This is a genomic window from Thalassococcus sp. BH17M4-6, assembly GCF_049323015.1.
In the GTDB taxonomy this organism is placed as follows: Bacteria; Pseudomonadota; Alphaproteobacteria; order Rhodobacterales; family Rhodobacteraceae; genus Puniceibacterium.
Genome location: NZ_JBMPGU010000005.1, coordinates 1 through 54860 on the forward strand (window position 1 = coordinate 1; position 54860 = coordinate 54860).

General features: G+C 64.5%; 57 protein-coding genes and 1 pseudogene (1 of these 58 running past the window's edge). 34 read left to right on the forward strand and 24 right to left on the reverse strand.

Features of this window, described 5'->3' with window-relative positions:
- Both ACOXXX_RS08700 and ACOXXX_RS08705 read right to left on the reverse strand, forming a co-directional pair.
- The coding region (locus ACOXXX_RS08700) for a PKD domain-containing protein (RefSeq protein ID WP_422826177.1) at positions 1-3620 on the reverse strand (3620 nt) is incomplete at its 3' end.
- A 273-nt stretch (positions 3621-3893) separates the two neighbouring features.
- On the reverse strand, positions 3894-4472 hold the full coding sequence (locus tag ACOXXX_RS08705; RefSeq protein WP_422826178.1) for a hypothetical protein: 579 nt from the start codon (positions 4470-4472) through the stop codon (positions 3894-3896).
- A 200-nt stretch (positions 4473-4672) separates the two neighbouring features.
- Here ACOXXX_RS08705 and ACOXXX_RS08710 point away from each other — a divergent pair, with 200 nt between their 5' ends.
- The 3 genes and pseudogenes from ACOXXX_RS08710 (at position 4673) to ACOXXX_RS08720 (ending at position 6256) form a co-directional block, all read left to right on the forward strand.
- Positions 4673-5146, forward strand: coding sequence for a prepilin peptidase (locus ACOXXX_RS08710; protein ID WP_422826179.1), 474 nt, complete (start codon positions 4673-4675; stop codon positions 5144-5146).
- Positions 5146-5574 carry a type II secretion system major pseudopilin GspG gene (gspG, locus tag ACOXXX_RS08715; RefSeq protein ID WP_422826180.1) on the forward strand — a complete coding sequence of 143 codons (429 nt, stop codon included), beginning with the start codon at positions 5146-5148 and terminating at the stop codon, positions 5572-5574. The genes ACOXXX_RS08710 and gspG overlap by 1 nt, the downstream gene beginning before the upstream one ends.
- Before the next feature lie 89 nt (positions 5575-5663).
- Positions 5664-6256: pseudogene (locus tag ACOXXX_RS08720) on the forward strand (IS6 family transposase).
- A 61-nt stretch (positions 6257-6317) separates the two neighbouring features.
- Here ACOXXX_RS08720 and ACOXXX_RS08725 read toward each other — a convergent pair.
- Positions 6318-7895: a GspE/PulE family protein gene (locus ACOXXX_RS08725; RefSeq protein WP_422826181.1), complete on the reverse strand. Its 1578-nt coding sequence runs from the start codon at positions 7893-7895 to the stop codon at positions 6318-6320.
- A 264-nt stretch (positions 7896-8159) separates the two neighbouring features.
- On the opposite strand from ACOXXX_RS08725, the gene ACOXXX_RS08730 reads away from it, so the two are divergent.
- The 10 genes from ACOXXX_RS08730 to ACOXXX_RS08775 all read left to right on the forward strand — a co-directional run bounded on the left by ACOXXX_RS08730 (position 8160) and on the right by ACOXXX_RS08775 (position 16557).
- Complete coding sequence (locus ACOXXX_RS08730) at positions 8160-9011, forward strand: PilN domain-containing protein (protein ID WP_422826182.1); 852 nt, start codon at positions 8160-8162, stop codon at positions 9009-9011.
- Positions 9011-9574 carry a type II secretion system protein GspM gene (gene gspM / locus ACOXXX_RS08735; protein ID WP_422826183.1) on the forward strand — a complete coding sequence of 188 codons (564 nt, stop codon included), beginning with the start codon at positions 9011-9013 and terminating at the stop codon, positions 9572-9574. The genes ACOXXX_RS08730 and gspM overlap by 1 nt, the downstream gene beginning before the upstream one ends.
- Complete coding sequence (locus ACOXXX_RS08740; protein ID WP_422826184.1) at positions 9571-10080, forward strand: hypothetical protein; 510 nt, start codon at positions 9571-9573, stop codon at positions 10078-10080. The genes gspM and ACOXXX_RS08740 overlap by 4 nt, the downstream gene beginning before the upstream one ends.
- Positions 10080-12080, forward strand: coding sequence for a type II secretion system secretin GspD (gene gspD / locus ACOXXX_RS08745; RefSeq protein ID WP_422826185.1), 2001 nt, complete (start codon positions 10080-10082; stop codon positions 12078-12080). Before ACOXXX_RS08740 ends, gspD begins: the two co-directional genes overlap by 1 nt.
- A 48-nt stretch (positions 12081-12128) precedes the next feature.
- Entirely contained in the window at positions 12129-13343 is a 1215-nt protein-coding gene (locus ACOXXX_RS08750; RefSeq protein ID WP_422826186.1) for a type II secretion system F family protein, read from the forward strand.
- Positions 13327-13701, forward strand: a complete 375-nt coding sequence (locus tag ACOXXX_RS08755) for a hypothetical protein (RefSeq protein ID WP_422826187.1) — start codon at positions 13327-13329, stop codon at positions 13699-13701. The genes ACOXXX_RS08750 and ACOXXX_RS08755 overlap by 17 nt, the downstream gene beginning before the upstream one ends.
- Positions 13698-14054: a prepilin-type N-terminal cleavage/methylation domain-containing protein gene (locus tag ACOXXX_RS08760; protein ID WP_422826188.1), complete on the forward strand. Its 357-nt coding sequence runs from the start codon at positions 13698-13700 to the stop codon at positions 14052-14054. Before ACOXXX_RS08755 ends, ACOXXX_RS08760 begins: the two co-directional genes overlap by 4 nt.
- Positions 14051-14617 (forward strand): prepilin-type N-terminal cleavage/methylation domain-containing protein, encoded by a 567-nt coding sequence (locus tag ACOXXX_RS08765; RefSeq protein ID WP_422826189.1) that lies wholly within the window; start codon positions 14051-14053, stop codon positions 14615-14617. Before ACOXXX_RS08760 ends, ACOXXX_RS08765 begins: the two co-directional genes overlap by 4 nt.
- 156 nt (positions 14618-14773) lie before the next feature.
- Positions 14774-15277 carry an Lrp/AsnC family transcriptional regulator gene (locus ACOXXX_RS08770; protein WP_422826190.1) on the forward strand — a complete coding sequence of 168 codons (504 nt, stop codon included), beginning with the start codon at positions 14774-14776 and terminating at the stop codon, positions 15275-15277.
- Between the two features lie 140 nt (positions 15278-15417).
- Positions 15418-16557, forward strand: coding sequence for a glycine cleavage T C-terminal barrel domain-containing protein (locus ACOXXX_RS08775; RefSeq protein WP_422826191.1), 1140 nt, complete (start codon positions 15418-15420; stop codon positions 16555-16557).
- A gap of 72 nt (positions 16558-16629) precedes the next feature.
- On the opposite strand, the gene ACOXXX_RS08780 is transcribed toward ACOXXX_RS08775, so the two are convergent.
- Positions 16630-17631 carry a zinc ABC transporter substrate-binding protein gene (locus tag ACOXXX_RS08780; RefSeq protein WP_422826192.1) on the reverse strand — a complete coding sequence of 334 codons (1002 nt, stop codon included), beginning with the start codon at positions 17629-17631 and terminating at the stop codon, positions 16630-16632.
- A 56-nt stretch (positions 17632-17687) separates the two neighbouring features.
- Here ACOXXX_RS08780 and ACOXXX_RS08785 point away from each other — a divergent pair, with 56 nt between their 5' ends.
- Genes ACOXXX_RS08785 through ACOXXX_RS08795 form a run of 3 tightly spaced genes read left to right on the forward strand, consistent with a single transcriptional unit; the run spans position 17688 to position 19782 of the window.
- On the forward strand, positions 17688-18218 hold the full coding sequence (locus ACOXXX_RS08785) for a Fur family transcriptional regulator (protein ID WP_422826193.1): 531 nt from the start codon (positions 17688-17690) through the stop codon (positions 18216-18218).
- On the forward strand, positions 18215-18979 hold the full coding sequence (locus tag ACOXXX_RS08790; protein WP_422826194.1) for a metal ABC transporter ATP-binding protein: 765 nt from the start codon (positions 18215-18217) through the stop codon (positions 18977-18979). The genes ACOXXX_RS08785 and ACOXXX_RS08790 overlap by 4 nt, the downstream gene beginning before the upstream one ends.
- Positions 18979-19782 (forward strand): metal ABC transporter permease, encoded by an 804-nt coding sequence (locus ACOXXX_RS08795; protein WP_422826195.1) that lies wholly within the window; start codon positions 18979-18981, stop codon positions 19780-19782. Before ACOXXX_RS08790 ends, ACOXXX_RS08795 begins: the two co-directional genes overlap by 1 nt.
- Here the strand turns inward: ACOXXX_RS08795 and ACOXXX_RS08800 are convergent.
- Together ACOXXX_RS08800 and ACOXXX_RS08805 are read right to left on the reverse strand one after the other, a co-directional pair.
- Positions 19748-21160, reverse strand: coding sequence for a sensor histidine kinase (locus tag ACOXXX_RS08800; protein WP_422826196.1), 1413 nt, complete (start codon positions 21158-21160; stop codon positions 19748-19750). The genes ACOXXX_RS08795 and ACOXXX_RS08800 overlap by 35 nt on opposite strands.
- Complete coding sequence (locus ACOXXX_RS08805) at positions 21147-21824, reverse strand: response regulator (protein WP_422826197.1); 678 nt, start codon at positions 21822-21824, stop codon at positions 21147-21149. The genes ACOXXX_RS08800 and ACOXXX_RS08805 overlap by 14 nt, the downstream gene beginning before the upstream one ends.
- A 165-nt stretch (positions 21825-21989) precedes the next feature.
- Here ACOXXX_RS08805 and ACOXXX_RS08810 point away from each other — a divergent pair, with 165 nt between their 5' ends.
- The 4 genes from ACOXXX_RS08810 to ACOXXX_RS08825 all read left to right on the forward strand — a co-directional run bounded on the left by ACOXXX_RS08810 (position 21990) and on the right by ACOXXX_RS08825 (position 26252).
- Positions 21990-22559: an HdeD family acid-resistance protein gene (locus ACOXXX_RS08810; RefSeq protein ID WP_422826198.1), complete on the forward strand. Its 570-nt coding sequence runs from the start codon at positions 21990-21992 to the stop codon at positions 22557-22559.
- 94 nt (positions 22560-22653) lie between these two features.
- Entirely contained in the window at positions 22654-25242 is a 2589-nt protein-coding gene (gene mprF, locus ACOXXX_RS08815; protein ID WP_422826199.1) for a bifunctional lysylphosphatidylglycerol flippase/synthetase MprF, read from the forward strand.
- Positions 25243-25255: 13 nt separating this feature from the next.
- The gene (locus tag ACOXXX_RS08820) at positions 25256-25579 is read left to right on the forward strand and encodes a DUF202 domain-containing protein (RefSeq protein WP_422826200.1); all 324 of its coding nucleotides are present in this window, start codon (positions 25256-25258) and stop codon (positions 25577-25579) included.
- Positions 25566-26252, forward strand: a complete 687-nt coding sequence (locus ACOXXX_RS08825; protein WP_422826201.1) for a hypothetical protein — start codon at positions 25566-25568, stop codon at positions 26250-26252. Before ACOXXX_RS08820 ends, ACOXXX_RS08825 begins: the two co-directional genes overlap by 14 nt.
- A gap of 81 nt (positions 26253-26333) precedes the next feature.
- On the opposite strand, the gene ACOXXX_RS08830 is transcribed toward ACOXXX_RS08825, so the two are convergent.
- From ACOXXX_RS08830 to ACOXXX_RS08875, 10 genes are all read right to left on the reverse strand, one after another.
- Complete coding sequence (locus tag ACOXXX_RS08830; protein WP_422826202.1) at positions 26334-27872, reverse strand: DHA2 family efflux MFS transporter permease subunit; 1539 nt, start codon at positions 27870-27872, stop codon at positions 26334-26336.
- Positions 27869-28873: an HlyD family secretion protein gene (locus tag ACOXXX_RS08835; RefSeq protein WP_422826203.1), complete on the reverse strand. Its 1005-nt coding sequence runs from the start codon at positions 28871-28873 to the stop codon at positions 27869-27871. Before ACOXXX_RS08835 ends, ACOXXX_RS08830 begins: the two co-directional genes overlap by 4 nt.
- Positions 28874-28937: 64 nt before the next feature.
- Complete coding sequence (locus ACOXXX_RS08840) at positions 28938-29084, reverse strand: DUF3096 domain-containing protein (RefSeq protein ID WP_422826204.1); 147 nt, start codon at positions 29082-29084, stop codon at positions 28938-28940.
- Positions 29081-29605: a DUF1269 domain-containing protein gene (locus ACOXXX_RS08845; protein WP_422826205.1), complete on the reverse strand. Its 525-nt coding sequence runs from the start codon at positions 29603-29605 to the stop codon at positions 29081-29083. Before ACOXXX_RS08845 ends, ACOXXX_RS08840 begins: the two co-directional genes overlap by 4 nt.
- A 31-nt stretch (positions 29606-29636) precedes the next feature.
- Positions 29637-29906 (reverse strand): 3-ketoacyl-ACP reductase, encoded by a 270-nt coding sequence (locus tag ACOXXX_RS08850; protein ID WP_422826206.1) that lies wholly within the window; start codon positions 29904-29906, stop codon positions 29637-29639.
- A 25-nt stretch (positions 29907-29931) separates the two neighbouring features.
- On the reverse strand, positions 29932-30714 hold the full coding sequence (locus tag ACOXXX_RS08855; RefSeq protein WP_422826207.1) for a 3-hydroxybutyrate dehydrogenase: 783 nt from the start codon (positions 30712-30714) through the stop codon (positions 29932-29934).
- Positions 30711-31349 carry a cytochrome b/b6 domain-containing protein gene (locus tag ACOXXX_RS08860; protein ID WP_422826208.1) on the reverse strand — a complete coding sequence of 213 codons (639 nt, stop codon included), beginning with the start codon at positions 31347-31349 and terminating at the stop codon, positions 30711-30713. Before ACOXXX_RS08860 ends, ACOXXX_RS08855 begins: the two co-directional genes overlap by 4 nt.
- 6 nt (positions 31350-31355) lie before the next feature.
- The gene (locus ACOXXX_RS08865; protein WP_422826209.1) at positions 31356-32102 is read right to left on the reverse strand and encodes an acetoacetate decarboxylase; all 747 of its coding nucleotides are present in this window, start codon (positions 32100-32102) and stop codon (positions 31356-31358) included.
- Positions 32099-33220, reverse strand: a complete 1122-nt coding sequence (locus tag ACOXXX_RS08870) for a DUF3734 domain-containing protein (RefSeq protein ID WP_422826210.1) — start codon at positions 33218-33220, stop codon at positions 32099-32101. The genes ACOXXX_RS08865 and ACOXXX_RS08870 overlap by 4 nt, the downstream gene beginning before the upstream one ends.
- Positions 33221-33393: 173 nt before the next feature.
- Complete coding sequence (locus tag ACOXXX_RS08875; RefSeq protein ID WP_422826211.1) at positions 33394-33801, reverse strand: hypothetical protein; 408 nt, start codon at positions 33799-33801, stop codon at positions 33394-33396.
- On the opposite strand from ACOXXX_RS08875, the gene ACOXXX_RS08880 reads away from it, so the two are divergent.
- The 5 genes from ACOXXX_RS08880 to ACOXXX_RS08900 all read left to right on the forward strand — a co-directional run bounded on the left by ACOXXX_RS08880 (position 33793) and on the right by ACOXXX_RS08900 (position 37900).
- Complete coding sequence (locus ACOXXX_RS08880) at positions 33793-34059, forward strand: hypothetical protein (RefSeq protein WP_422826212.1); 267 nt, start codon at positions 33793-33795, stop codon at positions 34057-34059. The two genes, ACOXXX_RS08875 and ACOXXX_RS08880, sit on opposite strands and share 9 nt — an antisense overlap.
- 121 nt (positions 34060-34180) lie before the next feature.
- The gene (locus ACOXXX_RS08885; RefSeq protein ID WP_422826213.1) at positions 34181-35107 is read left to right on the forward strand and encodes a mechanosensitive ion channel family protein; all 927 of its coding nucleotides are present in this window, start codon (positions 34181-34183) and stop codon (positions 35105-35107) included.
- 138 nt (positions 35108-35245) lie between these two features.
- Entirely contained in the window at positions 35246-35929 is a 684-nt protein-coding gene (locus tag ACOXXX_RS08890) for an endonuclease/exonuclease/phosphatase family protein (RefSeq protein ID WP_422826214.1), read from the forward strand.
- Positions 35926-37356 (forward strand): cardiolipin synthase, encoded by a 1431-nt coding sequence (gene cls, locus ACOXXX_RS08895; RefSeq protein ID WP_422826215.1) that lies wholly within the window; start codon positions 35926-35928, stop codon positions 37354-37356. Before ACOXXX_RS08890 ends, cls begins: the two co-directional genes overlap by 4 nt.
- A gap of 202 nt (positions 37357-37558) precedes the next feature.
- Positions 37559-37900: a response regulator gene (locus ACOXXX_RS08900; protein ID WP_422826430.1), complete on the forward strand. Its 342-nt coding sequence runs from the start codon at positions 37559-37561 to the stop codon at positions 37898-37900.
- Positions 37901-37903: 3 nt separating this feature from the next.
- Here ACOXXX_RS08900 and ACOXXX_RS08905 read toward each other — a convergent pair whose 3' ends face one another.
- On the reverse strand, positions 37904-41347 hold the full coding sequence (locus tag ACOXXX_RS08905; RefSeq protein WP_422826216.1) for a CheR family methyltransferase: 3444 nt from the start codon (positions 41345-41347) through the stop codon (positions 37904-37906).
- Entirely contained in the window at positions 41334-41894 is a 561-nt protein-coding gene (locus ACOXXX_RS08910; RefSeq protein WP_422826217.1) for a PAS domain-containing protein, read from the reverse strand. Before ACOXXX_RS08910 ends, ACOXXX_RS08905 begins: the two co-directional genes overlap by 14 nt.
- Positions 41895-42156: 262 nt before the next feature.
- Between ACOXXX_RS08910 and ACOXXX_RS08915 the strand changes: the two genes are divergently transcribed.
- The 3 genes from ACOXXX_RS08915 to plsY all read left to right on the forward strand — a co-directional run bounded on the left by ACOXXX_RS08915 (position 42157) and on the right by plsY (position 44910).
- Entirely contained in the window at positions 42157-42348 is a 192-nt protein-coding gene (locus ACOXXX_RS08915) for a hypothetical protein (protein WP_422826218.1), read from the forward strand.
- A gap of 62 nt (positions 42349-42410) precedes the next feature.
- Positions 42411-44045 carry a mechanosensitive ion channel family protein gene (locus ACOXXX_RS08920; RefSeq protein WP_422826219.1) on the forward strand — a complete coding sequence of 545 codons (1635 nt, stop codon included), beginning with the start codon at positions 42411-42413 and terminating at the stop codon, positions 44043-44045.
- Positions 44046-44304: 259 nt separating this feature from the next.
- Entirely contained in the window at positions 44305-44910 is a 606-nt protein-coding gene (gene plsY, locus ACOXXX_RS08925; protein ID WP_422826220.1) for a glycerol-3-phosphate 1-O-acyltransferase PlsY, read from the forward strand.
- Positions 44911-44931: 21 nt separating this feature from the next.
- On the opposite strand, the gene ACOXXX_RS08930 is transcribed toward plsY, so the two are convergent.
- Together ACOXXX_RS08930 and ACOXXX_RS08935 are read right to left on the reverse strand one after the other, a co-directional pair.
- Positions 44932-45735: an alpha/beta fold hydrolase gene (locus tag ACOXXX_RS08930; RefSeq protein WP_422826221.1), complete on the reverse strand. Its 804-nt coding sequence runs from the start codon at positions 45733-45735 to the stop codon at positions 44932-44934.
- Between the two features lies 1 nt (position 45736).
- Complete coding sequence (locus ACOXXX_RS08935) at positions 45737-46336, reverse strand: 2-hydroxychromene-2-carboxylate isomerase (protein ID WP_422826222.1); 600 nt, start codon at positions 46334-46336, stop codon at positions 45737-45739.
- Positions 46337-46440: 104 nt separating this feature from the next.
- Here ACOXXX_RS08935 and ACOXXX_RS08940 point away from each other — a divergent pair, with 104 nt between their 5' ends.
- Entirely contained in the window at positions 46441-47448 is a 1008-nt protein-coding gene (locus tag ACOXXX_RS08940) for a ribose-phosphate pyrophosphokinase (protein ID WP_422826223.1), read from the forward strand.
- Positions 47449-47522: 74 nt separating this feature from the next.
- On the opposite strand, the gene ACOXXX_RS08945 is transcribed toward ACOXXX_RS08940, so the two are convergent.
- Positions 47523-48011, reverse strand: coding sequence for a peroxiredoxin (locus ACOXXX_RS08945; protein ID WP_422826224.1), 489 nt, complete (start codon positions 48009-48011; stop codon positions 47523-47525).
- An 89-nt stretch (positions 48012-48100) separates the two neighbouring features.
- Here ACOXXX_RS08945 and ACOXXX_RS08950 point away from each other — a divergent pair, with 89 nt between their 5' ends.
- The 4 genes from ACOXXX_RS08950 (at position 48101) to ACOXXX_RS08965 (ending at position 51220) form a co-directional block, all read left to right on the forward strand.
- Complete coding sequence (locus ACOXXX_RS08950) at positions 48101-49312, forward strand: NAD(P)/FAD-dependent oxidoreductase (protein WP_422826225.1); 1212 nt, start codon at positions 48101-48103, stop codon at positions 49310-49312.
- Positions 49309-49893, forward strand: coding sequence for a 16S rRNA (guanine(966)-N(2))-methyltransferase RsmD (gene rsmD / locus ACOXXX_RS08955; RefSeq protein ID WP_422826226.1), 585 nt, complete (start codon positions 49309-49311; stop codon positions 49891-49893). Before ACOXXX_RS08950 ends, rsmD begins: the two co-directional genes overlap by 4 nt.
- A 24-nt stretch (positions 49894-49917) precedes the next feature.
- On the forward strand, positions 49918-50130 hold the full coding sequence (locus ACOXXX_RS08960) for a hypothetical protein (RefSeq protein WP_422826227.1): 213 nt from the start codon (positions 49918-49920) through the stop codon (positions 50128-50130).
- A gap of 115 nt (positions 50131-50245) precedes the next feature.
- Positions 50246-51220: an MBL fold metallo-hydrolase gene (locus ACOXXX_RS08965; protein ID WP_422826228.1), complete on the forward strand. Its 975-nt coding sequence runs from the start codon at positions 50246-50248 to the stop codon at positions 51218-51220.
- Here ACOXXX_RS08965 and ACOXXX_RS08970 read toward each other — a convergent pair.
- The 3 genes from ACOXXX_RS08970 to sfsA form a co-directional block, all read right to left on the reverse strand.
- Positions 51189-52370, reverse strand: coding sequence for an MFS transporter (locus tag ACOXXX_RS08970; RefSeq protein WP_422826229.1), 1182 nt, complete (start codon positions 52368-52370; stop codon positions 51189-51191). The genes ACOXXX_RS08965 and ACOXXX_RS08970 overlap by 32 nt on opposite strands.
- A gap of 122 nt (positions 52371-52492) precedes the next feature.
- Positions 52493-53308, reverse strand: coding sequence for a type I methionyl aminopeptidase (gene map, locus ACOXXX_RS08975; RefSeq protein WP_422826230.1), 816 nt, complete (start codon positions 53306-53308; stop codon positions 52493-52495).
- Between the two features lie 145 nt (positions 53309-53453).
- Positions 53454-54167 carry a DNA/RNA nuclease SfsA gene (gene sfsA, locus ACOXXX_RS08980; RefSeq protein WP_422826231.1) on the reverse strand — a complete coding sequence of 238 codons (714 nt, stop codon included), beginning with the start codon at positions 54165-54167 and terminating at the stop codon, positions 53454-53456.
- Positions 54168-54215: 48 nt separating this feature from the next.
- Between sfsA and ACOXXX_RS08985 the strand changes: the two genes are divergently transcribed.
- Positions 54216-54860: the 5' portion of a competence/damage-inducible protein A gene (locus tag ACOXXX_RS08985; protein WP_422826232.1), read on the forward strand. Its footprint extends 78 nt past the window's final position; 645 of the gene's 723 nt are visible here — the first part of the coding sequence; it begins with the start codon at positions 54216-54218; the stop codon falls past the right edge of the window.

Consider the following 54860-nt stretch of genomic DNA (forward strand, 5'->3'; position numbering starts at 1 on the left):
AGCGGCACCAGCAGAAAGTCGGGATCAAGATCGCGGTTCTGGTTTTCGGTGACGGTGATGGTGCGCAGGGTGCCCAGGTAACCGCCGGGTCCGCCATTGGCCGATGGTTCGATGATCACCTGATCACCGCCTGCGCTGAGGCTGCCAAAATCAAAGGCGCCGCTTGCGTCGGTGGTGGTCATCAGCGCCGCATCGCGCAGGCGCACCGGCATGTCGCCAAGGGGCTGAAGGGTCTTGGCATCCAGCACGCGGCCAAAGACGCCGGTGTCGCCCGCCGTGGCATCGACCACGTCGATATTGAGAACAGCGGTGTCGGTCAGCGTCCCGTCGGACACGCCCACGGTAAAGCTGTAGCTGCCCAACTGGCCCGCCTCGGGGCGGAACCGCAGCGCGCCGCTCGTCGCTTCGAGCCCGATGCCCTGCGGCAGCGGGAGGGGTGTGGCAAAGAACGAGATCGGGTCGTCATCGGGATCGCTTCCCGTCAGGTCCAGCGCCAGTTCCAGACCCAGCTCGACCACATAGCGATCGCGCAGATCACCAAGCACCGGCGGCTGGTTCAGCGACGCGGCGGTCACGGTCAGGCTGGCGGTGTCGGTCAGCAGACCGTCATCGACGGTGGCCATGATTTCGTACTCGCCCGGCTGATCGGCCACAAAGCCGACCTCGCCATCGCCAAGATCGGCGAGGAACGGGTCAGAGCCCGCGGGCTGCGCGGTGATGGCATAGCTGAAGGTCAGCGGATCATTGTCGGGATCGGAGGAGCCTGCGGCGGAGTAGGTCACCTCGGTGCCGACATCGACATCCGCCGGCCCGTCAAGTGCTGCGACGGGCGCGCGGTTGGGGGCGGTCACCGTGAAGGTGACCGGGTCGCTGTCGAATTCGTAATCCGACACGATCAGCTGCACCACATAGTCGCCCCGCCGGTCCGGAGACAGGCTGGCCAGCGGCTGATCGGCATCCAGCAGGACGGCGCTCGATCCGTCGGGTCTGCTCAGCAGCGTCCAGGCGTAGCTGAGCACGTCGCCGTCGATGTCGGAAGAGGTCGTGCCGTCCAGGGTGGCGGTGTCGCCGACAAAGGTCTCGGCAGGGCCGGTAATCGCGGCGGTCGGGGGCGAGTTGAGAACCTCGACCTCGATCACCGCCGGTTCGGCGATCAGTTCGCCGTCGGTGGCGGTGATCTGCAGCAGATAGGTGCCGACGCGGTCGGGGGCAAAGGTCAGCGCATCGCCCGGCACGACCGCGGCGTCCAGAGCGGCGGCGCTGCCATCGGGCCGCGCGATCAGCGACCAGCCAAAGCTCAGCGCATCGCCATTGGCATCGTAGGCATAGAGGGACGCGGTCAGGTCGACGGTCTCGCCCGAGATCAGTTCGAAGCGCGCGCCACCGTCCACAACGGGCCGCAGGTTGGTGTTGCCGACAAACACCGTATCGGCCACCGAGGCGCCCGCGCCATCGGCGACGATCAGCTGCACCACGCCCGAGCCGGGGCCGGTGCAGACCGGATTGTTGCGGTTGAAGGGGTTGGTCTTGGCGCGGTCTTCCGCCTGCAGGGTGCCCGCAACATAGGCGCCCATATCGGCCTTCTTGCCGATCTCGGCCGAGGTCACATGCACCGACACCCGGCCCGGCACCGTCCAGGTGCCATGTTCCACGCCGTCGCTGTCGATCAGCGTGACGTCACGGGTGTATTCCTGCTTGTTCTCGATCTCCCAGACCAGCAGGTCGCCCTGCATGCCGTCCTGGCGGCCGCGGCTGTGCAGCGTGATCTGCACCGGCTCCGAGGCGCTGGCGGCGAGGTCGCCGGGCAGGCGCGTGTCGAACTGGCAATAGCCGCCTGTGTCGGCGCGCTTGAAGTGATAGACCGGCGCAAAGCGGATCACATCGCGGAAGCGGCCTTCGCGGATCGACAGGCTGACATCCGGCATCGCGGTGTCGGCACCGGTCAAGGCCACGGACGATCCGTCGCCCATCAGACCCAGCGACGACCAGGCGTATTGCACCCCGCCGCTGCCGACACTCAGCGTGCCATCCAGCGACAGCTGACCCAGATCGCCGACCAGACGGTCCCGGCCCGCCTCGGCCACCGGGCGCGGCGGCGCCACGCGGATCAACGTCGTGGCGGGCACGCCCGCCACATCCGCATCGGCCACCAACAGCTGCACTACATAGTCACCCGCGACATCCGGGGTGAAGGCCACAAATCCGGTGCGCTCGGCCTCCAGCACCGCCGACGCGCCTTCCGGCGCCGAGAGCAGGCTCCAGTCATAGGACAGAAGATCGCCATCGATGTCGTAGCTCTGGCTGCCATCGACGATCAGCCGCGCGCCCACCGCGGACGTTGTGGCCGGCGCGATCCGGGCCACGGGGCGCAGGTTTCCGCCACCTGCCACGACCAGCAGATGATCCTGATCGGTAAAGCGGCCATCGTCGACATTCAGCGCCAGCAGGTAATCGCCCGCCGTATCCGCGGTAAAGCTCGACAGACCGTCGATATCGGTGCTCAGCTGCGGTGCCGCACCCGCGGGCGCGACAAGAACGCCAAGCGCGCCAACCAGCACCTCGCCATCCACATCCGTCGAGGCATAGGGTTCGACCGACAGCGTCTCTCCGAGCGCCGCACCCAGCTGATCGAACCGCGCCGAAGCCACCGGCGCCACCACGCGGCCGCCCACGCCTTCGTAGAAATCGACGCCGCGCGCTTCCAGATCGGCGCGGGTCAGAAGCGTCCCGATCACGTCCGTCAGTGTGGCCGAACCGCCGGTCTGCCCGAAGATCAGCGTCAGGTCGGTGCGGCCCGCATCGGGCGACATCCGCGCATTGGTCAGGGGATCGGTGTCCAGCTCCAGCGCATCGACCATAGCCAGCAGCCCGCCCGCGTCGCTGGCGGTATACAGGTTCCCGCCAAGCGTCACGCTCAGCGTGTCGGCCAGCGCGCCCGCGCCGTCATCCAGCACGAAGCCGTCGATGCGGGTGTGATCGCCGGGGGCGGTCAGACGCTCGCCCAGATCGAATGTGTCGGCCACCGCGGCATCGGCGGTCTGCACGCTGTCATAGTTCAGGCGATAGACATCGGTGCTGCCGGAATTCGGCAGGAAGGTCAGGTCGAGGACATCGGGCTCGGACGTCACGCCCTGCGCGTCCTGAACCCTGAGAGCGACGCGGTATTCCCCCTCGAGATCGAGTGACACGGCCGCCATCGGCCCGGTCCCGATAATCGCCGCGGCACTGCCCGCAGGCGCGGTCTCGACCGACCACATGTAGCTCAGCGAATCGCCATCGACGTCATAGCTGTCCGCGCCATCCAGCGTGACCGGAGAGGTCCCGTCCGGCACATCGCGAATCACCGCCTGCGCAACTGGTGGGAGATTTCCGGTGCCGAATGTCAGAAGCGCCGTGGCCGCGGCGCCACCATCCTGGGCCAGCATGGTGATGCGCGCAACGTAGGTGCCGCCGATATCGGGCGTCACGCTTGGACGCAGCAAAGCGGCATCCGAAAAGTCCGCCACGCTGCCTGCGGGCCGCGAAACCCATTCCCAGGAAGGCGTCAGCGCACCGCCGACGGGAAGCTCAAGCCCGTCTGTCGGATCCAGTTTGAGGGAGTGCCCGACCGCGGCACGCATCGGTGTCGGCGTATCGGCAAGGGCTTGATTGAAAAGCAGAATTTGCGAAAGGTACAAAAAAATGGCCGCGCAGCAAGCGCGCTTCAATGCAATCATAACATGTCCCCCGTAACCGGTTATCGTCTTTTGAGGACATCGTTAACCAACTCACCTCAAGTCGCAATGACAAATTCGTGAACTTTCTCGACCGATGAACAGAGGCCGCCGTTTTCCATTAAAGACCGCGCAGAACGGAGCTGATTCAGAGCTGTCGGAATCCGGATTTTCCGGTCATCAGCGCAGCTCCAGAACTCTCCCCTGAGATGATCCGCTGCCAAGCGCGACAATTCCCAGCAGCCGCGACTGCCCGGCCGAATCAATCCGGACCTCGTAGATCGCACCCGAAGGCGCGCTCCGCCACTCCTCGCGAATCTCTCCACCCAAAAGGTCCAGCAACCTGTCCGGGGCGACGTCCGGGGCGACGCCAAAACGGCCCGAATGCACCGTCGCGATCCCGGTGAGCGCCTGGGATACATGCCAATCCAGACCGGCAACCCGTCCGAAATCACGCACACTTTGCAACCTATGTGGCGTCCGACGCCAATCGCGGTAGCGCTGCAGAGCCTCGGGCGGAATGTCCATCGCGGCGGCAAGCGCTTCCATGAGTTCGACACCGGCGGTGTTGAGGTCCACAAGCCCGCCGACATCCTGCAGTCGCAGGACCGCCTCGCCGCCCAACCAGGGCACTGTCAGGCGTGTCTCGATGCTGGCTTGCCCCTCCCGCTCGCCATAAACTCCAAGCGCCAGACGCACCAGCGCCGCGCCTTCCTGCGCCGTCTGAGCAATCCGCTCTTCGGTGCTGATCTGCGTCATGCGGGACAGAAGCCGCGTTGTGCTGCTTGCAACCAACAGGGCGATGATGCTGAGTGTGGACAGCACCACAATCAGCGCAAAGCCCTGTCTTGTCCGATTTTTTCCCGCCATCACGCCAAACTGAAGCCTTCTTGCGCCCGATGCAAACCTTGTCGCCCCTTGTTTTGCTGCTGATCCATCTCGCTGTCTACGGGGGCGCCATGGCCGTCATCGCGCCGGGCGCCGGGGTCTGGGCACTTATCCTGCTTGTCCTGCTGGTGTGGGCCAGCTGGATCGATACCCGGCGGTTCGAAATCCCCGATCTGTCCTCTGCCCTGCTGGTCGTGTCGGGCCTTATCTGGCTGACCACACGGCCGGCCCTTGGCGTCCTGCCCCATCTTGTCGGCGGGCTTGTCTGGCCGCTGCTCTTTTCGGCGGTCGCCTGGGGATACGAGCGGACGCGGGGAAAGACCGGCCTCGGGATGGGCGACGTCAAGCTGATGGCGGGGATCGGACTTTGGTGCGGTCTGGTCGACACGATCCTGGTGGTTCTGGGCGCGGCGCTGTCCGGTCTCCTGTCCCTCGGCATTCACGCCATTGTCACCGGCGGCAAGGGCATTGCTCATTCGAAGCTTGCATTCGGCCCTTTCCTTTGTCTTTTTGCCTGGTGCGTCTGGCTGACAGGGACACCGTAATGATGAAGCGCACTGACAAGGATCACCCCGAGGCCGGGGTCACGATCCTTGAGGTTCTGATTGTCCTGGCGATCATTGCCATGATTGCCGCCGTCGCGGGGCCGCGGCTGATCGGATACCTCGGACGCGCAAAGTCTGAAACGGCGCAGCTTCAGATTGACCAGTTGGGCAATGCCTTGCAGCTGTTCTACATCGACACCGGCCGCTATCCGACCGAGGCCGAAGGGCTGGGCGTTCTCATGACCGCGCCGCCGGGCGACGGCTCATGGGCCGGTCCGTATCTCGATGACGAGGCGGGCCTGAGCGACCCCTGGGGCAGAGCCTATCTCTATCAGGAACCGGGCGATGCGGGACAGCCGGGCATCACCAGTCTGGGGCGGGACGGAGCCCGCGGCGGAACCGGGGAAGACGCCGACCTGTCGTTGTAAGGCTGCAATAGACCGTCCGGTCGGATTCTGTCGCAAACTTCGGCGTGATGGTCTATCAGTCCTCTTGATTTGTCGATGAGGTCGCGCAGATGGTGTCGTTCAAGGAGGCGCAGTTTCCAAGAGACGTGATCCTGTAGACGGTCTTCTTCTATGTCCGGTAAGCCGTTTCCTATCGCGACCACGAGGAGATCCTGGCGGAGCGCGGCGTCGTGGTTGATCATGCCTCTTCGAACCGGTGGGTGGTGAAACATGCGTTGTCGCTGGCGGCCCAGGCGCAGCAGCGGAAGACGCGGACAACACCATCCTGGCGCCTTGATGAGACCTATTTGAAGGTGCGTGGCGACTGGTGCTCTTTGTATCGAGCGGTGGACAGGAACGGCCTACCGAGGTCTTGCGCGATCGACAAAAGCGGCGCGAACACTGCGGGTCTGGCGGGATGAACGATGCGCTCCGGAGAGTTGGGTCGGACCGCAGGATCAGGGTCAGTCGATCAAAGTATCTGAACAATACCGTGGGGCAGGACCATCGCGGGGTGAAAAGACGGATCACGCCGATGCTGGGGTTCAAGTCACTCGGATCGGCAAGAGCAACTCTGGACGGGATCGAAACGGCACATATGATCAGGAGGGGCCAACTCGGCAGCGGATGCCCGTTCGAGATCTACACCAGCCTTTCGGTCTGATCGGCCGCCGAGTTGGCCATCCGTGGCAAGAGTGAAACTTTGCGACGGAGCCACCTCCAAGTTACAGAGCAAGCGATCCGATTGCCCGCAAGACATCGGCTTCGACGATCTCGCCACGTTCGATCAAACGCTGACCGTGATCCTGCATTCCCTGAAAGCCGCTTGCCGCCGCGACCTGCCGCAATGTGTTCATATCCGCCGCATCCGAGATCGCCTGTGACAGCGGCGCACTGACGCTCAATAACTCGGACAGCACCCGGCGCCCGGCGTAGCCCGACCCGCCACAGGTGTCGCAGCCCGTGCCGGAACAGGCCTTGCAGACCCGGCGCACCAACCGTTGCGACAGCACACCGCGCAGCGTCGCCGCCAGCAGATACGGGGGCACGCCCAGATCCAGCAGCCGCGGCACGGCGGACACGGAATCGTTGGTGTGCACCGTCGACAGCACCATGCGCCCGACCAGGGCCGCGCGCACCGCGATTTCGGCGGTTTCGGCGTCTCGGATCTCACCCACCATGATCACATCCGGGTCCTGCCGCAGGATGGCGCGCAATGCCTGGGCAAAACCCATGTCGATGCCCGGTTCGACCTGCACCTGGTTGATGCCGGGCAGCGAAAACTCGATGGGGTCCTCGACCGTGACGATCTTGCGCTCCGGCGTGTTCAATCCGTCAAGCGCGGTGTAAAGCGTCGTGGTCTTTCCGGACCCGGTCGGACCCGCGACAAGAAAGATGCCATTAGGCTGGTGAACCAGTTGCTCGATCGACGCGGCATGGTCGCGATCAAATCCCAAGGCATCCCAATCCAGCGCCAGGCGCGTCCGATCCAGAAGGCGCAGCACGATGCTTTCGCCGAACTGCGTCGGAAGCGTGGACAGGCGGATATCGATGGCCCTGCCACGCACCGACAGCTGCGCGCGCCCGTCTTGGGGCCGCCGCTTTTCCGAGATGTTGAGGTTGGCCATCACCTTCAACCGCGACACGGTCGCGGCCCGCATCGCCAACGGCACCGCGCGCCGAACCTGCAAGACCCCGTCGATCCGGAACCGCACCTGAGCGTCCCGTTCTCCGGCCTCGATGTGGATGTCGGACGCCCCCTCGGTGGCGGCCTGGGCGATCAGGTCATTGACCAGCTTGATCACCGGACCGTCATTGGCGAGCTGGTTCAGACGCTCGATATCGCCATCCGATATGCTGTCATCTGATACCGCCTTTTCGGGCGCGGCCAGCGCCAGCAAGGCCTTGATGGTCGACGGCGCGGCAATCGCCATTTCGACCGGGCTTTTGAGGTGGTAGCCGATCGAGCGCACGGTTTCCGCTCCGCGCGGATTGGATGTGGCGAGCAACAGCCCATCGTTGCTTTCGCGCACAGGCACAACCTCCGCCCGGGCAAGGAAATCCGGTGTCAGCGAGAGAGACCGCATCAGCGTCGGGTCGGCATCCCCATCCGACACGAAGGGCAGGCCGAGAAACCCTGCCAACTCACCGTAAAGCTGATCCTCGCCGATCAAGCCGAACTCCAGCAACGTCCGTTCGATCGGCGTGCCGGTCTGCGCGCTGGCCAGTTCGGCCCGGCGTGCGGCGGCACGCGTCAACAGATCGGCCGCACTGAGCCGTTCGAGAAAACCGGCACTGTTCATCGCTTTGCAACCCCGCCTCCGGAGCTGGGTCCGGGTCAGAAACTTCTATTCAACAACGTTAAATTGTCTTAAGTTGTAAAAAAAGCCGGAAAACAATCCGGGTAACGAGCAGGACAGATGACACGGCGGTCACCTTCACGAATGGGCGCGGCCTTAGCCGCACGGTTTGCCGTGCTGGCACCTGACTGGTTGCGCGCGATGTTTCTGGGCCAACCGATGGCGCGCCGTATGCGGGTTGCACAAGGTGACAGGACCCGCCGTTCCGTGCCCGCCGATATGCTGACCAAGCCTGCCGGACCGGACGCAAAGAACCCCGCGCGCCGCGTGATCGACCTGCAGGTTCCGCCGACGCTCTTTCTCGAACGACAGGTCACCGCCCCGGTCACGGCACGGTCCAAGCTCGAGACGCTGGCCGAACTCGATTTGCGGCACCGCACCCCTTTTTCACCCGGCGACGTCTATTCGCAGCTGGGCACACCGAAGGTGCAGGGGGATACCCTAGTCGTGCCGCAATGGGTGGCCAAGCGCAGCGACGTGGCCGAATGGCAGCGCAACCTGTCCGCGCATGGCATGCGCCTGCGCCGGGTCCATGTGGACGGGCAACCACGTCCGATCGCGGATTTCTCGGCCACGATTGCCCCCGGCGGACGCAAGCTGCGCTGGGTGAACGGCCTGCTTGCCGCCGTGGCGGTCGCCGCCGTGCTGGCAGGCTGGCTCTACCCCGGTTGGGTCGCGCGGGACCAAAGCCGCGTCCTTCAAGACGATCTGGTCGCGCTGCGGGCCGAGGCGCTGGCCCTGCGGCAAGAGGTCGAAACCCTGCGCAGCCGCGACAGCGAACGCGCGGCGTTTCTCGACACGCTGCTGCGTCGCGCCGCCCTGATCGACACGCTGCGCGATCTGACCGTGGCGCTTCCGGACGAGGTCTGGATCGAGACCGTCACCTATTCACCGAAACGGACGACGATCAACGGACAGATCGATGGTTCGGCGGCCGATCTGGTTCTGGCGTTGGGAAAGCGGCCGGTGTTTCGCAATCCGCGTCTGTCCGGACCGGTGTCGAAGACCCCTGCCGACGGCGAGCGTTTTGAAATCACCGTCGATCTGGAGGGCAGTTGATGGCGCGGTCACGCCTTCTGGATGCGCTGTTGTCACTGGCCCTTCTAGGCCTGTTCGCAACGCTGATATGGCTGGCCGCGGTGCAGCCTCTTCAGGGTTGGCGCCAGGCGCAGCTTGACGCCCGGGCCGACGCCATAGCCGAGACCCAGAAGCTGAAAAGCAGCATCGCGACCCTGCGAGCCGAGCGTGATCGGTACGATATCGATGGCCAGCTTGATGTCTTGTGGGAAGCGGAACGCACCGGCACGGCGACCGCAATGATCCAGTCCGAAATCTCGCGCATGGCCCGCGATCAGGGCGTCAGCCTGCGGGCGATCACCCCGGCCCGCCAGCGCGACCTGAGCCTCGCGGACGCGGTCGGGATCAGAATCGAACTGGAAGCGGCCCTGGACCAGCTCTCGGATTTTCTGAAAGTGGTCGAGTATCATTCGCCCGCATTGCTGATCGAGCGCGCCACGCTGCGTCGTCTGGCAAAACCGGGCAGCGCCTTGGCGCAGCCTCTTGTCTTTGCGCAGATCGATCTGGCGGCCCCGTTCGTGATCCAGGCGGAGGATCAGCAATGATGTCGCGCCTGCTGTCCCTGATCGGAACCGTCCTGCTTCTGGCAGGCGCGGGTCTTGCAGGGTGGTGGGCGCTGACCGTGACAACACGCCAGCCCGGGCTCCCCAGTTTTGAAATGGCCCAGCCACAGGCGACACGCGCGGCCCCGTCTCGGGCCGCGTCGCGCCCGCGGCGCCCTGACGTCTACTACGACGCGGTGACGCAGCGTCCGCTTTTTGCGCCGGACCGACGCCCGCTGGTCCTCGACGACACGCCGGAAGCGGACCCGCCCGATCCCGTGGTTGCCACCCCGCCCAAGCCTGTCGTCGTACCGCCCCCTGCGGTGCGCCTTCTCGGGGTTATGGGCGCTGCCGACGAAAACCGTGCTCTGGTTCAGAACGCCGAGGGCGAAGCGCTCTGGCTTACACAAGGGACTGAACTGGCCGGTTGGACGATTTCCCGGATCGGTCCGAACTGGCTCGACCTGAGCCGCGCCTCAGAAACCATTCGCATCGAGATGTATCAATGATGAAACTGCTTCTTTCCACCCGCACGGTCTTCTTGATGCTCCTGACCGCCTCGCTTTTACTTTCGGCATGCGGCGAAGAACGGGTCGACCGAAGGGATGCACCCCTTCTTGCCAATTCCGACAACAAGGCCGGTGGCGCAGCGGGCGGCCTTGGCGGATTGCTGGGCCGCTTTCAGGCGGGCACAACCACAGAGCGCCGGGCCCTGGGCACAGATGACTTCATGGCCGACCCGGGCAATCCCGGCGACCTGGTCGGGGTGTCGGACGAGGGCGATTTCACCCTCAACCTCGTCGATGTGCCGATCGCCGTGGCGGCAAAGGCGGTGCTGGGCGACGCGCTGCAGAAGAACTACACGATCAAACCGGGTGTCGAGGGATCTGTCACGCTGCAAACCACCCGGCCTCTGAGCGAACGCGCGCTTCTGGAAACCTTCCAGACCGTGCTTGAAATCAACGGCGCCGCCCTGCAGACAAGCGGTGACCTGATCACCATCGTGCCGCGCGATGGTGCCGCGCAGCGCATCACCCGGGGCGCGCCGCAGGGGATCGGAAGCCGCGTTGTCGCCGTGCCGCTGGAATACATCGGCACCGCTGAAATGCAGCGCCTTCTTGAGCCCATTGTCGGCGAAACGGTTCGCCTGCAACCCATCCCCAAGCGCAACATCATCCTGATTTCCGGCACCCGAGAGGAAATCAACGCCGCCATTGAGGCCGTGAACCTGTTCGACGTTGATGTGCTTAAGGGCAAATCGGTCGGTCTGTTCCGCCTCAAGGCCGCCGAGCCCGAAGCCGTGGTGCAAGAGCTCAATCTGATATTCGAGACGGGCGAAGGCGGGTCCCTGCAGAACGTCGTGACGTTCATTCCCTCTGCACGGCTGTCGGCGGTGATCGTGGTGTCGTCGCGCGGGAAATACCTGCCCGAAGCCGAACGCTGGATCCGCGATCTCGACAAGACCGCCGGCGGGGCGAAACGTCGGCCGGCAGTTTACAGCCTGCAACATCGCAGCGCCGAAGAACTCGCCCCGATTCTGGGTCAGATGCTGGAAGAGGTCGCCCAGGAAGAAGGCGCGCCCGTCGAAGGCCAGCCGCGCGTCGTGGCGGATGACACCAAGAACGCCATCGTGGTCTGGGGCAATGACAGCGAACAGGAAAGCTTTTCCCGGTTGATCCAGACGCTGGACACCGTGCCCGTGCAGGTTCTTCTCGAGGCGACCATCGCCGAGGTGACGCTGAACGACGAGCTGAATTTCGGTCTGCGCTGGTTCTTTGAATCCGGTGATGTCAAAGGCACCTTTTCGGACGCGGCCAACGGTGCCGTGGCCTCGACCTTTCCGGGTCTGAGCTTTCTGTTCCAAGGCACCAATGCCGGGGTCGCGCTGAACGCGCTGGCCTCGGTCACGGATGTGAATGTCGTCAGTTCGCCATCGCTGCTGGTGCTCGACAATCAGGAGGCCAAGCTGCAGATCGGCGACGAGGTGCCCATTGCCACGCAGCAGGTGCGCGACACCACCGACCCCGCCGCACCGGTGGTCAACACGATCAGCTTCCGGGATACCGGCATCATTCTCACCGTCAAACCGCGCGTCTCGCGCTCTGGTCAGGTGATCCTCGACATCGAGCAGGAAGTATCCAGCGTCTCGAACACCACCACCTCGGGCATCGACAGCCCGACCATCTCGACCCGCCGGATTGAAACCAACGTCGTTGTCACGGACGGGCAGACCATCGCGCTTGGCGGTCTGATCGAGGAAAGTCGCAACAAGACCAACGCCAAGGTGCCGGGACTTGGCGATGTAAGGGGCCTCGGGACGCTGTTCCGGTCCCGCAAGGACACGATCGGCAAGACCGAACTGCTGGTCCTGATCACGCCTCGAGTCATCCGCGACGGGCATGAAAGCAAATCGATCACGGCCGAATTGCGCCGTCGCATCACCGGAGCCGACAAGCTGGTCAGAAGCGGCATCGTGGCACCGTCGACCGGACACCGGATCATTGACTAGCGCGCGACAGGACGGCACCCTGCGGCCAGCCAAGGGACCGCTTTGCCAATGCCACGCTATGCCTACAGCGCCTACGATTCCGCAGGTAGCCTGACCTCGGGCGAGGTGCAGGCGCAGAACGATCTGGCCGCGCTTGACCAGCTGTCGGCGCGCGGGCTTACCCCGGTGTCGCTCAATGCCGGGGGGCAGGCACTGCGCTGGTGGCAACGCGAAATATCCCTGTCGGGCAAGGCGGCAATCAATCCGCAGGCGCTCACGCTCTTTTTTCGCAACTTTGCGTCGCTCTTGTCCGTCGGCTTTCCCCTGCCCCGCGCCCTGCGCTTTTGCCTTGGCAGCACCCGCGACGCGGCGCTGAGGCAGATGCTCGGGCAAGTGTCTGACGCGGTCAGCGACGGTCAAAGCCTGGCCCAGGCCCTGCACGACACCGATGGGCGGATCCCGGACCGCTTGGTCACGATGATCGAGATCGGCGAGGCCTCGAACCGACTTCCCGACGTGGCAGCCCGCATCGCCGACACGCTGGAAGCAGAAACCGCGCGCAAGCGCGAGCTGCGATCCGCGCTGGTCTATCCGATGATCCTGGTCGTGATGTCGGTTCTGGTCCTGGGGCTGCTGGTGTTCTATCTCGCACCGACGCTGATGCCGGTCTTTGCCTCGGCCGCGTCGGAACCGCCCTGGATACTGCGCAGCATGACCGCCTTGCGCGACGTGCTTCTGCACAATTGGCCGCTTGTTTTGGGCGGCGTGTTTGCCCTTGTCATGGTCCTCCGCCTCGCCTGGCCTGCGCTGTCTGGGGCCGCGGCGCCGGTGGTTCTGCGTATCCCGGTCTTCGGACCCTACCTGCGCCAGTCCGAAACGCTGGCCCTGTGTCGGACCCTGGCGCTGATGCTGAGCAGCGGCGCCCCCCTGCCCCGGGCGCTTTCCGTGGCCCGCGACACCGCGGGTCATCCCGCCTATCGCGCATTGCTGACCCGCACCCAGACCGAGATCACGGCCGGCGCGCCGCTCTCGGCATCGCTGTCGAACAGCCCTCTGATCGACCCGATGGCCGCCGCCATGCTGGAAGCCGCCGAAGAGGCCGACGACATGGCCCCGGTGCTGGACCGGCTTGTGGCCGAGATGTCGACGCGCACCGCCCGCACGCTGGATCAGGCGATCAAGTTGATCACGCCGCTGATGACCCTGGCCATCGGACTGGGTGTGGGGGGGGTGATCCTGTCCACGATCTCGGCCATCCTGTCGCTGAATGATGTCGCGTTCTGACAGGGGCCCGGACGCGGGTTTCACTCTGTTCGATGTGCTGATCTCGCTGGCGATCCTCGCCGCGATCCTCGCCATCGCGACAACGGCGCTGCGCCCGCCGTCACCGGCGCTCTTGCTGGAGCGGCAACTGGCAACGCTGAAGAATGACGCCGCACTCGCGCGCGACCGCGCGGTGCGGCTGGACCGGCCCGTCGCTCTGCCTGTGCCGGGCTGTCAAACCGACGAAGGGTCGGAAGCGCTGTTCTTTCCCGATGGCACAGCCCGCGCCACCGGGCCGATCTGCCTGACCCAGGGCGGCCTGTCGCGAAGGCTGCTGATCGAACCGATCACCGCCCGGATCGCAGAGACCGGACCATGAGCCGGCGCGCCGGGTATTCGCTCTTCGAGGTGCTGATTGCCTTTGCGATCATGTCGATGGTGCTGGCGGTGCTGCTGCCGCGGCAGACCGATCTTCTGACCCGAGCGCAGAACATCGACGCGCGGCTGGAGGCGCAGGATCTCGCGCTTTCCCATCTCGCGCTCTTGGGCCTCGATGTGCCGCTTGAGGAGGGGGCCTACAGCGAAGCTCAAGGCGATTGGACCCTCCATCGGGATGTTACGCCGGTCACTTTGCCAGATGTCGATGTGCCGATCGTCGAAGTCACCATAACCGTCCACTCCGAGCGCGGGCAGACACTGGCGCGGCTGCAGGAATGGCGGGTCTTGCCATGAGGTCCAGCGCGGGTCTGTCGCTCTTTGAACTGCTGGTGTCCCTGGCCTTGCTGGCAATGATCTCGGCCGGGCTGGCAGGTGCGCTCGGCGTGACGATCCGCACGCACGACCGCGCCACGGCCGTGCCGGAAAGCAACGCAAACCCCATTTCCAAAGCGCGGCTCAGGCGCTGGCTTGCGCAGGCGGTGCCCCCCAACCGGCTCGCGTCCTTTCCGGTGACCTTCGACGGCGCGCCGCAGCGGCTTGAGTTCACAACCCTTGCGGCAAAGGGATTTGCCCCCGACGCCGGGGCGCTTCGCATCACGGTCACAAGCGAAAGCGAAGCGCTGTTGCTGTCCGTGACCACGCTCGATGACGATGGCGCGGCGATCGCGACGCTTGAGCAAGATATTGTCATTGGCGGAGTGTCCGAATTCGAATACTTCGATCCGTCGGATGACTCGCCCGGGTGGGTTCCGATCTGGCAGAACAAGGCAGACCTGCCCGCGATGGTCCGGATCACAATGCCCGAGGCGCGCAACACGCTGTGGGCTGATTTCACGGTGCGGCTGTTTCAGCAATAAAGGGCGCCGTTGTGAAGGCACGCGCGTCGTTGCGCCGCTCTGATCTCAGGATATGTCGTGATCTGCATAGTCTGTTGCATCCATGACCTGATAGGATCGCTGATGCACTTGAATATGACCCCCTATCGGTATCCACGAATTGAAAGTTAAGCGCCTGTGAAGAAGCTCGGCCTTGATGCCACGGATATCCGGATACTGAGCGCCATTCAGCGACACGGACAGCTGAGCAAGGCCAGGCTGTCCGAAATCGTGAACATTTCCCCGACGCCCTGCTGGGCGCGGTTCGACCGGCTGAAGGCGGGCGGGTTCATCCGCGGCTACAGCGCGGAGATCGCGCTGGAACGGCTTTGCGATTTCACCCAGGTGATCGTGACCGTCTCTCTGACGCGCCATCGCAGGACGGATTTCGAACGTTTTGATGCATGGATCATCGGGCAGGACGAGATCGTCGATTGCGTCGCCACCGGGGGCGGCATGGACTACGTGATGAAAGTGGTCTGCCCGACCCTGACGGCGTTCCAGGCGCTGATGCAGGACATGCTGGAGGCCGACCTGTCCGTCGATCGCTACATGACCTACATCACGACCAGGGTGGTCAAGGCGGCGCGTCCGAACATCGCCAAACTGGCCGGGTCCGTGCCGCGCGACCGAACGGTCTGAGAGCGGCCCGAATTTCAGCCCGAACGGTCCATGTTCTGCCTGTTTTTTGGACCGCACCGATCCGGCATTGTCGCCTAGATAAGCGCCATCATCCACCGTCGTCCGGGCCGCCCGCCCGGGGACATGCAAAGGCGCAAGACATGCACGCAGACGAGTTCGGCTTTGGCACGCAGATCCGGAAATCTCCCTATTTCGACGCCACCGTGCGGTGGGGGGCCAAAGGGTTTTCCGTGTACAACCACATGTATATCCCGCGCGACTTCGGCGATCCGGAACAGAACTTCTGGACCCTCGTGAACGACGCGATCCTGTGTGACGTGGCGGTGGAACGTCAGGTCGAGATCACCGGCCCGGATGCCGCGAAATTCGTCCAGATGCTGACGCCGCGTGATCTGTCCAAGATGGCCGTGGGCCAGTGCAAGTACATCCTGATCACCAACGCGCAGGGCGGCATCCTGAACGACCCGATCCTGCTGCGGCTGGCCGAAAACCACTTCTGGATCTCGCTTGCCGACAGCGATATCCTGCTTTGGGCGCAGGGCGTGGCCGTGCATTCCGGCCTTGATGTCCAGATCTGCGAACCGGATGTTTCGCCGTTGCAATTGCAGGGACCGAAGTCGGGGGAGGTCATGAAGGCGCTCTTTGGCGAAGAGATCATGGACCTGAAATACTACTGGCTGCGCGAGCTCGACCTCGACGGTATCCCGCTGATCGTGTCGCGCACCGGCTGGTCTTCGGAACTCGGCTATGAGCTGTACCTGCGTGACGGCGGCAAGGGCGATGCGCTGTGGGAACGCATCATGGCGGCGGGCCTGGAATTCGGCCTCAAGCCCGGGCACACCTCGTCGATCCGGCGGATCGAAGGCGGGATGCTGTCCTATCACGCGGATGCCGACATCCACACCAACCCGTTCGAACTGGGTCTGGACCGGCTGTGCAATCTGGATATGGAGGCCGAGTTCATCGGCAAGGCCGCGCTGAGGCGCATCCGCGACAAGGGCGTTGCCCGCATGCAGGTCGGCCTGATCATCGACGCGGCGCCGCTGAAAGGCCCGAACACGACCTTTTGGCAGATCAATCGCGACGGTACCGAAGTGGGCAAGGTGACCTCTGCGGTCTATTCACCGCGGCTGGAGCGGAATATCGCGCTGGCAATGGTGGCGGTGGAACACGCCCATGTCGGATTGCAGCTTGAGGTGGTTCTGCCCTCCGGTCCGGCACGGGCAACGGTGGTGGAGCGCCCGTTCTTCGACCCCAAGAAGTCGCTGGCAGCGGCCTGACCCGAAGTCTCTCACCGCCTCCACCCGGTCTTCGTGCAGGGTCCGATGTTGAATCGTGCCCCGCACTTGGGATCACGACAGGCAGTCGGCCAGCGAGGATGCGAGGTTGCGCAGGAGCAGCGGATAGAGGTCCGGCCCCGGTTCGAGGTCGGAGCCGAGCGGATCGAGCACCGAGGTTTTTGCATCCGCACCGTCCATGACGGTGGCGACGAGCCCGTGGTTGAACTGGGGTTCCGACAGCACGCACTGGATGTTTTCATCTGCGATGCGACCCTGGATTTCCGCGATGCGCGCGGGGCTGGGGTCAGAGGCATCCGAGACCGAGATCGCGCCCGAGGCGGGAAAGTCGAAGGCCGTCTCGAAATACTGATAGGCGTCGTGGAAAACGACGAAGCGGCCGTCGCGGACGGGGTCGAGGATGCCGCTCACCTCGGACGACAGGGTGGCGATGTCCGCGCGCGCCGCGGCGGCGTTGGTGAAATAGGCGCCCGCATTCTCGGGGTCGGCGGCGGAGAGTTGGGCGGCGATCACGTTCAGCCAGGTCGCGGCGTTATCCGGCGACAGCCAGGCATGCGGATCATACGCGCCGTGATCGTGGTCATGCCCGTGTTCGTCGGCATGATCCTCAGGTTCGTGATCGTCCCCGTCGGCATGATCCTCGTGATCGTGGTCGTCCCCGTCGGCGTGGTCCTCATCGCCGTGGGCATGCGCCTCGAAGAGCGCGCCTTCGCGGAATTCAAGCAGGACCGTGCCATCCACCTCGAGCAGTTCGGTGACCTCGGCATCATCCGCGAGCGTTTCGATGGACGCCTCCATCCATGGCGTCAGACCCTCGCCCACCCAGAACACCAGATCGGCGTCCTGCAGTGCCTGCGCCTCGGACGGCCGCAGGCGGTATTCATGCGGCGATGCGCCCTGCTGGACGATCAGCGACGGCTCTCCCACGCCGTCCATCACGCGCGCCACCAGCGCATGCACCGGCGCGACATCGACCGCGACGCGCGGTACCTCGGCCATGGCGGTTCCGGCCAGAAGCGACGCGGCGGCGGACAGGGAAAGCAGGTGTCTGGACATTTTGGCCCCAAGGTGATTGTATAACATTACTAGCGCGATACAGGAAATGAGATAACATGACAAGTGGCGCTTATCAGGGCAAGCCGGAGGCGGGAAAGACCAAGCCCGCACCGGTCGGGTTCGACGCGCATGACCACGGCCAGTGCGTCGACGCCGCCATATCCGGGGCCGAATCGCATTGCGCCGCCGCTGGCCTGCGCTTTACCCCGGTGCGGCGTGCGGCGCTGGAAATCCTTCTGCGCGAACACCGCGCCATGGGGGCTTACGAACTGCTGGACCGGCTGCGCGACGCAGGCTTCGGCGCGCAGCCGCCGGTGGCCTATCGCGCGCTGGATTTCCTCGTCGAGCATGGATTCGTGCACAAGATCGAGCGGCTCAACGCCTTTGTCGCCTGCGCGCATCCAGGGGCCAGCCATTCCCCGGCCTTCCTGATCTGCCGAAAATGCGACGCAGTGGCCGAGGCGCATTCCGCCCCCGCTCGCGGCACGCTGGGCGATGCCGCCCGGGCCACGGGGTTCCGGATCGAACGTACCGTGGTCGAGGCGCTTGGCATCTGCCCGGCCTGTGCAAAGGCCCCCGGCGCATGAGCCTTCTGACTGTCGACCGCCTGAACGTGCGCTACGGCGCGACCGAGGTCCTGCAGGACGTCAGCCTGAGCGTGGAGCCGGGCGAGGTCGTGACCATCGTCGGCCCCAACGGATCGGGCAAGACAACGCTCTTGCGCAGCATCGTCGGCGCGACGCCTGCCGCAGCGGGCCGGATTATCACAGCGCCCGGTCTGGTGCTCGGCTATGTGCCGCAGCGCCTGCACGTCGACCCGACGCTGCCAATCACCGTGGCGCGGTTCCTGTCGCTGCCGGGCGGGGCGTCGCGGTCGGACAAGACCGCGGCGCTGGCCCGCGCGGGCGTGCCGGACCTGGCCGACCGGCAGATGTCGCAGCTGTCCGGTGGGCAGTTGCAGCGGGTCCTGCTGGCCCGCGCGCTGGTGGCGAAGCCCGCTCTGCTGCTGCTGGACGAACCGACGGCGGGGCTGGACCAGCCCGGCTCGGCCGCGTTCTACCGGCTGATCGACGAGGTGCGCCGCGACACCGGCTGTGCGGTGCTGATGATCAGCCACGAGCTGCACGTGGTCATGGCGGCGTCGGACCGCGTCATCTGCCTCAACGGCCATGTCTGCTGCCACGGCACGCCCGAACACGTGTCGTCGGCGCCGGAATACCAAGCCCTCTTCGGCACCGGCACCGGTGGCGCGCTCGCGCTCTACCGGCACGACCACGACCATTCGCATGATCACAATTGCGATCATGGGGGCGGCCACCACCCGCACAAGACAGAGGCGGCCGAGTGATGCTGGACGATTTCATGACACGCGCCACGCTGGCCGGCATCGGCGTGGCCTGCGCGGCGGCACCGCTGGGCAGTTTCGTGGTCTGGCGGCGCATGGCCTATTTCGGCGATGCCACGGCCCATGCCGCGATCCTGGGCGTGGCGCTTGCGCTGGCGCTGCAGGTGTCGATCTTCACCGGCGCCGTCGCCGTGGCGCTGGCCATGGCGCTGACCGTGTCGGCGCTGAGCGGTCGGGGCTACGCAATGGACACGCTGCTGGGTGTGCTGGCACATTCGGCGCTGGCCTTCGGCCTTGTCGCTGTGTCGTTCCTGTCGGGTATCCGGATCGACCTCATGGCCTATCTCTTTGGTGACATTCTGGCGGTGTCACGCGGCGATCTGGCGGTGATCTGGGCGGGTGCGGCGCTGGTCGTGGCGCTGATCGGCTGGCGCTGGTCCGGGCTGCTGACAGCGACACTGAACGAGGAGCTGGCCTATGCCAGCGGCATCAATCCCAAGCGCGAACAGCTGGTTCTGACCCTTGCCCTGGCCATCACCGTCGCGGTGGCGATCAAGGTCGTGGGCGCGCTGCTGATCGCGGCGATGCTGATCATCCCGGCGGCCGCCGCGCGGCCCCTGTCGCGTACGCCCGAAGGCATGGCGATGATCGCCGCACTCATCGGCGGCGCGTCGGCGGCGGTGGGGCTGCGGGCGGCTTACGTCCTCGACACCCCCGCCGGCCCCTCCATCGTCTGCGTCGCGGCGCTGATCTTCCTGGTGACGAGCCTTGTCAGGACGCTGCGCTCCGGGGGCGAGGCCGGCTGAACGGCGCGCCCGCCGCGGCGGGCAGCGACAGTTCCACGATCAGACCCGGCTCGTTGTCGCGCAGCGTGATGCGGCCCTGATGTTTCTCGGCAATCGCCTGCACCAGCGCCAGCCCCAGACCGCTGCCCGGCTTTGTCCGGCTGGGGTCGAGCCGGTGGAACGGTTCGAACACACGCGCCTTCGCGTCGTCGGGAATGCCGGGGCCGGTGTCGGCCACGGTGAACCGGACCTCAGCGCCCGCACGGTTGAGCGTGACCGCGATATGATTGCCATCGTCCCCATGGGTGACGGCGTTCTGCAGCAGGTTGACCACCAGTTGCTGCAGCATCTGCGCGTCGCCCATGACGCGGAAATCCCGCCCCTCCTCGACCTCGAACGACAGGCGCTGTCCCGCATCCTCGGCGATCAGGGCGAAGGTATCGACCAGTTCCGCGGTCACTTCCTGCAGGTCGACGCGGGCGTTCAGGTGGTCATCGCCCGCTGCGGCGATCCGCGACAGTTGCAGGTAGGAGTCAAAGATGACGCGCATGTTCTCGAGCTCGTCCTGCGTGTCGGTCAGCGCGTCGGTGGGGTCCTGCCCGGCCTCCACCCGCTCCATCGCGGTGCCCAGCGACAGATAGGCGCGGCCAAGCGGCGATTTCAGGTCGTGGGCGGCGGCGGCGGCGGTGTTGCGCGTGGTGGCGATCATCCGCGACAGGCGGTCAAGATGCAGGTTCATCTGCCGCGCGATCCGGTCGATCTGCGTCGTGCCGCCGTTTTCGGAAATCCGCACATCGGTGTCCCCGTCGCTGGTCTTCGACAGGGCGGTTTCGATGTCCTTCAATCGGCGCAGGCTCTTGTAACTGAGGTAATATCCCATCGACAGCATCGTCAGCACGATCAGGAACCCGCTGAGCGTCAGGGTGCGGAAGACAAGGATCTGTGTGTGATAAAGCAGGTCCAGCCGCATTCCCACGACCAGCGTGCTGTCGTCCAGCGGGCCGGAGAAATAGACATATTCGCGGGTGATGTCGTCGGGGGCGGCGGCGGCATGATCCAGCGGACCGACCTGCAGACCCAACCCGTCCGGACGGGTGAGGACGTTGCCGACGACGAAATCATCCGCCGCCCCGAACAACGCGGAGGCGTGACGCCCGCCGGTGGCTGCGCGCGACGCGACCGCGATCGCATTGGTGACATGATCGCTGTCCTCGCCCTCGTGTTCGGCGGCGATGATGTTCCAGCGTTGCTGCACGTCGTCACCCAGTTCGGCGATCAGGCTCTTTTCGACGTAGACCAGCGCCGCCCAGCCGAACAGGACAAGCACGACGACAAAGGCCATCGCGGATCGCAGCACGGCCGAGAATGCGGCCCCCGAAAGGACGTCACCGCGGTCCATGCATCGAATACCCTGTGTTGCGGATCGTGTGGATCAGGGGCGTGTCAAAGGGCTTGTCGATCTTGGCGCGCAATCGGCTCATGTGCGTTTCGACCACGGTGGTGTTGGGTTCGAAGTTGAAATTCCACACCCGTTCCAGAAGCAGCGTCCGGGTCACGACCCGGCCAGCGTTGCGCATCAGGATTTCAAGGATGTTGAATTCCTTGTTGTGCAGTTCGATCACGCTGCCCTGCCGGGTCGCGGTGCGCGACAGCAGATCCAGCGTCAGGTCGTGCACGGTCAGGACAGGTTCGCTGCGGGTTTCCGTCTTGCGCCGCACGATGGCCTCGATCCGGGCCATCAGTTCGGAAAAGTGGAAGGGTTTCGTCAGGTAGTCGTCACTGCCCGCGGCCAGCCCTTCGACGCGGTCATCGACCTGCCCCAGCGCGGTCAGGAACAGCACCGGCAGGGATTTCTTCGATGCCCTGAGCGCCTTGAGGACAGAGAGCCCGTCCATCCCCGGCAACATCCGGTCAAGGATCGCCAGGTCGCAGTCGTTGTACAGGCAATAGCTCAGCGCATCGCGGCCATCGGCGACATGATCAACGTTGTGGCCATGCTCGGACAGGCCGGCTACGATGTAGTCGGCGATCTTGGTGTCGTCCTCGGCAAGCAGGATTTTCATCGGCGTCCCTCTTCTTGCGGTCAGTAAACGGGAATCGACCGCGCTGTGCCAGCGAAACAGCGTTCTTTGCATCGAAGTAAGGTTCGCGCGAGTTTCGGGCGACGACACGCAAATACATGTGTGGCCTGCCCGGTCGAACCAACCGGGATCATGGGAGCAGAACCAATGCAGAGTTATCTGACGAAACTGAACGCGACGGTGCGCCCGGGCATCGATGGCGCGGGCGTCAAGCACCTGAGGTTGGTGGGCATCATCCTCGCGCTGCTTGGCGCGCTTGCGATTCTTCTGCCAACCATCGCGACCTTCGGGGCGGAATTGCTGGTGGCGTGGATGCTGACGCTCTGGGGGGCGGTCGGTCTGTGGTTTTCCTGGGCGATTCGGCCGGTGCCGGAATGGCGCTACGGCTTCGCGGCCTTCGGACTGTTGTTCGTCATGGGTGTGGCGCTGGTCCTTTTCCCGCTCGCGGGGATCGCAGCGCTGACCGTTCTGATGATGCTGTCGTTCCTGATGGAAGGGCTGTTGTCCATTCTCTTTGGCCTGCGCAGCAGCGCGCATGTGTCGAATTGGGGGTGGCTGGTGTTCAGCGGGCTGTGTTCCTTTGCAGCAGGCCTGGTGATCCTGTTTGGCTGGCCCTGGACGGCAAGCTGGACGCTGGGCCTGATGCTGGGGCTCAACTTCCTGTCGACCGGGCTGTCGCTTGTCATGCTGGCCAAACCGGCAAGGTCTGCGCGTTGAACCGCACAGCCGGGCATGTCCGACCCTGAACCGGGCAAGGCCACTTTCCGCCCGTTCGGGGCGACACAGTTACTTTTTTCCGAGGAAGGCCCTGATGCCTGTCGCCCCGTCCCCCACCCGGCTCTCGCGGTTTCTGCGCGTGATCGAATACCCGGCCTTCAAGATCGCGATCCCCGCGATCATCGGCGTCATTGCGGTGGTTGTGCTGCACAAGCTGGCCAGCCATGTGCACTGGCAGGATGTAAAGGCCGATCTGGCCGCCGCGAAACCGACGGTCCTTTTGGCAGCGCTGGCCTGCATGGGTCTGAGCTTTGCGGGCATCGCATCATATGATTTCCTGGCCGTGCGCGTGGTCGCGCCGAAGACCATGCCCGCGCAGGTGCCGATGGTCACGGGCGCGGCGGGCTATGCGATCTCGGGCATGTTGGGGGTGTCGTATCTGACAGGCACGGCAGTTCGCTACCGGGTCTATTCCGCCTTCGGACTCGACCTGGTGAAGATCACCGCCATCGTGGCCGTGTCGTGGTCGGGCTTCGTATCGGCACTGGTGCTTGGTTTTGGTCTTCTGCTGGCGCTGCACCCCGCAGGGCTGAGCACGGTCATCAATGTCGCGCCTGCCATCGAAACTGCGGTCGGGTCACTGCTGCTGGCCGGGTACGGCTGCTATCTGCTCTGGCTGGGCACCGGTCAGCGGCGCGTGAAATCGGGCGACCACATCGTTGACCTGCCGGGTGCCGCGAAGGCGCTTGTCCTGACTTTGGCGGGGATCTGCGATGTTTCCGGCGCGGCGCTCACGCTGTATGTGCTGATGCCGCCGGACCTCGTGCCGAACTTTCCCTTCTTTGCGACGGTGTTCATCGCGGCGGTCCTGATCGGCATTCTCAGCCACGCGCCCGGCGGCCTTGGCGCGTTCGAAGCGACGATCATCGCCGGGTTCGGGGCAGCGGGACGGTCGGACGTTCTGGCGGCCCTCCTGCTCTATCGGCTGATCTACACCGTCCTGCCCTTCGCCATCGCGGCGTTCGGACTGGCGATTGCCGCGGCGCTCGCCAATCGCGGGCGGCTTCGCGCCACATCCAGCGTCGTCTGGCGGGCCCTGAAACCCGTGGTGCCGGTTCTGGCCGCGGCGCTGGCCATGCTGGCCGGGATCATCCTGCTGGTGTCGGGCAACCTGCCGGGCGAAGGCACGCGGCTCGAGGTGCTGCGCGACGTCTTTCCGCTGGGCGTGGTCGAGGCGTCGCACCTTGCCGGAAGCCTGGCCGGGGCGTTGCTGATCGTCGTGGCGGCGGGGCTTTACCGCAAGCTTTACCGCGCCTGGCTTTTTGCCATGGTCCTGATCGGGGTCGGGTTCATCGCGTCGCTGGTCAAGGGTCTGGACTGGCCCGAAGCGCTGTCGATGGCGGCAACGCTTCTGTCCCTTGGACTTCTGCGCCCCGCCTTCTACCGGGCGGAAGGCATCTCTCTCTTCCGGCTCGACCGACGCTGGCTCCTCAGCCTCTTCGTGCTTGCAGCGGCAATCGTCTGGGTCGGGCTCTTCGCATATGACCATGTAGAGTATCGCAACGCGCTCTGGTGGCAGTTCAGCTGGGCGGGCGATGCCTCGCGGTTTTTGCGGGCAAGCCTCGTGATGGCCATCGTTCTGGCGGCGGTCATCGTCAATTCGCTCATCAATCATCGCCCCCCGGTGCGGGAATCCCGCGACATTCCGGATGTCGTGAGGCGCCTTGTGGCGCAAAGCCGCGATACCGAGGCAAACATCGCCCTGACCGGCGACAAGCTGTTCCTGGTCTCGGAGGACGCAACCGCGTTCATCGCCTATGCCGACACCGGTCAATCGCTCATCGCCAATGGCGATCCCGTGGGCGACGCGACGGCCGGGCAGGCGTTGATCTGGTCACTGCGGGAAAAGGCCTACCGGGCGGGCAAGCGCGTGGCGTTCTATTCGGTGACGTCGGCCTATCTGCCGACCTACCTCGATCTTGGCCTTTCTATCCTCAAGATCGGCGAGGTCGCGCGTGTCGATCTGCGCGGCTTCACGCTCGACGGCTCAAAGCGCAAGGACCTGCGGCAGGCGCGCAACCGCGCCGTGCGCGACGGCTTTGTCTTTGCGGTGGTTCCGCGGGCCGAAGCCATGGCGATCCTGCCGGAGTTGCGGCAGATCTCGGACGCGTGGCTGGCGCGCAAGCAGGGCGAGGAAAAGGGCTTTTCGCTCGGTGCCTTTACCGAAGACTACATGCGCAATTTCGACATGGCCGTGCTGCGCGATCCCGATGGCCGCATCGTCGCCTTTGCCAATCTCTTTCAAGGCGCGGACCGGCACGAACTGTCGCTGGATCTCATGCGCTACCTTCACGACGCGCCGAATTTCGCCATGGACGCGCTTTTTGCCGAGATGATGCTGTGGGGGGCGGCACAAGGCTATCACTGGATGTCGCTGGGCGCCGCCCCTTTTGCGGGTGTCCAGAACCGAGAGCTGGCGCCGCTCTGGAACCGGATCGGCGGGTTCATCTACGAGCATGGCGAACATTTCTACCGGTTCGAGGGGCTGCGCGCCTACAAGGAAAAGTTCGATCCGGTCTGGTCGCCAAATTACCTCGCCTGCCCGGGCGGGCTTGCCGCGCCGCGCATCCTTTACGAGGTCAACGTGCTCGTCTCGGGCGGGCTGCGCGGCCTGATGAAGTAGGAGGGAGCCACGGATGATCGTCAATTTCCAAACCCATTCCGCCAACGAGCGGACGTTCCTGGCCTGGGTGCGCACCGCGGTCGCCATCGTCGGCTTCGGCCTTGCCGCCGCGCGTCTGGGTGCGCGGGCTGTACCGCTCTGGTCGACCTACCTGCTGTTTGCCGCCGGGGGCGCGGTCGTACTGATCGCCTGGCTGCGAATGCGGCATGTGCGCAAGCGGATCGACCTGAAAGAGCGGCTGCCCGACGACGACGGCCCGGCCGAGGTCTTTTTGCTGCTGCTGGTAATGGCGCTTTTCGTCCTTTTGGGGAGCTTTGCGGTTCATGTCGCACCTTGATTCCCAGGCCGCGCGGACCGTCGCGACCGGCCTCGGTCAGCTCCGGTTCACGCTGGTCTTTCTTGGGATCATGCTGGGGGCCAATGCCCTTGCCGGGACGTTTTCCGGGCAGATCGACCCTTTGGTGCTGGCCGCGCGGGGCATCGGCGTCGATGCCATCGGCGGCGGTGATCCGTCGCGGTTCCTGACCGCCATTTTCCTGTCGCATGACCTGCCGATGCTTTTGCGTCAGCTTGTGTTCGCGGCGACTGTGATCGGGGCGGCGGAATGGCGGTGGGGCACGTGGCGCGCTGCCGCGCTGTTCTTCGGGATCGACCTTTCGGCGACGCTGATACTGCTCGCCACCGTGGCGCTTGTCCCCGTCCTGGACAGCTTGGCAGGCGTCACCGATGTCGGCATGTCCATGGGCGGCTTCGGCCTGATCGGGGTGTTGGTCGCCACGGGGCGGCTCCGATGGGTCGGGCTGGCGGCGATCCTCGCCCTTGTGGCCGCGAAATATGCCGTGGCGCCAGAGCCGCTCGCCGACCTGGGGCATGTCATCGCTCTGCTCATCGGGGCCGCGATCGGCATTTACGGATGCCGGACCCGGGGTCGTACCGTGCTGCCGACAGGCGTTCTGCAGGTACGCAGACCAGGGCGGCCCGGCGCGCGACAGCAGGACGGCCGGACATGACATGGGCCAGTGGCTCCAGGCGTCTCCCCTAGGCTGGCTTCCGCGCCCTGGTAGACAGGGTGCCCGCGTGGGGCGCCCGTCTCAGTGCGCCATGGCCGGGGCGGCCTGCTGGCCCTTGGGCCGTTGCAGGACCAACACCACCGGCAGCATCAGGAACGCCGCGACCCCGGTCAGCCAGAACGCATCCTGAAACGCCAGCAGGCTGGCCTGCTGCTGAATCTGACTGGCAATCTGCGCCGCCCCCTCGGGCGAGGTGGGATCAAGGCCAAGCGGCGCAAGCCAGGCCCGTGCCGCCGCATCGAAGGGCGTGATGCCCGAGGCCAGCGTCGCATAGTGGAACTGCATCCGGCTCGCCACCTGCCAGCCCACCAGCGCGATCCCCACCGAGGAGCCGAGCGAGCGGGTCACGCCGTAGATGCCAGACGCTTCATCCTGCCGCTCCGGCCCGATGTTCTGGAACGCCAGCGTCGACATCGGCACGAAGAAAAGCCCCATGCCCAGCCCGGACACGACGCCGGGCCAGGCCAGGTTCCAGAAGCCCGCATCGAGGTTGAGTTGCCCCAGCAGGATGTTGCCCGTGCCCGTCAGAACCAATCCCAGCACCAGCAGCTTGCGCGGATCGAAGCGGGTGACCAGCACCGCCCCGGTCAGCACCATGGAGAATCCCGCCGCGATGCCGCGCGGGATGAACAAAAACCCCGCATCCAGCACCGGGTAGCCCAGCAGCCCTTGCACGAACAGCGGCAGGATCGCGATAGAGCCGAACATCGCCACGCCGAAACCCAGGATCGCGACGTTGGCCCCGGCAAAGCTGCGATCGCGGAACAGCGAAAAGTCGATGATGTTGTCGGCCTTGCCCCGCCCGCGCAGGACAAAGGTCACGGCACAGGCAACCATGGTTATGGCGGTGACCTGGATCAGTTTTGATGCGAACCAGTCGCGGCTTTCGCCCAGGTCCAGCATCAGTTGCAGGGCGCCGATGGCCCCGATCATCAGGGCCAGCCCGACCCAGTCCACCTCGATCCGGTGGGTGTCTTCGGACTTGAGCTCGCCCGACATCATGGTCAGGGCAAAGGCCGCGATGGGCAGATTGACGTAGAAGACCGCCCGCCACGAGAAATACTCGGTCAGTAACGCGCCCAGCGTCGGGCCCAGCACCGGCGCCACCACGACGCCCAGACCGAAGAACGCCATGGCCTGGCCGCGTTTCTCTTTCGGGAAGCTGTCGAACAGGATGGATTGCGACAAGGGGATCAGGAAGGCGCCGAAAATGCCCTGGCCCAGGCGGCAGGCCACCATGATCTCGACGCTCCACGACAGCCCGCAAAGGGCCGAAAAGCTGGCGAAGCCGACGATGGCCGAGATGATCAACCGCCGCCGCCCGATCATGCGGACAAAGAACCCGGTCAGCGGCATGACCACGACCGAGGCGACGATGTAGCTGGTCAGGATCCAGACCGTCTGGTCGTTGGTGATGCCAAAGGCCGCCTGGATCTGCGGCAGCGCCACGTTGACGATTGTGCTGTCCAGCACCTCGAGCACCGCGGTCAGCACCACCGCGAGCACGATGGTCCAGCGCACCGCCCGGGCGGTGTCGCCTGTGGCTGTGGTATCGGTCATTTCGCAGCATCCAGAGCGGAGGTGTCTACCGTCACGGTGGTGCTGGCGCCGACGCGCAGCTGCATCGCCGGATCGTCGGGACGGGAGCCGAGGCTGACCCGCACGGGAAAGCGTTGCGTGACCTTGACCCAGTTGCCGCTGGCGTTCTGCGGCGGCATTAGCGAAAACACCGCGCCCGACCCCGCGCCAAGGCTTTGCACCGTGCCATCAAGGGTGAGGCCGGGATACATGTCGACCGCGACCGTCACCGGCTGGCCCGGGCGCAGGCGGGCAAGGTCGGTTTCCTTGAAATTCGCGTCGATCCACCAATCGCCATCCTCGACCAGCGAGAAAAGCGGCATGTCGGGCGCGACCAGCGTGCCCGGCCGCAGATCCAGGTTCGCGATCCATCCCGATACCGGGGCCGTCACCCTGGCCCGGGCAAGGTTGATCTGCGCGAGGGTCAGCTGCGCCTCGGCCGCGCGGACGGCGGCATTGTCGTCGCCGGGTGTTCCTGCCCGTTCGCGCGCCGCCGCCAGCGCCGCCTGCGCGGTGTCGAGCGCGGCCTTCGCCTGGTCGCGCGCCGCCGTCGCCTGATCCAGCGCGGCCTGCGCGACATCGCCCAGCTTGAACAGCTTTTCGGTGCGGTCATAGGCATCCTGTGCATCGGTCAGGGCGGCGCGGGCGCTGTCGACCTGGCCCGACACCGACGACAGATCGGTGATCGCCGCGCTGCTTTGCTGGACGGCGGCGTCATAGCTGGCCTGCGCCGCCTTGACCTGCGCCTCCAGATCCGCGGTGTCGATCTGGAACAGCAGATCGCCCGCCTTCACATGCTGGTTTTCCGACACCGCGACAGTGTCAATCGCGCCACCGACCTGCGGCGCGATGGTCAGGACGTTGGCCTTGAGATAGGCATCGTCGGTCGAGGGGTGGATGCGTTCGTGCTGCCACCAGATCCACAGACCGCCACCAATGGCGGCAAGGGCGACGACAAGAAGAATTGGCTTAAGATATTTCATGGCGGAACCTGTTGGTACGGGACGGACCCCTGTGATGGGGTCCGCAACCGGTTTGGAAGGGCGCTCAGGCGCCAAAAAGATGGGGAAAAAGCCCGGCCAATCCGAAAAGGATCAGGTAAGCGGCGACGACGTAGTTGAGGATCCTCGGGGCGATCAGGATCACCACCCCCGCGATCAGCGCCAGCAGCGGCTGGATCAGAACGACGGTCATGCGTTTTCCGGCGCGGTTGCACCGACCTCGGCCTTGTGTGCCTCGTCAAAGGCGCGGCGCAGGTGGTTTTCGGCATCGGTGTCGAGGTTCGTGCGCAGCACACGGCCGCCATGTTCGCCCAGCCGTTCGATCACCTTGTCCGACGCATTCGTGCGCATCATCATGAAGAGCGCCGCCTGGCCCGGCTGCAGGACGCTGCCCACCTCTTTCATGAAGTCGTCGTTGATCCCGTAATCGGTCAGCGCACCCGACAGCGCACCGGCCCCGGCGCCAACCGCAACCCCCAGCAGCGGGTTGAAGAAGATCATACCGATCAGCAGCCCCCAGAAGGCCCCGCCGGCGGCACCGGCGCTCCACATGTTGACCATCTGGTTAAGCTTGACGTTGCCCTTGTCATCGGCCACGGCGACGACGGCGTCGGCAACATCGACAAGGTATTCCCGCGTCATGGTCATCAACTCGTCGCGGGCTTCTTCGGCTTTTTCGGGTGTGTCGTACCCGATGACGATCAGTTCGGACATGGTGGTCTCCTTTTCAGTCCTTTTTTGGTGTTCATTTGGAGGCGACGTGCGTCGTGTCGTAGCTTTCAAGCCACTGATGCACGGAGCGTTCGAGGTTCGACACGTGGTGGCCGTGCGCTTCGGCATCGGCCTCCTCGTCATCGAGGCGGGCCTGCAGATCCGCGTAACGCTCTTTCAGCTCTTTCGCGGAAAGGTGCGCGTGGTCGTCATAGAGATGCGCCTGATCCCGCAGTCGCTGTTCTGCGCCGTGGATCTTGCGACCCAGGGCATCGAGGCGGTCGTGAAGTGTGGGATGTGCCATGGTCTGCGTCCTTTTCCTGGCAGCGTCAGTTCATGTACCAGCCGTGGCTGACCACCAGCGACTGACCGGTCAGCGCGTTCGTGGGGAAGGCAGCAAAGACATGGGCCACTTCGGCCACGTCCTCGATCGTGGTGAATTCCTGATCGACCGTTTCGCCCAGCATGATCTTGTTCACGACCTCCTCTTCCGAGATGCCGAGGTCGCGCGCCTGTTCGGGAATCTGCTTTTCCACCAGCGGCGTCTTGACGAAACCCGGGCAGATCACGTTGGCGCGGATGCCGTGCTTGGCCCCTTCCTTCGAGATCACGCGGGCAAGTCCCAAGAGCCCGTGCTTGGCAGTCACGTAGGCGGACTTGAGGGGGCTGGCTTCCTTCGAATGCACCGAGCCCATGAAAATGATCGACCCCGATCCGGCCTTTTGCATGTGAGGCATCACCGCCTTCGAGGTGAGGAACGCGCCATCCAGGTGGATCGACAGCAGTTTCTTCCACTCATCGAAGGGGAAATCCTCGAGCGGGTGAACGATCTGCACCCCGGCGTTGGACACCAGCACGTCGATCTGGCCCCATTTTTCGATGACGGCGGCGACGCCGTCGTTCACCTGCTTTTCGTCGGTGACATTCATTTCGACAGCCATCGCCTCACCCGGGCCCTGCGCGGTCAACTCGTCCGCGGCCTTTTGCGCCGCATCCAGTTTCAGGTCGGCTATGACGACCTTGGCCCCGTCGGCGACATAGCGTTTGGCGATACCGTGGCCGATGCCGCTGGCGGCGCCGGTGATGATGCAGACTTTGTCTTTGAGGTTCATTTCCTGGTTTCCTTCTGTGGCGCGGTGCGGAGCGACCACATCTCGCGCAGGTTGAAATCGGTGAAGAGGTGCTGGAGGACGGCAAGGCTCGCGTGGCCGATGAGGTAGGCCCAGGCGAGGTTCGCCAAAGCTTCGTGGATCTGAAGCATCACGCCTGGCAGACCGCCGGTATGCGCGTCGCCGCCCCCGAAAAAGTAAAAGACCGTGCCAGTGCCAGCCATCGCGGTGATCAGCAGGATGCCCAGGCCATGCACGGCGCTGGCCAGGGGGCTGGCATCATCGTGCGGCGGCAGGCGCAGCTGGCGCAGCGTCGCGGCATGGCGTTTGATGTCGGACCAGAGCGCCGCACGCCGCGCGCCCGAAAACCATGGGAACAACAGGCCCGCGGGCGTGCCGCGCTTGCGCGCCGTCAGCACCAGCCAGAACAGCACGATCAGCGCAAAGGCAGCAAGGCCACCGTATTCGTGGATCTCGTACCAGAGGTTCCCGGCATGCCCGTCCTCGGCCGGTTTCATGACCAGGCTGACGACAAGCTGGATCACCACCGCCACGGCCAGTCCGGCATGGACCAGCCGGGTCGGCAGGCTGTGGCGGGAGGCCTCGGGCATCGCGGGAGAGGGGCTTGATACAGACATGATCCGTTATCCTTTCGGTTGCAGGTAGTCGTGGACGACCTCGCCCAGACCAAGCGTCAGGTCGGTCATCAGGTGGACGGCGGAGAGGACCTCGCGCACCGGCAGATCGGCCACCGGGGCCAGCGCGTGCTGGTGCAGTTCAAGCCCGGCCGGGCCTTCCCATGCGCCCTTCAGAGTCACATCGACGGTGTAGTAGCGCACCAGCTCGCAGATCCGCGGCGTGCAATCGACATGCGGAATGACCTTGAGCATGAAGTTCGGCGCGGCAAAGCCCGTGAGCACCGTGTCATGGTCCAGCTCGCGATGCTTGTAGCCCATGGTGCCCGTCGCCACCCGGACGGACCCCACGTCGAGCGTGCCGACCAGCGTGTCCTTTTCGACCCGCAACGCCGGATCGGCGAGCTTCTTGGGAAAGCCCCAGATTTCGCGGCCGCCGGCGATGGGCGCATCGTCGTTGAGGAACATGGAATGCACGTAGCCGCCCGCGACACCATCCAGCGTGACCGGGATCACCTGGCCGCTTTCGGTGTAGTCGCCGAACCCGGTGCTGTCGGGCATGCGGATGAATTCGTATTTCACCAGCGGCTCGGGGATCTCAAGCGGTTCGGGCACGACGCGGCGCAGCGCCTCCATGTCGGTGCGGTAGGTGATCGTCAGGAATTCGCGGTTGACGAACTTGTAGGGCCCTTTCGGATAAGACGGGCTGGTGACAGGCATCGCAAAGGCGTTTGCGACAAGGTCAGAGGCGTTCATTTTGTGGCTCCTTGGTCTTTTGGGGTTCCCAGATCGAAGACGCGCAGGCCGTCGGCCCCCACGCGGCGGGATTTCCAGGTTTTGTGAGAGAGCGTCCGGGTAACGTCCCCGCGGCCCGCGGCCCAGTGATCGGACATCGACTGGCGCGAGAATTCATAGTCCTTGCCGCTGCCTTCGAACCCCTGCTTGCGATGAATGAGGTGGACCAGCGTGACCGGGCAGGACGGCCCGGCGCGGCGCAGCAGCGCCAGATCGGGATCGTCCTTCAGCGCTTCGGGCAGCTTGGCCGCAAGACGCTCGGCCGCCGCCTGCAGCGCGTGCAGCTGGCGATAGCGGTCCGTGGTCAGGCGGGTCCGGCTCGAATACTGGATGTCCTTCTGGCGCTGCTGCACCTCGATCACATCCGACGGCAGACCGCCGCGCGCATTGAAAAGATCGACCTGGAAGACGCAGAGCGGATCGTCGCCCGTCGCCTCTTCCATCACGTATTGCAGCGGCGTGTTCGACACGAGCCCGCCGTCCCAGTAATGGCGCCCGTCGATCTCGACCGGCGGAAATCCCGGGGGCAGCGCCCCGCTGGCCATGATATGCCGCGCGTCGATCCGCGTGGCGCGGCTGTCGAAATAGACAAAGTTGCCGGTTTCGACATTGGTGGCCCCGACACAAAGACGCGGGCCGACGGTATTCAGAAACTCGAAATCGACCAGCTCGTTCAGCGTCGCCTCGAGCGGGGCGGTGTCATAGATGCTGAGCGCGGGCGCGGGACCGAAGGGCCAGAGCGCGGTGGGCAGCCGGGGCGTGAAGAACCCCGGCGCCCCGGCCATCGTCACCTCGGCGGCGGCGAGTTCGGAAAACGCGCGGCGTCCGGCCGGGGTCCAGAACGGGGCCGACATCGGCAGGTTGGCCGTAATCCGGTTCCAGAAGGTTTCCAGCGCGGCAACGCGCTTTCCCGAAGGATTGCCGCAGATGAGCGCCGCATTGATCGCGCCGATGGAAATGCCCGCGATCCAGTCAAAGGAAAACCCGGCCTCGTCAAGCGCCGTGAACGCCCCGGCCTGATAGGCGCCAAGCGCCCCGCCGCCTTGCAGGACCAGTGCATTCGTTTCGGTGGCGGTCATGTCGGTACGTCCCTTCCGTGCGGTATCGTTTGGTTTTGAGCAACATCTAGGGCCGCTGTCCTGCGCCATCTTTTCGGAAACCTTACAAGCACGACAGATTTGCCAAGCCGTTCACAGGAAAGGAAAAACCCGCCACCTGGGGTGACGGGCCGTGGTTGAGGGCGTGCCGATGTCTAGTTGCCGTACAGCCAGCCCTGGCGCGGATAGCTTTCGGGCGGGGGGCCCCCGAAGACCGCGATATAGGCCTGCTGCTCAAAGGCGTTCACGTTCGCCTCGCTCCGGTGGTCGGCGGGCGCATCGGTGTTGAGGTAGGTACAGAAGGCCGTGATCATGATATCGGCGACGTCGGCGTCCGACGCATCGGGATAATCGGCGCGGATCTGCTCTGCCACCGCGTGCAGGGAGTCGCCGCCAAGATCGGTGGTGCCGACCGTCTGCGCCAGCTTCGCCAGATCGAATGTATTGGCATCCGCTTCGGCGAAGACGGGGGCCGGTTGGGGGCAATCCAAGGGCTGTGCCGCAACCAGCGCAGGTGCCGAAAGCGCGGCAACCGTGACAAGGCAAAAGAGGGGATGTTTCATGGGACGTTCCTTTCAGTGATTTCGAATGGGCAGGCGCGCGGCGCGACCTTCCAAGAACGGGTCGCGCCGACCGACCGCAACCGGCACCGGTACGGTGCGCAAGCTTTCAAGCGGGCCGAAAAGCGCCCCACCGATCATTTGGGCCAGGTGTTTCAACAAAGGGTGCAGCATGGTCAGCCTCTTGGTCTGATGATGATCGTTGCTGCATATCTGGTGCATCGCTTTGCAGTGGGATTGTCCGGAGATTTACATTTGTGACAGGTTCGCCAAACGCCTTTGCCTCATCGAAAATCCCGCCATAAACATGAGGTTGGAACTTCCCTGTCGCCAAAGCAAAGGGCTTTCGGCGCAAGGCGATGACAGCACAAGGAGATCCCTGATGACCTGGAAAACCGTGGAGGCCTGGGCAACTCATCTGCACCCGGACAAGTGGTCTGGCGCGCTGATCATCCTCGGGCTCTTTGTGCTGGCGGGGGTGATCCTGTCGCATCTGCTCAAGCGGACAATCCGCCTGGTCGTCGAACGCGACCGCGACAATCGGCTCGACCGCATGTCGATCACGTTCCTGTCGAAGGTGGCCAGCGCCTTTGTCTGGATCCTGATCCTGATGCTGTATGCCCACATGATCCCGGCGCTCGACCGTCTGGCCACGGCCCTTCTGGCCAGCGTGTCGGTCGCGTCGGTGGTCTTTGGCCTGGCCGCGCAATCGACCCTGTCGAACTTCGTCGCGGGCTTCAGCCTGATCTTCTATCGGCCCTTCCGGCTGGGCGACAAATTGCAGATCAACGCGCCCACCGGCGTGGAAACCGGCATCGTGGAGGACGTGTCGCTGGGCTATACGATCTTGAAAACCTATGACAATCGCCGGGTCATCATTTCGAACGCCTCGATTTCCAGCACCACCATGGTCAACCTGTCAGCACGTGAGGCGCGGACCATGGCGCTTGTCCCGATCTCGATCAGCTATGATGCAGATATCGACGAGGCGCGGGCGCTGATCCTCGAGGTGGCGGCGGGACTGCCCGCGATCGAGGAGGTCGTCGGATGCCCCGTCACCACACTCAACGCGTCGAGCGTGGATTTCAGCCTGCGCGTCTGGTGTGCGGATTCGGGCGTCGCGGCGGGGGTGAAGAATGACGTGCTCGAAGCGGTGAAAAAGCGGTTCGATGCCGCCGGGATCGAAATCCCCTACGCCTATCAGAATGTCCTGATCAAGGAGATGCCACAGCCCCCCGCCACGACCGCGCCCGAAAAAAACCGCGTGATGTCGGTTGGTCCAGACCCGGTGTTAAAGCCAGGGCACTGATTGCCGGGCGGAAATACCCTTGTAAGCGTGTTGGGTTTCACGGTTATCCTGACACGAGCCCCAAGGCCATCGCCCGTCAGGGCGCGGCGGCGGGACGGGCGAGGAACGGAGTTTTTTTCAGAGATGACCGGCGGCTAAGTGCGGATCACCAGCTACAACATCCGAAAGGCCGTGGGTCTTGATTGGCGCCGCGATGCGGGCCGCATCATCGACGTGCTGGCCGAGATCGACGCCGATGTCGTTGTCCTGCAGGAAGCCGACAAACGGCTGGGAGCCAAGGCAGGCGTCCTGCCGCTGAACGATCTGGCCAAGACGCTGGCACTGGCGCCCGTCGATGTCGCGATCCGCCCCGAAAGCCATGGCTGGCACGGCAATGCCATTTTCTGCAAGCCCGGCCACATGGTCACCCATGCCGCCCGCATCGACATTCCCACGTTCGAGCCGCGCGGCGCGGTGTCGGCGCTGTTGCAGCGCCCCGCGATCGAGGTCATCGGCGTGCACTTGGGGCTGAGCCCGGGCATGCGGCGCAAGCAGATGCGCATGCTGGCGGATCATATCCGCGACAAACCGCACCCGGTGGTCATCGCCGGGGATTTCAACGAATGGAAGGCCGACAGCGGGATCTTCGGCGCAGCCGCCCGGGTGATCGCGCCCGGCCCCAGCTTTCACGCGGCCCGTCCCCGCGCTGCGCTTGACCGCTTTGTCCTGTCGGGTGCGGTGCAGCCGCTGTCATCCCACGTGCATGCGTCGCCGCTGGCCCGCCGCGCCTCGGATCACCTGCCCATCGTCCTGGACATCGACGTGAAGGAGCCCGCCGAATGATGCTCATTCTCGGTCTGCACGCGCTGCTCGTGCTCACCTTCACCATCCGGATCCTGCTGCGCGAGGACCTGTCGCCGCCGGCCCGGCTTGCGTGGTTCGTCATCCTGAACGCCGTGCCCTACATCGGCAGCGCCAGTTATTTCCTGTTCGGAGAGATTGACCTGGGCAACCGCGCCAATACGCGTCACAAACGCATCTTCGCCGAAATCCGAAATCGCGCCGCAGACTTCATGGGCCGCGCCGACAACGTGGTAGAGTTGATCGACCCCCAGTACCGGCCTCCTTTCCATTATGTCGCGTCGATCAACGGGTTTTATCCCGTCGGCGGCAACCGCGCGGAACTGATGGCCGATGGCACCATGACGCGGGACCGGCTTTTGGCCGATATCGACGCGGCGCAGGACCATGTGCACGTGCTCTATTACATCTGGCTGGAAGACGGGACCGGCACGGCCGTGGCCGAGGCGCTCATGCGGGCGGCGCGGCGCGGCGTGACCTGCCGCGCCATGGCCGACGGTCTGGGCTCGCGCGCCCTGGTCAAATCGAAGCTCTGGCAGCGGATGAGAGAGGCGGGTGTCGAACTGGCCGTGGCGCTGTCGCTGGAAAACCCGGTCAAAACCATCCTGACCAGTCGGCTTGACCTGCGCAATCACCGCAAGATCACCGTCATCGACGGGCGCATCACCTATTGCGGCAGCCGCAATTCCGCCGATCCGGAATTTCGCATCAAGGCGAAATACGCGCCCTGGGTCGACATCATGCTGCGCTTCGAAGGGCCGGTGGTCGCGCAGAACCAGTTGCTGTTCGCCAGTGACTGGATGCAGACCACCGGCGCCGCGCTGGACGACATCAAGCTTTGCGCCGACCCGGTTCCCGGGGGATTTCCGGCACAGGTCATGGGCGACGGCCCGACCGAACGGCGGGGGGCCACGCCGCAGCTTTTCGCCAACCTGATCGCTACCGCCCGGCATCGGCTCACGCTGTCGACGCCGTATTTCGTGCCGGACGCCACCGTGTTCGAGGCGCTCTGCTCTGCCGCGCATCGCGGGGTGAAGGTGACGCTGATCTTTCCCAAGGTGAACGATAGCTGGATCGTCGCCGCGGCCAGCCAAAGCTATTATCGCAAGCTGCTCGAGGCAGGGTGCCTGATCTTTGAATTCCGCGACGGCCTGCTGCATGCCAAAACCCTGACCATTGACGGCCAGATCAGCCTGATCGGGTCATCAAACCTCGATCTGCGCAGCTTTGACCTCAACTATGAAAACAACATCCTGCTGCAGGACACGGACACGACAGCCGCGATCCATGAACGGCAACAGCACTATCTGTCGCGGTCCGATCCTGTCGCACTGGCGCAGGTTCTGGCCTGGCCCTATCGGCGGCGGATCTGGAACAACGCCGTGGGCACCATCGGCCCGGTGCTTTGATCGGCGCGCATCCCGACCTGGACCGCACCGATGGGTTGACGCTCGTGTGGCGCATTCACCCGTCAGCCTGAAAACCGACAAAACCAAGCAGGTTTTTGGGAACCGCGCGCGCTCGTCCGGGTTCTCAACAGGATGACCCCCAGCGCGGCCAAGGAAGCCGGCGAAAACCCGGTAAGGCCCCATGACTGCAAATCAAAGTGTGATGATAGTTGAAGACGAAGCGCTTGTGCTCATGGACATCGTGATGACCGTCGAAGAAGCCGGGTTCGACATCCACTCGGAATGCACCACGCTGACCGAAGCCTTCGCGGCATTGGAGAAGGGTGTCCCCGATATTGCACTTCTCGACATCAACATCCGGCACGAGCTGATCTGGCCGGTCGCGCGCAAGCTCAGGACGCAGGGTTGCAAGGTTGTCTTCACCAGCGCCGATTGCGCGCACAAAGAGCTCAGGACCGAGTTTCAGGATTGCGCCTTTGTCGAAAAACCGGTGTCGCCCCACGCCATCGGCGACGCGCTGCACGAAACGGTGGCGGCGGAATAACCGTCAGTCCGTTTTGCTGCTCGCTTCGAACGACAGGGTGCGCCGGTAGCCGTCAGGCGTGTCCTCGCCGGTCGCTTCGCCGCCCAACTGCCGCGCCGCCGCGGTGACCAGACGGGTGCCAAACCCAGCCGCCCCGGTGCCTTCGGCGGTGTCGGCCCCGCCGGTTTCGGTCCAGACCAGTTCCACGCCCGTATCGGTCGATGTCCAGGTCACCTCGATCCGGCCGTCGGGCACCGAAAGCGCGCCGTACTTGCTCGAATTCGTGGCCCATTCGTGCAACACCAGCGCGAGCGAGGTAATCTGCGCGCTGTTTACGGTCAGATCCTCGCCGGTCTTTTCGATGGTCTGGCTGGACTGGTTGGGCGCGACGACCGTGTCGATCAGCTCTTCAAGGTTGACCTGCCTCTCGACATCCTGCTGCGGGCCAAGGGTGAGGGCGTGCGACTTTCCAAGCGAAAGGATCCGGTTGCGCAGGGTGCGGACAAGCTCCTCGATATCTTCGGCCTCCTGTCCCGCGATGGACACCATCGCAGAGACAACCGAAAACAGGTTCTTCACCCGGTGGTTCATCTCGCGGATCATCAATTCGCGCTGATCCAGCAGCGCCCTCTCGTGCGAGATATCGAAGGTCACGCCGATGAACTTGCGCGTCCCGTAGACCGAGATCTGCTTGCCAAGCCCGTGCAGCCACCGGACCCCGCCATCGGGCAGCGGAATGCGGAAGGTTTCGTTGAATTCGCGGTCACCCTCGATGGCCATGCGCAGCGCGCGGTTGATGCGGTCGCGGTCATCGGCCGGAAGGGAGGCCAAGATTGGCTCCATCGTATCGGCGGAATCGTAGTCGGCGATGTTCAGAAGCTCGCGTTCGGTGGCATCAAGGAACGTGCGGTCGGTGGCGGGCTCGTATTCCCAGATGCCGATCTTCGCCACCTCCAGCGCAAGCCGCAGCCGCTCGCGTTCCTCGCGCAGATCCCTTTGCAGCGAAAGCGCCTCGGTCACGTCGGTAAAGACCAGCGTGGCACCGTCGATTTCGCCGTCCATGAGGCGGTAGGGAATGCTGCGAAGGATATATTCCGCGCCAAGTTCGCTGGAATGAAGGTTGGTTTCGGATTGCTCGCCCTCACCCGCGGCCCGGCGCGCCGTATCGACGTAAGAGCGGCCGTCGATCCGGCCCGGCACCTCGTCCAGAGGCCGACCGATATAGCTCTTGTCGATCGGAAAGATTTCGAGTGCCGCATCGGTGAAGCTGCGCAGGTTCAGGCCCGCGTCCACCACCAGCACCGCAAGCTGGGTGCTGTCGAAGAAGTTTCTGAGGTCCGAATTGGCGACGGTCAGCTGATCGACCTTGCTTTTCAACTCGTCATTGACCGTGGTCAGTTCCTCGTTCGTCGACTGAAGCTCTTCGTTCATCGACATCATTTCTTCATTCGAACTCTTGAGCTCTTCGTTGGTGGTCTCAAGCTCTTCGACGGTCGACCGCAGGCGGTACCGCGTGGTGCGCAACTCGTCTTCGAGGAATCTCACCTGGTTGTCGTCGGATTCGAATTCGTCAAAATCGTCATCATCATCGAATTCGGCCGCTTGCAGGGGCCGGGTTTCTTCGATGATGAACAGAAACCCGTAGTCCTGCACCGGCTCGCAGACGACCTTTACCCCCAGGGTGCCGAAATCGGTGCGGACGTCGACGCTCTTGATCCCGGCCCGCCGCCCGGTTTCCGCAACCTGCCGGATCAGCGGGCCGATCTTTTCGCGCAGCCCCGGCTTGGCCAGCGTCGGCACGTGCACCGTGCGTTCCAGCCGTTCGGGGAAATCGAGATAACGGCCGGTCTTGCCCCAGCGGTCAAGCAGCAGCCCCTCGCGATCCAGAAGAAAGCTTACCGGCGCGTATTTCTGCGCGACGATCTGCATCGCGCTGACCTCAAGGCTGTCGGCGCGCTGTGGTTCGGAACTGCGACTTTCAGACAGCCGTCGCGCCTGCGTCGTCCGGTTCTCGGACGTGAGCTTCAGCGTGTAGTTGCTCTTGACGTTCTTCCGCCGGAAAACACGGACGCTCTGGTCGACGACCTCAAAAAGATCATCGTGGCGGCCGATGGCTTCGGACGATCCAAGGAAAAGCAACCCGTCGTTCCGAAGGGCGAAATGGAAAAGCGGCACGACCAACTTCTGAAGGCTGTCTTCGAAATAGATCAGAAGATTGCGACACGAGATCAGGTCGATCTTCGAATAAGGCGGATCGCGCACGAGGTTGTGGACGCTGAAGCGCACCATGTCCGTGATCCGCGGCGCGATGGCAAAACGTTCGTGCCCGACATCCACGAAGTCGTCCTGATACTCTTTGGGAATATCCCCCAGCGACGACAGCGGGTAGGTGGCGTTTCGCGCCAGTTCAAGCATCTTGTCGTCGATATCGGTGGCGAAGATCTGGACATAGGGCCGTTTGCCATGCGTCCGGGCCGCCGCAGCAAAGAGCATCGCGATGGAATAGGCTTCCTCGCCGCTCGAACAGCCCGGCACCCAGATCCGCAGTTCCTCGCCATCGCGACAGTTGGCGACAAGCGGGTCGATGACAAGCCGGTTCAGCGCGTCGAAATGCTTGGGGTCGCGGAAAAACCGGGTGACGTTGATCAGTAGGTCGCGAAAGAGCGCATCGCACTCCTCGGGGCCGCTGCGAAGTCGTTCAAGATACTTCGCGCTGTCCTCGATCCCCAACACCTGCATGCGCCGGGCGATGCGGCGGTTGAGCGTGCTGCGCTTGTACTGCGAAAAATCGTGTCCGATGGCCTGGCGCAGGACATCGCAAAGCTCGTCAACGCTGTCGGCGACATTGCCATTCTCTTCGGCCTTGTCGCCGGTCAGGCTGCCGTGCTGGAAAAACGATCGGACGTAGCCCAGGATATCGCGCGGCTCGGAAATGATGTCGACCAGCCCGGTGTTGATCGCCGAGGACGGCATGCCGTCATAGGCCGCACTTTCGGGCCGCTCGACGACACACAGCCCGCCGTTTTCCTTGATCGCGCGCAGGCCCCGGCTGCCATCGGCCCCGGTGCCCGACAGGATGACACAAGCGGCCAGATTCTTTTGGTCATGCGCCAGGCTTTCAAAGAAATCGTCGATCGGTCGCCGCATGCCACGCGGATCCTTGAACTCCGTCAGGTTCAGGATGCCGCCCTGCAACGCAAGGCCGAACCCGGGCGGGATCACGTAGACATGGTTGGGCTTGAGCCGTTCATTACCCTCCGCCTGCCGCACCGTCATGGCGGTGTAGCGGTCGATCAGTTCGGCCATCAGGGATTCGTGCGTCGGATCAAGGTGTTGCACGACGACAAAAGCCATGTCGGTCGGGCCCTTATGCCCACCGAACATCTCTCTCAAAGCTTCAAGCCCACCGGCAGACGCGCCAACACCAACAACCGGAAAGAGGTTGTCGCCCTCCTCAGTCTTCGCCATCGATCCCTTCTAGTCTTGCCTGCGCTATGATGGAGTGAGAAGACGCCAAAGACTCGTAACTCCCAAGCAGAACCATCGCGGTTTCACCAAGAATATCCTTCATAACCTGAAGGTCTTCAAGAAGCGCTGCATCGTACACGTCGGTTTTCCGCCGATCGTCGGGCTGGACCGAAAACTGCGATCCAAGGACAAGCGCGACCTGTCCGCCGCGGTAAAGCTTGCTCATGTAGACAAGGTTGAGGAACCGTTTGCCGTTGCGCCGGATATTGGGGATCAGGAACTTCCCGTCCTTCTGATCGGCATCTTTCAGGAAGGCGCGCATCCGGTCGCGCACCGGCCCGGCCCCGCCGGTCGGTTGCAGGAACCGGCAATTGCGTCCCAGCACCTCGTCCTGGCCATAGCCGCTAAGGTCACAGAACCTGTCGTTCACCGCGACCAGCGGACAATCCGGCTGGGTAAAGTCCGCCAGTGACAGCGAAACCCGGCTGCCCTGCATGACCTTGCGAAGCCCCGTGGGAATCGCCGGATGGCTGGAATTGGCGCTCATGGCGCGTTTTTGCGCAGTTTCGCCCCGAGATCAACGGCCTACCACGCGTGACCGTTGGAACGATGTCGCCTGCCCCGCAAAACAGCGGACATTTCGAATGGTCCTGCGGGCGGGCATCTCATCCCCCTTTGCCACGCTGACACCTTGATCCGCCCGGCAGTTCGGCTAAACACGGTCGGTCACGGACCCGATGATCGGCATGCCCGTACATTTCGAAACGCACCGCAACTGTATCACGAACGACCTATTTGCGACCCTGTCCATGCTCGATGCGATCCCCGAGATGCGCCTGGCAGCCGATCTGTCGCACTACATCGTCGATCGCGAATTCAAGTTGCCTTTGGCGGCGTGGGAGCGCGTTGACCTGCCCCGACGACCGCCTGCCCCCTTCGACGGTCGCATAGCCTTGGTCTTTCCGCCTCTCCTCGCGGATGGGGAACGAAACGTATCCTGAAATGGTTAACGCAGAATAGTCTTGCGACTGATCCCCTTCAGGAGAAACCTCATTTGAACGCCTTGAAACTGCTTTCGACGTGCCTTTTCTGTGCACTTTTCATCACCGCACAGGCCGTCGCAGCGCAAGAGAGCGTTTACGAAATCGACAGCCTCAACACCGGGCTTGATTCACCGCCTGACACGCTTGACCGCAGTTCGCCCCATGCCGTGATGGAGGCGATGCTTGATCTTACGGACGCTGGTGATTTCAACAAGGCGGCGCATTTGCTGAATCTGGCCAATATTCCACCCGGTCGGCAATCTGCGGAGGGTCCACAACTGGCCGAGAAGCTGGCCACCCTGATCGACCGCAAGGTGGTGATCAGCTGGGGCAGCCTTCTGGACCGCCCCGATGCACTGGACGCGACGGCCACCTCGAAAAGTGCTGTGGCTGGGCAGGAACGCCGCTCCATCCTGCTATGGGTGCTGGACATCGACGACCGACCATATCCCATCTATCTTGACCGCGTGCGGGTGGGCGAAGACGCGCCAGTCTGGATTTTTTCGCGCCGGTCCGTTGCGAATATCGACAAACTCTATGATGTCTTCGGCCCGTCGAAATTGGAACGGAAGCTGCCGGATTGGGCCCGTCAGGACGGCTTCTGGAACCTGATGTGGTGGGAGGTTATCGGCCTGCCCGTCATGCTTTTGATCGCGGCTCTTGGCGGGCTCCTGACCTACAGGGCAATGTCGCGCGCGGCCGCGTCTGCGGGGGATGGCTTTGTCGAGAGGTTTGTCTCTGCCTCGCGTTTGCCGGCGGTCTTGTTCGTGATAACCCTTATTATCTCGATCATCAGCGGCATCTTTGTTTTTTCCGGGCCGGTCGCCACGCTGATTCCGCCCGTCATCGCGCTTGGCTATGTGATGTCCGCGTTGCTCTTTGTCGTGAACGCCGTCGACCGGGTCATCGACCAGCTGGTCATGCTTGACGACGACGATCTGCGTCTGGCCGAATATGACGGGCTGCGCGAGAAGGCGACAAAAGTGTCGCTCGCCCGCCGGATCCTGATAGTGATCATTTTCCTGTTGGGCTTGGGGATCGTGCTGGCCGAGGCCAATCTCTTCCGCACCTTCGGATTTTCGCTGCTGGCCTCTGCCGGGGCAGCGACACTGGTGCTGGGTTTCGCGGCGCGCGAAGTTCTGTCGAACATCATGTCGTCGATGCAGATTGCCTTGAACCAATCCGCCCGTATTGGCGACAAGGTGGTCTATGACGGACATATCTGTACGGTAGAGCGGATCAACTTCACCTATGTCCTGCTGCGTGTCTGGACCGGCGTTCGGCTGGTGGTGCCGGTGACCGAATTCGTTTCTGAGACCTTCCAGAACTGGACAATCAAAGAACCGCAGATGATCCGCGAGATCGAAGTTCATGTGGCGCATGACGCCGAAATCGCACAGTTGCGCGACCTGTTCTTTGAGGTGCTGAAAGAGGTGGATCAAGACCAGGTTGGCAGCAAAGAAGACCATCAGGTATTGGTCACCGGCCAGGACGTTTTTGGCCAGATCGTGACCTTCTGCGTTGCCTGTGCCAACCCCAATACCTCCTGGGAGTTGTCCTGCGACGTCCGCGAACGGCTGATCAGGCGCATGCAGGAACTACAATCCGACGGCACGCAGCTTTTCCCGGACGCGAACCCTGCAGAAGGCGCTTGATCGTCGTCAGGGCTGACGGCGATATACCAGAAATCGTCTCATAAATCCATGCACTTGGGCAATCCTCACGCAGCCCAGACTGACGAGAGGGGTCAAGGCTCAACCGGACCTTGGCGCAAGCTCTGCGAAATCGCGGCGTGTGCGGAACACCGGCCATCCATCTTCTGCCGCGCGATCAATTTGCCCCGCCGCAACGCACAAAACTTGATCCGCCCGGCAGTTCGGCTAAACACGGGCGGTCACTGACCCGAGGATCGCCATGCCGCCGCCCACCACCCCGCTCGAGATCCTGATCTGGGCCGTCATCGGCTACCTTCTGGGCTCGATCCCATTCGGCATCGTGCTGACCCGGGCGATGGGGCTGGGCGATCTGCGCAGCATCGGGTCGGGCAACATCGGCGCCACCAACGTGCTGCGCACCGGCAACAAGACCGCCGCCGCCGCAACCCTGCTGCTGGACGGGGTCAAGGGCGCGATGGCGGTCCTGCTGGCCCGCGCCATGGCCGGCGAAGACGCGGCGCAGATCGCCGGGCTCGCGGCCTTTCTGGGCCATTGCTACCCGGTCTGGCTGCGGTTCCGCGGCGGCAAGGGCGTGGCGACTTTTCTGGGCATCCTGCTGGCGCTCGTCTGGCCCGTGGGCCTTTTGTGTTGCGCCACGTGGATCGCCGGCGTGGCGCTGACGCGGATATCGAGCTTTGGCGCGCTGCTGGCGGCGTCAAGCTCGACCATCTGGATGTTCCTGATCGCGCGGACCGAGGCATTTTTGCTGGGGGTCATCCTGACGCTTCTGGTCTTTTGGCGGCACCGCGAAAACATCGCGCGGCTGAAGGCCGGGACCGAACCGAAGATCGGCGAAAAGCGCTGATCGCCTGCCCGCCGGGGCCGCTCAGACCCGATCCAGAAGCGTTGCAATGTGCTGCGCCGTGGCCCCGGGATGGCTGATCGGCAGCATGTGACCCGCGCCTTCGACCACTTCGTTTTGCGCCCCCGGAACCCGCCGCGCCAGCGCCCGGTGGATCGGCGTCATGATCGGCAGGGTCGCGTCACCGCGCAGCAGGCGGACCGGCATCCTCAGCCCCTCCAGACGTCCGGGGGCCAGCAGGCCCGCGCGGTCGTCCATGAGCGCGGGCCGGGTGCCATTCACCAGCCGCATCTGCACGGCATAGCGATCCCGCTGTGCCTGGCTCATGCTCTGCCAGTCCTGGCCCGTGCCCCAGGACGCGGTGAAGTGCTGTGCGGCGGCATCCCATCGCCCGGCCTCCATCGCGTCGGCCATCGGCCGATCCCAGGCGCAATAGGCCTCGAACGCCGCTGGATCTTCTGTCAGTGCGGCCCGGAACAGCACCGGCTCGATCAACATCAACGACCGCACGCGATCCGGACACTCCAGCGCCAGCCGCAGCGCGATCACCGCGCCGAAGGAATGGCCGATTACATGCGCGGGCGCATCGAGGCAGTCCGCAGCCGCCGCCGTGACCAGATCGAAGATGTCGCCGGTTCCGTCCCAGGCCGGGCTTTGCCCGTGCCCGGGCATGTCGGGCGCCAGCGCCGCAATCCTGCCGCCCAGCTGCGCCATCACGCCGCCCCAGGCCCCGCCATGCGCCAGCGCACAATGCAGCAGGACCGCCGGGGCGGTCCCGTGCCCCATCCGCCGCACATGTGCGGCGGTCGCTATGCGCGGAACCGTCATGTCAGAGATCGCCGCTCAGATGGGCGTCGAGGTCGTCCAGCCGGTCATGGCCCCAGAACCGCTGCCCGCTGTCGACGATGTAGAACGGCGCGCCAAAGACCCCGGCGGCCACCGCATCCTCGAGGTTCTGCACATACGTGTCGGCCCCGGCCAGCAGCCCGCTGTCGGCCAGCACCGGATCGAAGCCCGCAGCCTCGAGACAGGATTTGATCACCGCGTCGTCGGCCACGTCCTTTTCCTCGGCCCAGCAGGCGCGCAGGATCGAATGGCACAGCTGCCCCAGGTCGCCGCCCCCGGCCTTTTGCGCCGCGATGATCGCATAGGACGACGGCGCGGGATTGGTGGGCCAGTGCGCAGGCCTGAGGTTCAGCGGCAGCCCGGTCTTGACCTTCGCGCGCTGCAGTTCCTGGACGCGGTATTCCATGCGGCTGGGGTGCCGGTCCTTGGGCGGCACGCCACCGGTGCGGGCGAACAGCGCCATGATGTCGAGCGGCTTGTACATCACGCTGGCCTCGTGCTTGGCCGCGATCTCTTCGAGCCGCGTGCCTGCCAGGTACGTAAACGGTGACAAAGTTGCGAAATAATACTCGATATGTGCCATCTGATGCCTCCGGGGGTTCTGCGCCTTTGCCGGACCGTATGTGCATGCTAAGCGAAGCGCAACGTCACGAATCCCACGCACTGCCACAGCCGGAGCCGCCCGCAATGCCCACAGTCATCGAACCCAAGCTCATTTCGGGCAACTCCAACCTGCCGCTGGCCACCGCCATCGCGAAACGGATGTCGCTTTATCGCGGCATGTCGGTGGGGCTGGTCGATGCCCGTGTCGAACGGTTCAACGACCAGGAAATCTTTGTCGAGGTGTTCGAGAACGTCCGCGGCGAGGACATGTTCATTCTGCAATCCACGTCGAACCCTGCCAACGACAACCTGATGGAATTGCTCATCATGTCGGACGCGCTTCGACGGTCTTCGGCGGCGCGGATCACCGCCGTGATCCCCTACTTCGGCTATGCCCGGCAGGATCGCCGCACCAAGGCGCGCACGCCCATCACGGCCAAGCTGGTGGCCAACATGATCGCCGAGGCGGGGATCGAGCGGGTGCTGACAATGGACCTGCACGCGGCGCAGATTCAGGGCTTTTTCGACATGCCGGTCGACAACCTTTATGCCTCTCCGATCTTCGCGCTCGATATCCTCAAGCATTTCGGGGACATGTCGGATGTGATGGTGGTGTCACCGGACGTCGGCGGCGTGGCCCGCGCGCGCGAACTGGCCAAGCGGATCAACGTGCCGCTGTCCATCGTCGACAAGCGCCGCGAACGGGCGGGCGAAGTGTCCGAAATGACGGTGATCGGCGAAGTCACCGGCAAGCGCTGCATCATCGTGGATGACATGTGCGACACCGCCGGAACGCTTTGCAAGGCCGCCGATCTGCTGATGGAACACGGCGCGACCGAGGTGCACGCCTATATCTCGCACGGGGTGATGTCGGGCCCGGCGGTCGACCGGGTGACGAAATCGGTCATGAAATCGCTGGTGATCACCGATTCGATCCAGGCGACCGACGCCGTGGCGGGGGCAGACAACATCCGTATCGTCCCGACCGCGCCGCTTTTCGCGCAGGCGATCCTGAACATCTGGAACGGCACCTCGGTGTCGTCGCTGTTCGAAACCGAGACCCTTGGCCCGATCTACGAGGGGATTCTCTGACAGAAGCGGCCACCTTTCGCCGTGTTCCGCGCCGGGGGCATCACCCGGGCACGGAACAAGGCGAACGTCAGATATCAGATCGCCGCCAGCAGCGATTCCCCGGCCGAGATTTCGCAGGTGCCGGGGCTTTCTTCGGGCAGGAACGCCGTGACCTTGCCATCCTCGACCAGCATCGCATAGCGCTTGGACCGGTTCATCAGCCCCACCGGGGGCGCGGTGAAATCCATGCCGATGGCCTTGGTGAACGCAGAATCGGCATCGGCCAGCATGGTGATCCCCGCGACAGAGGCGCCGGTGTCCTCGCCCCAGGCCTTCATCACGAAGGGATCGTTGACCGAGATGCAGATGATCTCGTCCACGCCCTTGGCGTCGAAGTCGCCCTTGGTCCGGATGAAGCTGGGCACATGCGCCGAATGGCAGGTCGGGGTGTAGGCGCCGGGCACGGCAAAGACCACGACCTTGCGCCCCTTGAGCCGGTCCGCCAGCGCCACCGTTTCGGGGCCGTCGTCGCCCATGCGCACCAGATTTGCCTCGGGCAGCGTGTCCCCCGTCGAAATAGCCATATCCGTCCCTTTCGTTGAATTGCGTTGTCTGACCTTCGGGATATAGGGTGCCCCAGGCAAACACCAACAGCAATCCAAAGGGGGAAGCGATGGGCGATGTCGTGGTGATCGGCGCGGGACAGGCCGGTGCGGCGCTGGTGGCGCGTCTGCGCAAGCAGGGGTTCGAAGGCAAGATCACCCTGATTGGCGACGACCCGGCGCCGCCCTATCAGCGCCCGCCGCTGTCCAAGGCCTATCTTCTGGGTGAAATGACCCAGGAACGGCTGCTGCTGCGGCCCGAAAGCTTTTATGCCGACAACGACATCGACCTGAAGCTTGGCACCTCGACCATCTCGATCGACCGCGCGGCCAGGACCGTCACGCGCGAAGGCGGCGACGTGATCCCCTACGACCAGCTGGCACTGACGACCGGATCGACCGCGCGACGGTTGCCTGCCGAGGTTGGCGGCGATCTGGACGGCGTGTTCACCCTGCGCACCCTGCACGACGTCGACACGATGGCCCCGCATTTCGTTCGCGACGCGCGGGTGCTGATCGTGGGCGGCGGCTATATCGGGCTCGAGGCGGCAGCGGTCGCGTCCAAACTGGGCCTGAAGGTCACGCTGGTCGAGGCGTCGGATCGCATCCTGAAACGTGTGGCGGCGCCCGAAACCTCGGACTATTTCCGCGACCTGCACACCCGGCACGGCGTCAACCTCAAGGAAGGCACCGGGCTGAAACGGCTGCTGGGCGACGGCAAGGTCACTGGCGCAGAGCTTAGCACCGGCGAGGTGCTGGAGTTGGATTTCGTGCTGGTGGGCGTGGGCATCATCCCTTGCGAAGGGCTGGCCCGCGATGCGGGTCTCGAACTGGACAACGGGATCAAGAGCGATGCCTACGGCCGCACATCCGATCCGTCGATCTGGGCGGCAGGCGACTGCGCGTCCTTCCCGTGGAAGAACGGGCGCATCCGGCTGGAAAGCGTCGGCAACGCCATCGACCAGGCCGAGGTGGTGGCCGACAACATCCTGGGCGCCGAACGGCCCTATGTGGCGGCCCCCTGGTTCTGGTCGGATCAGTACACCGTGAAGCTGCAGATCGCGGGGCTGAACACCGGCTATGACCGGATCGTCACCCGGCAGGGGCCCGGCGACAGCGTGTCCTACTGGTATTACGCAGGGGACACCTTGCTGGCGCTGGACGCGATGAACGACCCGCGGTCGTACATGGTCGGCAAGCGGCTGATCGAAATGGGCAAATCCCCGCATCCCGACGCGATCCGCGACACGCAGACCGACCTCAAGGCGCTGTTGAAGGCGTGAGGGTCATTGCCGGTCAGTTTCGCGGCCGGGCGCTGGTGTCGGTCGGCAAGGGCGATCCGGGCGCGCATCTGCGCCCCACCACCGACCGGGTGCGCGAAAGCCTGTTCAACATGCTGGCGGGCGGGCGGTTCGGCGATCCGTTCGACGGTACCCGGGTGCTGGACCTTTTTGCAGGCACCGGCGCGCTGGGGATCGAGGCGCTGTCGCGCGGCGCGGCGCATGTGACCTTTGCCGATGACGGGCGCAAGGCACAGGCGCTGATCCGCAGGAATATTGCCCTTCTGGCGGCCACGGGACAGACGCGGCTGCTGGCCTGCGACGCGACGCGGCTGCCCATGGCCGATGCGCCCTGCGACCTGCTTTTTCTTGATCCGCCCTACGGCAAGGGGCTGGGGGCCCGGGCGCTGGCCTCGGCAAGGGCGGGGGGCTGGATCGCCGACGGCGCCCTCATCGTCTGGGAAGAAAGCGCACCGCAGGCCGCGCCCGCCGGGTTCGACCTGCTGGAGGCGCGCAGATACGGCGACACGCATGTGACGGTTCTGGAATACAGCGCGCCCCCGTCGGACGACCTTGGCGGATAGCGCCCTCTGCGCTACTTTCCAACCATGACCACGTTTGCCGCCAGTTTCTTCAGCCTGTTCGCACCGGTGCCCAAGACGGCCGACAAGGTCCGGCCCCCACGCCCCAGCGCGGGCCCCGTGCTGATCCAGGACAGCATCACCGCCGCCAACCACACCACGCTTCTGTACGAGCTTTGGCGCCGGTCCGACGATGCCAAGGCTGCCAACCTGACGCCTCCGGACCAGCGCCGACCCTGACGCCCTGTCACGGGGAAATCCGACCGGATGCTCCCCCCACTGAATTTCATCTGGTATTTGAGCGCGATCCATCTATCCTCAAATTCAACTTTCTGAATAGAAGATGGAGTCACCGATGCCTGCCTTTACCCCCAGCCGCCGTACCCTGCTTCGCATGGCCGCCGCCATGCCCGCGCTGACCTTGCCGGTGACCGCCTATTCGGCGCAGCTGGGCGCGCCGGCCGGACCCAACCCCACCTACATGCGCTTCACCCTGGGGCAGGCGAAGATGACCGTGATCTCGGACGGGTCGCTGTCGCTGCCGGTCTCGGGGATCGGCGTCAATGCCGATCCGGCAGAGGTGCAGGCCTTCCTGACCGCGCATTTCCTTTCGCCCGAAACCAACTACGCCCACACCAACCACCTGCTGATCGAGTTGGGCGAGGCCAAGGTTCTGGTGGATGTCGGATCGGGCAACCGCTTTCTGGACACCGCCGGGCGGCTGATGGCCAACCTCGACGCGGCGGGCGTGGATCCCGACAGCATTACCCATGTGGTGATCACCCACGCGCATCCCGATCACATCTGGGGCATTCGCGACGATTTCGACGAGGCGATTCTTCCCGACGCACAAAAGTTCATCGGCGCGGCCGAGCGGGATTTCTGGATGCAGGACGATCTGGTGAATCAGGTCCCGCAGGACATGCAGCAGTTCGTGTTGGGGGCGGTGAATTCGATCACCGTCGACGGCGCCGAATGGACGCTTCTCGCCGATGGCGACGAGGTCGCGCCCGGCATCCGGGTCATCGACACGCCCGGGCATACGCCGGGGCACATGAGCGTCGTGGTCGAAAGCGATGGCCAGCAGTTGCTGGCCATCGGCGACGCGCTGAGCCATGCCTATCTGAGCTTTGCCCGCCCGGACTGGTACAACGAATTCGACATGGACGGCGACCAGACCGTCGCCACCCGCGCGCGGCTGCTGGACATGGCAGCGGCGGACCGCATGGCGGTGATCGGCTATCACTTCCCCTTCCCGGGCGTGGGCCATGTCATGCGCGAAGGCGACGCCTACCGATTTATCCCGGCGCTTTGGACGTTCGAGAGCTGAGCGTCGCCGCCCGGTGCGACCAGAGGATATGCCCCAGCGTGGCCAGCATCGCGATGCTGGCCGCCACGCCCAGCAGGCCCGGCCCGGTCAGGTGCAGCACCTGCGCCCCCACCGCAGATCCCGCGGCAGACCCCACGTAGATCGCCGCGGCATTGAGCGCCAGCACCACCGACGCGCTTTGCGGCGCCAGCCCCAGCAGCCGCAACTGCTGTCCGGCCATGAACGACCAGCCGCAGACTGACCAGACAAAGATAACCGCAAACAGCAGCCATTGCGGCATCGGCAGGGCCGAAAACACCGGCAGGATCACGATCTGCGCCAGGCAAAGGACCACCAGCGTGCGCACCGGCCCGATGCGGTCGGCCATGAACCCGCCCAGCACATTGCCCGCCACCGCCCCAAGGCCGAAGACCAGCAGCGCCAGCGTGATGCCATCACGGCCAAAGCCCATGGTGTCGCTCAGCAGTGGCTGGAAGTAGGTGAAAAGAACGTAGATCGACCCTAGGAACGAGGCGGTGAACAGCACCGCGCCCATCACCAGCCCGTTGCGCAATACCTTGCCCAGATCGCCCAGCGTCACCGGCTGGAACCGCAGGCCCCTGGGCACCCGCGTCCAGACCAGCCACAGCGCCACGACTGCGAGCGCCAGCACCAGCCAGAATGCCACCCGCCAGCCAAAGGTGTAGGCCACCCAGGATCCCGTCGGCACGCCGAAGACCTGCGCCAGCGTCAGGCCAAAGACCACCGCGGCCAGAACGCGGCCACGTTCCTCGGGCGCGCTGAGCCCCGCGGCCACCGCCGCCGACACCGGCGTGAACATGCCGGCCCCCGCCGCCATTACCACCCGCGCGGCGTAAAGCCACCCGATCCCGGGTGCCAGCGCCGAGGCCAGCGCGCCCAGTCCGAACAGGCCCATCCCGATGGCCAGCACCCGCCTGCGCCCCAGCGCCCCGGTCCATGACACCAGCAGCGGCGACAGGATCGCATAGGCGATCGCATAGACCGTCATCAGGTAGCCGGCCTTCGCGGTGGTGACCCCCAGCGCCTGCTCGACCGGGGACAGCAGGCCGATCACGACAAAGGCCCCCATGCCGATGACAAAGTTGCAGGCCGAAAGCAGCGTGATCAGAAACCGGTTTTCCGTGCCCATTGGGGATGTCCTGTCGGGATCGTTAACCTGCCATCTAGCATGCGATACCTTGGGGGAAACGCCGCAGGCGCACAGTCCCCAACGCATCCGCGAACGCAGCGCACTTCAATGGGCGCGCCGGGTCAGGTCTGGTAGGTCGGGTGAAAGCGTCCGCCGGGCGAAAGCGTGAAGATCTCGCAGCCGTCGGCGGTGACGCCCACGGAATGTTCGAACTGTGCCGACAGCGACTTGTCGCGGGTCACCGCCGTCCAGTCGTCGGACAGAACTTTGGTTTCCGGGCGGCCCAGGTTAACCATGGGCTCGATGGTGAAGAACATGCCCTCTTCCAGCACCGCGGCGGTGCCGGGACGACCGTAATGCAGCACATTGGGCGGCGCGTGGAACACCCGGCCCAGCCCGTGACCGCAGAAATCGCGCACCACCGACATGCGCTGCGCCTCGACATAGCTTTGGATCGCGTGGCCGATGTCGCCAAAGGTGTTTCCGGGGCGCACCGCCTCGATCCCCTTCATCAGGCTGTCGTGGGTGACCTGGATCAGCCGCTCCGACTTGCGCGCCAGTTTTCCGGCCACGTACATCCGGCTGGTGTCGCCGTACCAGCCATCGACGATCACCGTGACGTCGATGTTCAGGATATCGCCGTCCTTCAGCTTCTTGTCGCCGGGAATGCCGTGGCAGACCACGTGATTGACGCTGATGCAGCTGGCGTGCTTGTAGCCCTTGTAGCCGATGGTGGCCGAGATCGCGTTCTCTTCCTCGACCCGCCGTTCGATGAAGGCGTCGATGGCGCCGGTGGTCTGACCGACAAAGATCTGATCCGCCACCTCGTCAAGGATGCGCGCAGCAAGCTCACCGGCCTTGTGCATGCCGGCAAAGTCAGCCTGATCGTAGATGCGGATGCCGTCGCGTGTCAGACGGCCGCGCGTGTCCTGGTTCACGAACTGCGCCTCCTTATTCGTGCCTTATGGGCTATTTAGTGCCATTTTCGCCGCAGCGCCAGTGGGGGCGGCGCGGCAAGCTGACCCGTCGGCGTTTTGCGTCAACCTTGGGCGATTTGCGTTATTTCGCAGGCCGGGCGGGGTGTTAGCTTGCATATGGGACATCGAAGGGCAGCGATTGGCCCAGCCAGACGCCGTCTGGCGTGATGTCACAACCGAAACACAAAACCTCGACCCCGGCGCGGCGCGCCTGCCCGAAGGCGTGCAGATAGGCCGGGTCGATGTCGCCCGCAAGGGTCGCGCGGCTGCAGTCATTGCGCTGCACGAGGTAGAGCATGACCGCCCGCGCCCCGTTTTGCGCCACCGTGGCAAGTTCGGCCAGATGCTTGGCGCCGCGCGCGGTGACGCTGTCGGGAAATTCCGCCAGCCCCGGCTGGCGCGACAGGGTGACGGACTTGACCTCGACATAGGCGTCGGCCCGTCCCGCGCCCTGCAACAGAAAGTCGATACGGCTGCCGATGCCGTATTTCTGCTCGGGCCGCACCGCGTCGTAGCCGTCCAGCCCCGCGACAGCGCCCGCCTCCAAGGCGGCGCGCAGCATCCGGTTGGGCAGGCTGGTGTCCACCCCGACCATGCCGCCCGGCACCTCGACCAGACGCCAGCCGAATTTCAGCTTTTTCCGGGGATCGTCGTTGGGTTCCAGCCAGACCCGCATGCCCGGGTCCGCCAGCCCCATCATCGAGCCGGGATTGGCGCAATGCGCCGTTACCTCGGCCCCGTCTTCGAGCCGCACATCGGCCAGAAAGCGTTTGTAGCGGCGGATCAGCGTGGCCGGGATCAGAGGGGTTTGAAAGCGCATGCAGCGGGCACTATACCTGTCGGGAACACCACGCAAGGAACACCCCCGATGTCCAACCCCACCGCCGCCATGCTGGTCATCGGCGACGAAATCCTGTCGGGCCGCACCCGGGACGCCAACATGCATTACCTGGCGCAGGAACTGGCCAAACATGGCGTCGACCTGCGCGAGGTGCGCATCGTGTCCGACACCCGCGATGCCATCGTCGCGGCCCTGAACGCGCTTCGCGCGGCGCATGATTACGTCGTGACCTCGGGCGGGATCGGGCCGACCCATGACGACATCACCGCCGATTGCGTCGCCGCATCCTTTGGCGTCGGGATCGACGTGCGCGACGATGCCCGCGCGCTGCTGCAGGCGCATTACGACCGCCAGGGGTCCGAGCTGAACGCCGCGCGCCTGCGCATGGCGCGCATTCCGGACGGGGCCACGCTGATCGACAACCCGGTGTCGGTGGCACCGGGCTTTACCATCGGCAACGTGCACGTGATGGCCGGTGTCCCCGCGGTGTTTGAGGCGATGGTCGCGTCGGTCCTGCCGACGCTGACCGGCGGCCAGCCGCTGCTGAGCCAGACCCTGCGGATCCAGCGCGGCGAAGGCGATATCGCGGGGCCGTTGGGCGAACTGGCACAAGACTTTCCCGACCTTTCGATCGGGTCCTATCCCTATCAGAAAGACGGCATCTATGGCGCC

Coding starts and splice junctions, on each gene's coding strand:
- ACOXXX_RS08705 (WP_422826178.1), bottom strand. CDS start 4,472: ATGACGCAGATCAGCACCGAAGAGCGGATTGCTCAGACGGCGCAGGAA.
- ACOXXX_RS08710 (WP_422826179.1), top strand. CDS start 4,673: ATGGCCGTCATCGCGCCGGGCGCCGGGGTCTGGGCACTTATCCTGCTT.
- gspG (WP_422826180.1), top strand. CDS start 5,146: ATGATGAAGCGCACTGACAAGGATCACCCCGAGGCCGGGGTCACGATC.
- ACOXXX_RS08725 (WP_422826181.1), bottom strand. CDS start 7,895: ATGAACAGTGCCGGTTTTCTCGAACGGCTCAGTGCGGCCGATCTGTTG.
- gspM (WP_422826183.1), top strand. CDS start 9,011: ATGGCGCGGTCACGCCTTCTGGATGCGCTGTTGTCACTGGCCCTTCTA.
- ACOXXX_RS08740 (WP_422826184.1), top strand. CDS start 9,571: ATGATGTCGCGCCTGCTGTCCCTGATCGGAACCGTCCTGCTTCTGGCA.
- gspD (WP_422826185.1), top strand. CDS start 10,080: ATGAAACTGCTTCTTTCCACCCGCACGGTCTTCTTGATGCTCCTGACC.
- ACOXXX_RS08750 (WP_422826186.1), top strand. CDS start 12,129: ATGCCACGCTATGCCTACAGCGCCTACGATTCCGCAGGTAGCCTGACC.
- ACOXXX_RS08755 (WP_422826187.1), top strand. CDS start 13,327: ATGATGTCGCGTTCTGACAGGGGCCCGGACGCGGGTTTCACTCTGTTC.
- ACOXXX_RS08760 (WP_422826188.1), top strand. CDS start 13,698: ATGAGCCGGCGCGCCGGGTATTCGCTCTTCGAGGTGCTGATTGCCTTT.
- ACOXXX_RS08765 (WP_422826189.1), top strand. CDS start 14,051: ATGAGGTCCAGCGCGGGTCTGTCGCTCTTTGAACTGCTGGTGTCCCTG.
- ACOXXX_RS08775 (WP_422826191.1), top strand. CDS start 15,418: ATGCACGCAGACGAGTTCGGCTTTGGCACGCAGATCCGGAAATCTCCC.
- ACOXXX_RS08780 (WP_422826192.1), bottom strand. CDS start 17,631: ATGTCCAGACACCTGCTTTCCCTGTCCGCCGCCGCGTCGCTTCTGGCC.
- ACOXXX_RS08785 (WP_422826193.1), top strand. CDS start 17,688: ATGACAAGTGGCGCTTATCAGGGCAAGCCGGAGGCGGGAAAGACCAAG.
- ACOXXX_RS08790 (WP_422826194.1), top strand. CDS start 18,215: ATGAGCCTTCTGACTGTCGACCGCCTGAACGTGCGCTACGGCGCGACC.
- ACOXXX_RS08795 (WP_422826195.1), top strand. CDS start 18,979: ATGCTGGACGATTTCATGACACGCGCCACGCTGGCCGGCATCGGCGTG.
- ACOXXX_RS08800 (WP_422826196.1), bottom strand. CDS start 21,160: ATGGACCGCGGTGACGTCCTTTCGGGGGCCGCATTCTCGGCCGTGCTG.
- ACOXXX_RS08805 (WP_422826197.1), bottom strand. CDS start 21,824: ATGAAAATCCTGCTTGCCGAGGACGACACCAAGATCGCCGACTACATC.
- ACOXXX_RS08810 (WP_422826198.1), top strand. CDS start 21,990: ATGCAGAGTTATCTGACGAAACTGAACGCGACGGTGCGCCCGGGCATC.
- mprF (WP_422826199.1), top strand. CDS start 22,654: ATGCCTGTCGCCCCGTCCCCCACCCGGCTCTCGCGGTTTCTGCGCGTG.
- ACOXXX_RS08820 (WP_422826200.1), top strand. CDS start 25,256: ATGATCGTCAATTTCCAAACCCATTCCGCCAACGAGCGGACGTTCCTG.
- ACOXXX_RS08825 (WP_422826201.1), top strand. CDS start 25,566: ATGTCGCACCTTGATTCCCAGGCCGCGCGGACCGTCGCGACCGGCCTC.
- ACOXXX_RS08830 (WP_422826202.1), bottom strand. CDS start 27,872: ATGACCGATACCACAGCCACAGGCGACACCGCCCGGGCGGTGCGCTGG.
- ACOXXX_RS08835 (WP_422826203.1), bottom strand. CDS start 28,873: ATGAAATATCTTAAGCCAATTCTTCTTGTCGTCGCCCTTGCCGCCATT.
- ACOXXX_RS08840 (WP_422826204.1), bottom strand. CDS start 29,084: ATGACCGTCGTTCTGATCCAGCCGCTGCTGGCGCTGATCGCGGGGGTG.
- ACOXXX_RS08845 (WP_422826205.1), bottom strand. CDS start 29,605: ATGTCCGAACTGATCGTCATCGGGTACGACACACCCGAAAAAGCCGAA.
- ACOXXX_RS08850 (WP_422826206.1), bottom strand. CDS start 29,906: ATGGCACATCCCACACTTCACGACCGCCTCGATGCCCTGGGTCGCAAG.
- ACOXXX_RS08855 (WP_422826207.1), bottom strand. CDS start 30,714: ATGAACCTCAAAGACAAAGTCTGCATCATCACCGGCGCCGCCAGCGGC.
- ACOXXX_RS08860 (WP_422826208.1), bottom strand. CDS start 31,349: ATGTCTGTATCAAGCCCCTCTCCCGCGATGCCCGAGGCCTCCCGCCAC.
- ACOXXX_RS08865 (WP_422826209.1), bottom strand. CDS start 32,102: ATGAACGCCTCTGACCTTGTCGCAAACGCCTTTGCGATGCCTGTCACC.
- ACOXXX_RS08870 (WP_422826210.1), bottom strand. CDS start 33,220: ATGACCGCCACCGAAACGAATGCACTGGTCCTGCAAGGCGGCGGGGCG.
- ACOXXX_RS08880 (WP_422826212.1), top strand. CDS start 33,793: ATGTTTCATGGGACGTTCCTTTCAGTGATTTCGAATGGGCAGGCGCGC.
- ACOXXX_RS08875 (WP_422826211.1), bottom strand. CDS start 33,801: ATGAAACATCCCCTCTTTTGCCTTGTCACGGTTGCCGCGCTTTCGGCA.
- ACOXXX_RS08885 (WP_422826213.1), top strand. CDS start 34,181: ATGACCTGGAAAACCGTGGAGGCCTGGGCAACTCATCTGCACCCGGAC.
- cls (WP_422826215.1), top strand. CDS start 35,926: ATGATGCTCATTCTCGGTCTGCACGCGCTGCTCGTGCTCACCTTCACC.
- ACOXXX_RS08900 (WP_422826430.1), top strand. CDS start 37,559: ATGATAGTTGAAGACGAAGCGCTTGTGCTCATGGACATCGTGATGACC.
- ACOXXX_RS08905 (WP_422826216.1), bottom strand. CDS start 41,347: ATGGCGAAGACTGAGGAGGGCGACAACCTCTTTCCGGTTGTTGGTGTT.
- ACOXXX_RS08910 (WP_422826217.1), bottom strand. CDS start 41,894: ATGAGCGCCAATTCCAGCCATCCGGCGATTCCCACGGGGCTTCGCAAG.
- ACOXXX_RS08915 (WP_422826218.1), top strand. CDS start 42,157: ATGCTCGATGCGATCCCCGAGATGCGCCTGGCAGCCGATCTGTCGCAC.
- plsY (WP_422826220.1), top strand. CDS start 44,305: ATGCCGCCGCCCACCACCCCGCTCGAGATCCTGATCTGGGCCGTCATC.
- ACOXXX_RS08930 (WP_422826221.1), bottom strand. CDS start 45,735: ATGACGGTTCCGCGCATAGCGACCGCCGCACATGTGCGGCGGATGGGG.
- ACOXXX_RS08935 (WP_422826222.1), bottom strand. CDS start 46,336: ATGGCACATATCGAGTATTATTTCGCAACTTTGTCACCGTTTACGTAC.
- ACOXXX_RS08940 (WP_422826223.1), top strand. CDS start 46,441: ATGCCCACAGTCATCGAACCCAAGCTCATTTCGGGCAACTCCAACCTG.
- ACOXXX_RS08945 (WP_422826224.1), bottom strand. CDS start 48,011: ATGGCTATTTCGACGGGGGACACGCTGCCCGAGGCAAATCTGGTGCGC.
- ACOXXX_RS08950 (WP_422826225.1), top strand. CDS start 48,101: ATGGGCGATGTCGTGGTGATCGGCGCGGGACAGGCCGGTGCGGCGCTG.
- ACOXXX_RS08960 (WP_422826227.1), top strand. CDS start 49,918: ATGACCACGTTTGCCGCCAGTTTCTTCAGCCTGTTCGCACCGGTGCCC.
- ACOXXX_RS08965 (WP_422826228.1), top strand. CDS start 50,246: ATGCCTGCCTTTACCCCCAGCCGCCGTACCCTGCTTCGCATGGCCGCC.
- ACOXXX_RS08970 (WP_422826229.1), bottom strand. CDS start 52,370: ATGGGCACGGAAAACCGGTTTCTGATCACGCTGCTTTCGGCCTGCAAC.
- sfsA (WP_422826231.1), bottom strand. CDS start 54,167: ATGCGCTTTCAAACCCCTCTGATCCCGGCCACGCTGATCCGCCGCTAC.